Here is a 57671-nt window from a genome sequence, read left to right on the forward strand (position 1 = left end):
TGCCAGACAGCGGTATTCGTACAAATTTTAGTGATACGTTAACTCCCTTGCCTGAGGCCGTTCAACAAGAGTCCGGCATGGATATCACTAAAGATACGAAAGCCCTTAGTGGTGATGTCGCTCTGGTTATCCATTACCCACCGAAGAAAGCCTGCAAAAACCAGCCCACTCACGAAACCCGCATGTGGATTATGCCCCGGAGCAGCGACACCCTGCCACAGAGAGAGCCTGATGTTTTTCAACTTGAATTTCAGCCTGAGGATCCGCTCTGCGCGGACAAAGGGAAGGCAGATAAGACCAAGCACAGGAATCAGAAGCCCGGAACTATCGATGCAGAGAGGCTTAAGATATTGATTCGAAATTTACTACAAGCGGACTCTTTGATTACCAGGGAATCAACGTTTGATGAAGTAAATCGTGTAATGAACATGATGTTCGAATTACTCTCTCTACAATACAGCCTGCACACTCCACATCTTCAAAATAAATCGCTGAGAAACAATAGAGCTTCAAGACTTCAACAGATTGAGTTAGCCCTGACTAACGGGTTACTCACTGTACTCAGATATTCCATAAAAGATACTCAATTAGGAATACCGATCACAACTTTGCCTGAGCTATTAGAAGAGGGGGTTAAATATATACCATTATCATTGATGGCCGAAATTCTCCCACAGTTCCAGAAATTGCAATACCATGCAAAAAAAGAACACAAACAAATGATTGCGGATATTTATAGCCTTGTCGAAATCTCTCTGATGGATTTTATCAATACTATTAAACTGAACGGAAGTCGCACCAAAGCTAACTCACTGCCTGATATCTGGGACGATTTACGTATCGTAGTGAAGAGCTTTGCAGACTGGGATGAGGGCCTGATCAATAATGACACAACGGGAATTGGGGTCATCTACTACTTAACGCTCTTTGCCATTGAAATACCCGATGTGGATATGATCTTTTTTCTTTGCGGCAAGGCCCACAGACTGTTCAAAAAAACAAAAAACCCGCGGTATTTCAATGTGGATACTGAGGGCCCCCTGCAGCACCTCAAAAGGACTTACATGGCCGCCTGGACAGTACTTCAGAACTTATTGCCCAGACAGGATATCTCTGTACCTCAGCTCAGGCAATTAATTAAAGATGCCAGCCAAATCGGGATTAATACAACATCCTGGTCATCCGAGGTGGATCGGTATGAGCAGGCAAAGAACGATGCCATTGCAGCGAACCGGGAAGCTAATGCCGCAGAATGGGAAAAGAAAGTGAGCATTGCCGAAGAACACGGCAGGCAATTGCTGACTTTGATTGACAGGGAGCAAGCGGAGCTGGCGTTGTTGCGGGAACAACGGGATAAAAAACAAACATCCTTCAGAAAAAAAGGGAGTCGCCTGATTCCCCGGAAAAAGGAGAGCCCGGCTGCCGCTGAATCAGAAGAGCAAACAGACGCTGATACTGATAAGCCTCATGAGGTCGAACCTGAGTGGCAAAGGTTGTATCGGGAAGGGGTTGAGGTGTACAAGAAGGACGGTACTGAAGCGGCTCTGGAATGGTTTGAAAAAGCACTGAACGCCCAGCCTGATGAACTTTCACGGGCAAGAATTTTTTCTGCCATGGCCGATTGTCACTTTGTACCCGGGGAAAAAGTGCTTAAGAGTTTATACGAAAGCTACAATAAGGCACTGACATTTCACCAGCAGATGTTACAAGATGCCCGGCAACAGCAAAGGCCAGGGTTAGACAAAAATGCGCTGAATGAGTTGTCTTACCAGTTCCTTGAGGACACTAAAACACTGCTCGAACCCATAAAGCAATCGATCAGATTTCATGCAGATGCTTTGGAATCGCTATCACGGATTGACATACATTCTCACGAAGTCGACAAAACAGAAGCCGAGCGTCTGTTGCTGATTCTTATTAAGGAGTGTGAACAGCTCAGTTCAATGTCAATCCGTTTGAGAAAGGGGAACGATGCCCTGACCGAAACCTATCGTCTCAGAAAAGAAGTCATTGAGACGTTGATAAATAGCGGAGCAACTAAAGTATCAGAGGAAACAATAGTCCGCCAGAGACTTGAAGCAGACAGAGAAAAAATGTCTTCATCTGACAGAACAAAAGGTAGAAATAAAGGCAAAAGCAAAGGCAAAGGCAAAAGCAAAGGCAGGAGTAAAGGGACTAATGGCGGGCAAAAAGAAGATGCTCATAATCAGGATCAAGAGGGTCTTAGTCGCCATTGTGAGAGCATCGCTAAGGAAGTCAATAATTTTGAGGAAGTGGCCACCAAAGCCCGGAAACTGCTGGATAGTTGGAAACGCAGAGAGTCGTCAAACACTAAATGCTCTAAAAAAGACTGGAAGAAAATTCGTAAATTAATGACATCGGACAACCCGCTGGGCAAGGGGCTTCAGGAGAAACTGCTTATATCAGACAAGTTGCGCAATTATTTGTCGAGCTTTACCTTAACGCCGACCCAGCCTGAACGCTCAGAGAAGCTTGATGATTTCTTGCGTACGCAGGAATTGGAAGAAGTTGATATCCTGGGGGATCACTTTTGCCTGTTCAATGCCATTATGCGCTGGCTGCAGGTGCACCCGGAAATAGCACCTCACGTAGATCGCGCAATGACGGGGCGGGAGCTATTTACCATGCTGGCGCCAAAGGGGGTACAGTTAGGTCAGATATTTCCCCAGCATCTCGAGATGCAGGCCATCGCCAGTGCCTTTACGGAAACAGGTGCTAATTATCGAGCCTGGGGAACCGCCAGTATGGTTCATCATTTGATCGCTCCCTGGCTGGATATTCCTGTACTGGTGCTTTCCGAAAGCGATGTTTATCAGGCAGGAGCGGTTAATGGAGTCCTGTACGAATCAGGTAATGCCCTTCCTTTATTTCAAGGCGAGATAGAGAATATTATGACAAGTAATACAATGGTACTCATCCATAGACGGAATCACTGGCAGGTCGCCATACCTTCGGCAGCTTCTCGTTACAACACGGAAAGGCAAACGGGTGATTCGCAATGTCCGGCATCTTCTTGCCAGAGCTTTCAGCAGCAGTAGAAAAGCAGGCACCACGAAATTCAAAAAATCGAGACGCAAGGTGTAAGCTTCTGGTCTAGAATCGTCTTGGCTTGTTCGCAGCGGGTTTCGAAAGATTGATGGGTATTGCATAGCATTAACTTTCAGTTACATTCCTTCCGGAACTCGTCTTTCCTTTTATCAGGTTATGTTGACATGAGGCTTAAATCCTAAATGGTCATTTTACGACAATAAAAAACGGACATTTATGACAAACCGGGAAAACCTGTTCTGTTTTGTTCGCCAACCTTTTTTATGTGGTTTGCTATGGCTGATAACCGCGACAATACACGCTGCCGATGATCCCCCTTATTGGAGTATTTTGGTAGAAACGTCCAGCACTTCACCGGATAAAACGAATATCAACCATTGTCTGACCCATAACATGTCATTTGGATCCCGGGGCATAGATGAAGGTGGCGTATTTTCTGTGCTGAACCAGTTTGTGCCTGGCTCTCTGTCAGCGGTTACTTTTAAAGGGGATGATTACGTTCATGATTTGTTTTTTTCCTCCTCCCGGAACGATTGGCTTTTGTCCGGTTCCACGATGGAGATTGCCGGGAAACATCTATTAAATGTCCTTCCTGATGAGATCGCCCCGGAGGCACACACCCTGTACATTGTTCCGTCTCTTTCAGCCGAGTTTTCGTTAGTTCCGTACAACCTGTCACAAGACACTTTGGTTATTGAGTTTTTGCTACCTGAAGAAGACATGCCGCCAGTACTTCCTCCTGACAACGACCTGGCGACCTCTGTAACCGCACTAACGGATCGCTGGCGTTTTGAAATTAATCTCGCATTACTCTTTGATTCGAGGAATATTTATCTGCCAGGTTTTTTTACCCTGTCTTTGCCAGACAGCGGTATTCGTACAAATTTTAGTGATACGTTAACTCCCTTGCCTGAGGCCGTTCAACAAGAGTCCGGCATGGATATCACTAAAGATACGAAAGCCCTTAGTGGTGATGTCGCTCTGGTTATCCATTACCCACCGAAGAAAGCCTGTAAAAACCAGCCCACTCACGAAACCCGCATGTGGATTATGGCCCGGAGCAGCGACACCCAGCCACAGAGGGAGCCTGATGTTTTTCAACTTGAATTTCAGCCTGAGGATCCGCTCCATCCGGTCAAAGGAAAGGCAGATAAGACAAAGCAAAAGAGTCAGAAGTCCGAAACTTTTGAAGCAGCGCAGTTTGATTCATTAAGTCAGTTTTTACAAAAAGAGCGCATACTTATTATCCGGCAATCAACGTTTGATGAGGCGAATGATGTAATGGAAATGATTCTCGCATTATTTGCTCAACAATCCAGCCTGGAAGCTTCACGCCCCAGAACTCAATCGGAGAGGACAAAAAAACGTAAACGGCTTAAAGATTCTGAGGCAGCCTTGAGTCAAGGCTTACTCAATGTGCTCCAATATTTTTTAACAGATACTAAATTAGGAGTGCCGGTCACTACGTTACCTGAGCTTTTAAAAGAAGGCGTTAAATATATTCCACTGTCATTGATTGCAGAAATTCTCCCACAGATCCAGAGCTTGCAATACCATTCACAAAAAGAGCGCGAACAAAACATACAAATGATTGCGGATATCCATAAGCTTGTCGAAATGTTGCTGCTGGGAATTATGCGAGCTAAAGAGTTGAACGGCAATCCGGAAATAGTCCGCTCACTGTCTGACATCTGGGACGATTTCAGTACAGCAGTGAAAAGCCTTGCAAACTGGAATGAGAGTATGATCAATAATCAGGAAGGCGGCTTTTTGGTCATCTACCACTTAATGCTCTTTTCCATGGAAATACCCGATGTGAATATGATCTTTTTTCTTTGCAGCCAGGCTCACAGTTTGTCCCAGAAAAAAAAGATCCCACGGAATTCCAATAACGATGCTGAGCCCCCCCTGCAGAACCTCAAAAATATTTATATGACCGCCTGGACAGTACTTTATAACTTATTGCCCAGACAGGATATCTCTGTACCTCAGCTCAGGCAATTAATTAAAGATGCCAGCCAAATCGGGATTAATACAACATTCTGGTCATCCGAGGTGGATCGGTATGAGCAGGCAAAGAACGATGCCATTGCAGCGAACCGGGAAGCTAATGCCGCAGAATGGGAAAAGAAAGTGAGCATTGCCGAAGAACACGGCAGGCAATTGCTGACTTTGATTGACAGGGAGCAAGCGGAGCTGGCGTTGTTGCGGGAACAACGGGATAAAAAACAAACATCCGTCAGAAAAAAAGGGAGTCGCCTGATTCCCCGGAAAAAGGAGAGCCCGGCTGCCGCTGAATCAGAAGAGCAAACAGACGCTGATACTGATAAGCCTCATGAGGTCGAACCTGAGTGGCAAAGGTTGTATCGGGAAGGGGTTGAGGTGTACAAGAAGGACGGTACTGAAGCGGCTCTGGAGTGGTTTGAAAAAGCACTGAACGCCCAGCCGGATGAACTTTCACGGGCAAGAATTTTTTCTGCCATGGCCGATTGTCACTTTGTACCCGGGGAAAAAGTGCTTAAGCGTTTATACGAAAGCTACAATAAGGCACTGACATTTCACCAGCAGATGGCACAAGATGCCCGACAACAGCAAAGGCCAGGGTTAGACAAAAATGCGCTGAATGAGTTGTCTTACCAGTTCCTTGAGGACACTAAAACACTGCTCGAACCCATAAGACAATCGATCAGATTTCATGCAGATGCTTTGGAATCGCTATCACGGATTGACATACATTCTCACGAAGTCGACAAAACAGAAGCCGAGCGTCTGTTGCTGATTCTTATTAAGGAGTGTGAACAGCTCAGTTCAATGTCAATCCGTTTGAGAAAGGGGAACGATGCCCTGACCGAAACCTATCGTCTCAGAAAAGAAGTCATTGAGACGTTGATGATGACCGGAGCAAATAAAATATCAGAGGAAACAATAGTCCGCCAGAGACTTGAAGCAGACAGAGAAAAAATGTCTTCATCTGACAGAACAAAAGGTAGAAGCAAAGGTAAAGGCAAAGGCAAAGGCAAAGGCAAAGGCAAAGGCAAAGGCAGGAGTAAAGGGACTAATGGCGGACAAAAAGAAGATGCTCATAATCAGGATCAAGAGAGTCTTAGTCGCCATTGTGAGAGCATCGCTGAGGAAGTCAATAAATTTGAAGAAGTGGCCACCAGTGCCCGGAAACTGCTGGATAGTTGGAAACGCGGAGAGTCGTCAAACACTAAATGCTCTAAAAAAGACTGGAAGAAAATTCGTAAATTAATGACATCGGACAACCCGCTGGGCAAGGGGCTTCAGGAGAAACTGCTTATATCAGACAAGTTGCGCAATTATTTGTCGAGCTTTACCTTAACGCCGACCCAGCCTGAACGCTCAGAGAAGCTTGATGATTTCTTGCGTACGCAGGAATTGGAAGAAGTTGATATCCTGGGGGATCACTTTTGCCTGTTCAATGCCATTATGCGCTGGCTGCAGGTGCACCCGGAAATAGCACCTCACGTAGATCGCGCAATGACGGGGCGGGAGCTATTTACCATGCTGGCGCCAAAGGGGGTACAGTTAGGTCAGATATTTCCCCAGCATCTCGAGATGCAGGCCATCGCCAGTGCCTTTACGGAAACAGGTGCCAACTATCGAGCCTGGGGAACCGCCAGTATGGTTCATCATTTGATCGCTCCCTGGCTGGATATTCCTGTACTGGTGCTTTCCGAAAGCGATGTTTATCAGGCGGGAGCGGTTAATGGAGTCCTGTACGAATCAGGTAATGCCCTTCCTTTATTTCAAGGCGAGATAGAGAATATTATGACAAGTAATACAATGGTACTCATCCATAGACGGAATCACTGGCAGGTCGCCATACCTTCGGCAGCCTCTCGCTACAACACGGAAAGGCAAACGGGTGATTTGCAATGTCCGGCATCTTCTTGCCAGAGCTTTCAGCAGCAGTAGAAAAGCAGGCACCACGAAATTGAAACAGATTTGATTCATTACCCGATATGAGCCAGATCAAGTTTAATATTAAAAGCCACCTCGCTTTAAAGTAAGCAGCCAAAAATTCCTGAACAGATGCCGATACACTGAACAAAGCCATTTATAGGAAAAGGTGGAACATGCCTGTAAACAGTGCAACCAACGGTGTAGGGGGAGTCCAGCAAAATACCAGCACACCGGATATTCAAGAGCAGCAACCAACAAAAAGTAAATGGGGCAGAAAACTGCGAGCTTTCAGCCCTAAACGTTCATGGCCGGTAACTGGCCACCCCGAAGCATGAAAATATTGAAGCCTTCATCCAGACTTGGAGTGGGCGGCAAGGCCTGATCATGGTCGACAAATTTTTCAGAGGCTTTTGACCCTGAACCTAAACTGACCTGGACGGATCGCTCGTACCCCTAATCGTTTCCCGCCTTACGACGTTGAACGGATAGTAAAAAGACCTCTGCTGATCCTCGGCTTATGGCCCACGATCAATCCATCAGACCTTGCCATCTTCCATGATCCATAGGGAGATTAGTCTGATGCAGTCAATTTTGAAATGTTGTGCTGGCCTCGATGTTCACAAGATGATGGTCATGGCGACTGTTCAGACCGAAGATGAAAACGGCGAAATCAAAGAGATCACTCAGTCGTTCAAGACGTATCGACGTGAACGCAGGAAGCTTCGCGACTTCCTGGTGAAACATCAGGTTGAGCTCGTAGTCATGGAAAGTACTGGCGTTTACTGGAAATGCGTTCACGAAACTCTGATTAAAGCAGGCCTCAAGGTCTGGGTTGTCAATGCCCGTCACGTCAAGAATGTGCCCGGTCGCAAGACTGATGTCCAGGACAGTCAGTGGCTGGCAACACTGGGTCGGTGTGGTTTGCTTCGCCCCAGCTTTGTACCGCCCCCTGATATCGAGCAGCTGAGGTTGCTGTTTCGCCGTCGTCAGAAACTGGTGGGGCAGCTTGCCGGTGAAAAGACCCGTCTGCATAAAGTTCTGGACGATGCCGGCATCCGTCTCGGTGGTGTAGTGAGTGACATACATGGCAAGTCCGCACAGGAAATGATTCAGGGACTGATTGACGGCCTGCCTCCGCAAGAGCTGGTGAAGTTTGCCCGTGGCAAGCTGAAGAGCAAAACCAAAGAGTTATTCGACAGCATGGAAGGCTCGCTGTCTTCAGCACATCTGACAGTGCTTAAGAGCATCCGGAAACATATTCAGTATCTGGATGATGAGGTTGCCGAATTGGATGCGGGAATACGCAATATTGTACAAACTCAGTACCGGGAACCCTGGCAGCTATTGCAAACCCTTCCGGGAGTCGATGAGATCGCAGCAGCAGGGTTGATTGCTGAGATCGGTGATGACATGAGTGCCTTTGGCAGCCGGGAGTCTCTGGCATCCTGGGCAGGCCTATGTCCGGGCAACAATGAAAGTGCCGGTAAGCGTAAGAGTGGTAAAACTCGTAAGGGCAACCAGTCCTTACGACGGCTGATGTGTGAGATCAGTCAGGCAGCTGTAAAGACCAAAAGCCAGTTCAAAGGCAAACATCAAAGCCTGACCATTCGCCGTGGATATAAGCGCAGCATCATTGCCATCGGACATAAAATGTTGCGGGTGATCTACTGCATCCTCACCAGGCTTACGCCCTACAAGGATCCAGAGATTGATTACGAAGCACTGACGGTTCACAGGAATGCACCGCGCTGGTTACAGATGCTCCAGAAATATAATTATCTGCCAGCTTTAACTAAAGAATAAAAGCTCATCAGAGGCTGCGAGTAAGAACCTTGCCTGTCGGTGAGGATGGAGTGCTTTGCGAGTTCGGAGCACTATTTTCATAGTAAAAACCTGTTTATTGGAAAATCCAAAAAGAATACCCCCTCCTCACCTCTTGACGCATCAAAAAAGCTTGATGACTTCAAGATCAAACCAAACGATCCCAAGGTTTACGTTCAGAAAATGCCGGATGGCACCTATAGTTACACCTTTAATAAATCCGGCAAGAAAGCCAGCAAGGGGTTTTTAAATCAACAGAAAAATATTCTGCATGAGAAAGGGTACACGCCCGAACAGGCAACAGACTTTGTCGAGAAACTTAGCCAATCAACCGGGAAGCATCGGGCTGTGATTAAAGACGCTGTCGGTAAAGCGCCTTTCGTGGACAGCCAACGTCAGGCATGGGCTGAATGGGCCGAAAATAGCCTGATACAAAAAGGGTATTCACCAGAGGAAGCCAAGACACGATCCTTTAACTTACTCAAAGAAGCAGGAACCCGATTTAACAGAGTAGAAACGGTTATTAACTATACACCCTTAACACAAGCCAGGAATGACGCTATAGAAGCGGAGATGCAATACATTGAAAACAACGTAAAACCATGGGCAACTGAAACCCTTGAGAAAAAAGGATTCACTCCGGCGGAAGCCAGAGAGCTGTTCGACAATCTGATGCATCAGGCCGGAGGGAGTATTGAACAGGTTACCGCATACGTAGAAAATCAAAAGCCCAGGGACAATGTGCAGGAAACAGCAGAGGATATGTCGCAATCCGCCATTGAAAACTCCATAAAAGAAGATCAGAAAAATCTGGAAACTCTGGGGCTCAGCAGCGATGCTACAAGAGCCGAGGCAAAAGCCGCCTACCACAAACTGGCGTTGAAATATCATCCTGATAAAAGCAGTGGTCAGGAAGCTGAAAATACATTTAAAACGATTAGTACGGCATACTCAGCTCTTAAGCAATCAGCTACTTTTGATAAAAACCCCCCTGAAACTTAACAATTTTTTGAACCTTTATCTCATTCCAAAGCATTTCTCTGCCCAAGGGAAACCATTCAATAAACACTGCTCAAGCTCCTCCTGTTGGGTATCGCTTTGCTCTACCCAACCTACAACCCAGAGCCCGGCAAGTGCAACTTCCGCCCTCTCAAATCCATAATAGTCACCCTGAAAATCCATAATAGTCCAAGATAAAATCCATAATAGTCTGTCTGAAAATAATGGTCGGGCGACGGGTATTGAAGTCAAAGCGGGTATGACCATCAAACGCGAAATGTTTGCAACTCAGGAAATGTTGATTGAAGCGGGCAGCATTCAACGGGGAGTTATCATTTATAACGGAGACAGAGTTTTACCTTTTTCAGACAACCTGACAGCAGTTCCAGCCGGTTACCTGCTGGGTTGACTGTAAAGAGACCGTTAACCTTTTAACAATGAAGTAAATACTTGTTAATACAGATGTTTATTATCCTGACTTCATGCATACTCGGCAGTGTATTCAATTTTTTTCGCTTTTTGTTGTCTGAACGAAAGGCCTTATCACTGCTTTATTACCTATCATGAAAAAGTTTTTTGAAGCCAGCTACATCGCCCTGCTTGCCGCTACCAGCACTGTTACCTTTGCTACCGAAACCTCTGAAGCCCAGAACATGTCCATTGACATGTTTCCGGAAGCCATGAAAGGCTACACTCGCCATGTTATCCGCTTACCTAAACTGGAGGGTGAAGCTCGCCTGGATCTGCTTCCGAGCCAGGTGGTTCAGGGGGATTGCAATATACAATCAGCAAATGTTGCAGTGGAAAAAGGCAATGTTGAAGGATGGGGCTACTCCTACTACAAAATCAGTGAGTTTAACATCAATCCTGTGATGACGATGATGGCCTGCCCGACCGGAGTTCAAGAGATGAAAGTCATTGCCGGCAATGATCAACTGCAGGACATGCGCTACAACGATCGTATGCCTCTGGTGGTTTTTGTAGAAAACGGTATGACTCTGGATTACAAAATCTGGCGGGTAAACCCTGAAGAGGCCAGTATTGAAGCGCCTGCAGGGTAATTTTTCAGATTAAAGGAACACGGGGAGTTTTCAGAAACTCCCCCCGACAATCAACCACCCAAAGCCATGGCCCTGCCCTTCACCTTCTGAAGCGAAAACAAATAGCCCGTTAATTTTTCCTTCGCACAAAAATCCTGCCAGTTTTTATAAGGTGGCCTGCCCCGGAAACGGGCGTATTCATTCAACTCCAGCACCACATCATCATCACAGACAATCACCTTGTCACCTTCAAACCGGAGGCTGACATAATGACCGGAAGTCGATGAACTGCCGCGATGACACACAATACCTGTCATGTCATATTCCTGATTTTCCGGTTCACTGTCAGGACCAGGTGCAATGGGTATGCGAACCCGTCTGCCAGAGTAAGCCATTAAAGTCGCGGCTTCGTCGTTGAGCTTGTTGGCCGCGCCATTTTCAAACCCAAAAATTTTCATTTGCAGCATAAGCCGGTCCGGTGGCTGTTGACCAGAACTGACAAACGCCTGCTGCTTAAGCGTATCCACCTGATCCCCGCCTGCCAGACCAACCTTCGCTTTATCAGCCCTGTCCCATTTGAACTGATTAAATTCATCCAGTTTTTCCGGCGATAGATGAGCCGAAACGCAACGGCTAATGGTTTTGGAACCCTGCCGGTTCACGCTAATGGGCAGAAAGGCATTCCCGCCTTCATCCGCCGTTTTTCTCAGTCTTTCTTTGCCCTGATAGATCATTTTTTTATGGTCATAAAGATGCACACTGCATCTGGGGTGCTGATTCAAGCCAAAAATTTCTGTAAGGTCATTTAAAAACTCGTGTGGGTCCTGCTGGGGAATCAGAGCGGGGCGAAGATTATCAGGCTGCTGGTCAGCAAGAATGAAAGGCGCTGATTGTCTGCCCGTTGTCTGACTGTATCTCAGGTAGTCCTGCATAAACTGACGTTGCAAATTGACCAGTGCAACAGGGTGACTTTCACGGTCGTTAATCGCATCACACACATTCAGAAAGCTTTGCTGAAGCTGAAGGTAGAGCATTGTCTGGTCTTCAGTCAGGCCAGCGGGTTGATAATCAAGAACCACATCCGACAACTCAGGAGCAGCCATCTGAATGGCAATCATCTGCAGGGAAGCATTCATAAAGCAGTTATTTCCCCAGTTATAAAGCCCTGACGCCCGGGGCTCCATGCCTGCCTCGCGAATTTGATCGATGCCGGTTCTCTCCGGTACAACATCTTTGTATTTACCCACCGTTTTAAAGGCGTTTAACAGCGCCTCTTTGCGCATCTGGGTTCTATTTTCAGGCGTGTTTAACTGAGCATAGATATCTGCGTCTAATCCGGCGGAATTCAACTCCATTGCATCGTCTTCAAGCGCGTTTGAATGAAGCAGAACCGGGTACATGTCTGGCGTAAACCGCACATTGATCAGGTCCTGGTACTGTTGCAGCTTGCGAAAGTGCCTGAGTGAGCTGACCGCCTGATCATCATTGACCGAGCCATCAGGTAACCCGGCAAATAACTGCCTGAATTCACCTTCCGACTGAACCAGTGGCGTCCCGGTAGCATCCTGTTCACCCATCAGCCTGATCATCAGGCGCTGATTCCCTGCTGATGCGGGAGTATGATTTTCCTGCACTGTCTGGGGTTGCCGAAGATCATTCAGTAATCCGTTACCGACTGCCAGCTCAGGCCTTAATGCCAGAGCCAGTTCCGTAAATGTCTGGACAGCGTAACTGACATCACCTTCTTTCAGCAGGGCTTCAACCATGTTGCTGTTTAACAGGTCATACTCTGTTGCCAGCTTATAGTCTTCAGCTTTTATCTCTTCGGAGTGATACCGAATGACCTCAAAGGCCAGCTGCCGTTTTATCTCAGGCGACTCTTCAGCAGCGGGCGTTCTGACTTCTGGTGCGTTCGGTCGAGGTATCTGGCTGGTATTGCTGCCTGCAACAGGTGCAGCTCCCCGGTTACGCAAAGGCTTTGTCGTCTGCCGGTTATGAGATTGAGCCTGCAATCGTCGTGTGGTGCGTGTTTTTTCCTGGGCCCTCTGGATAATGCGATCTGTTTCCAGCCTCTTCAGCTCGTCCTGCTGTTGGTCTATTTTCTTATTCAGAACTTCCATGGCGCTTTTGAATTTGGGCTTACCCAGAAAAATTCTGGCCAGAAAAGACCGGTCTGAATGTTTCTGGCTTAACTGCAGTATTTCTTTTGCCTCATTTTTCAGAAAAACCGGATACTTTTCCTGCCAGTCATTCGGGAAGTGCTGCTGAAAAACGCTTTTCAGCTTATCCATTGCCTTGTTGACACCCGCATGGTTATTACTAAGAACCATTTCCAGCAGGACAATTTCCGCCTGATGAATCGAACTGATCGGGTCACCCTTATAGCGATTAACCAGATTTTTGCACTCTTCACGGCTAATGACTTTTATTGAGCGCTGCTTCAGGCCAGTATCAGCCAACGCCTGCTGCCCATGATTTGTTGGAAGTTTTAACTTGGCATTTAATGTCTGCCGGCGATCAATAAACAGTTTGACAGCCCGGCCAAACTTTTTTGCCCCCCTGCTCTGCCAGAATACTCCCTTGCCTTCCGTACCAATCTGATTATTTTCTGAAAAGTGCAGAATATTGCCCGCTAATTGACTATCCACAATACCAGAGCGGTTGAAAGCATCGGGACTAAAGGGCTGTGTCATCTGTTTTGAGCCTGCCTGACGGTTATTCATTAATCAGGTTATCGGTTGACAGGCTCTTAACTTAGGGAAGCGGCACTGAACAACATACCAGCTCCTCCGTCATTCCCGCGCAGGCGGCTCTTGTAAAGGAGAGAGTACCACGGCAGTGGATCCCCGCCTGCGCGGGGATGAGGATGGGATATTTTTTGCTGTATCGATGCGGCCCCGCATTCAACCCCTGCTGTTTTTTATTCGCCGTAGCCACTGGTCAATTTCGGCCAGTGCAGTGTTGTTCTGCCTGTTGCTGCGCAGGGCGATGACCTCTGCAATGGCAGCATCGGTCAGCTCACGATTTTCCTTCAGGAACTGCAAATGTTCAGGGGTTCTGAAGCGTTCGGGGTTTGCCACCAGTTCCGACAACTTTCCCCGCCTTTCAGACAGCGGCAAGGGCTGTAAATCGATTAGCCGGGTCAGCCAGTCAAGGCGAAATTCACGATTGAGCTTATCAACGTTGTGCAATGAACTGGCCCAGCGGTTCAGCCTTTTCTTTTGATCCTGGCTCAGGGAGCCAATCCAGGGCTTTAAGCCCTTTTCCATGCGAGCCACCTTGTCTTTTTCCCACTCGGTTCTGCTGGCTGTCAGACGGGTTTCATAACGCTTCAACATCTGCCGTCTGATGTTTTCTATAAGGTTCTGTCTCTGTTTTTCAGACAACTGCTCCAGCAGTTGCAGTAAATGCGGTTCCGCCTGTGTGACCAAACGATCCCAGAACACCAGTGTTTTCTGCCGGTGTGAGCGTACGTAAACCGAAATCTCTTCCGGGGATAACTGCCTCCGCAATAACTGTTCCCGAATACTCTCCAGCCACTGCTGATATTCCTGTAGCTCGTTCTCTTTATGCCACCGTTGTAACTGGCTGAAACGCTGGTCAAATTCCTTTTTCTGTCGGGGTGTCAGCTCTACATAATCGTCCACATACCAGTGCACCAGCCAGTCAAGGTTGTCATAAACATAGGAGGTCGAGCAGCTGTGCAGGAAAGGCAGCAGGAACAGTAGAAAAAAACCGCAGACTCTTTTTAAGGTGTTCATAGAAGCATGTTTTTTATTATTGAGCCTGTCCCTACCTTAAATCAGCTGTGAATTGATTTCCATCAGTCCGGTATTCCCCAATTAGCTTTTTGTTAATCATTACTATTTACAAAGAAAACTTTGTGAATAGTGAACTCTCTTCCAATTAAAAAAGAATCATTTGTATTTAGCTGTTTAATCTTTAACATTCCTTCTAGTTGCTTGTTTATAAAAACCAACAAATAGAAACAAAAACTGACCCATATCAAATCATTGATTAACAAACTCAATAACAATTCTCATCATCTTAATAAAAAAGAACACAGCCGGTTTCTTAAAGCATTCCGGCACAGCGTATTTCTCTGACAATTATTGCCCTGTTTCGTAGCCTGATCGCTGTCTTTGACAAGAGTTTCACAAAGAGCCTTTGCAGCCAGTCTGAAACATAAAACACCGGGAATACCTGACCTGCAACCAATGGGGGAGTATGTATTGGATACCAGTCTGATCATCACCAGTGCCACCGGCTTTATGGCCGTTCTCGGTGGACTGCTGGCTGTATTGCTTATCGTTGCCAATAAACGCTTTTATGTCTTTGAAGACCCCCGCATTGATGAAGTGGAAGACCTCCTCCCCCGTGCCAACTGCGGAGCCTGTGGCTCTCCCGGCTGCCGTGCGTTTGCCGAAGGTCTGGTAGCCGGTACGTTCCAACCCGGTCAGTGCACCGCTAATACCAGTGAAAAGAACAAAGACATTGCCAGCATGCTCGGTGTTGCCATGAGCGTTGCGGAAAAGCAGCTGCCCCGTGTCGCCTGTGCCGGTGGTTCACACGTTGCCTGGCAGCGAGCGAATTACGAAGGCATGGAAGGTTGTCGCGCAGCGGACCTGGTTGCCGGTGGCGGCAAAGGTTGTAACTGGAGCTGCCTCGGTCAGGGCGACTGTGTCGTCAGCTGTCAGTTCGATGCCATTTATCTGGACCGCAACGGTTTGCCCCATGTCGATGCCGAAAAGTGTACCGCCTGCGGCGATTGTATTGACGCCTGCCCCAGAGCCCTGCTGTCCATGCAGCCTGTCAGCCATAAACTCTGGGTAGCCTGCAACAACAAAGAATTTGGTGATAAGGCTGAATCCGACTGTGGCGTTGCCTGTACCGCCTGTGGCCGCTGCGAAATGGATGCCACTGAAGGCCTCATCGCCATGAGCAACAATCTGGCTACGGTCAATTACACCCTGAATGATAAGGCAGAAAAAACTGCTATAGAACGTTGCCCAACGGGTGCCATCGTCTGGCTCGAAAAAGACGACATTATCCGTAAAGGCAAGAAAGCAAAGAAAGTCATCCGCAAAGATGCCTTACCTGTTGCGTAATACACGGAAGGAGATCCCTCTTGGTCAAGTCAGTCGAAAAGCAGTTTAAATATCCCGGCAAGCGTATGGCCGTCGACGGTAACACTGCGGTGATCATGTGTGAACGTGAAGCCTCTGATGCTGCCGGAGCCTACCCTATCACGCCGTCCACCCAGATGGGGGAGTATTGGGCAGAGCAGGCATCCGCCGGTCATGTCAACGTATCCGGCAAGCCATTGATCTTCGTTGAGCCTGAGTCAGAGCATGCAGCAGCGGCAGTAACAGCCGGTATGTCCATGAGTGGCCTGCGTGCCACCAACTTCAGTTCTGCCCAGGGTATCGCCTTTATGCACGAATCCCTGTACGCAGCCGTAGGTAAACGCCTGCCCTATGTTCTGAACGTCGGCGCTCGTGCAATGACCAAGGCGTCCCTGAACGTACACTGTGGTCACGATGACTATCACTGTATCGACGACACCGGTTTCTTTCAGATGTTCGCCGCTAACGCCCAGCAGGCTGCTGACCTGAACCTGATTGGTCGCAAGATTGCAGAACTGTCACTGACACCTGCCGCCGTGGCACAGGACGGTTTCCTGACCACCCACCTGATTGAGCCGGTTATGGTGCCAGAGCGCGATCTGGTCGAAGAGTTCTGTGGTCGTCCTGATGACATCATCGAATGCCCAACCCCTGCCCAGAAGCTGATCTACGGTGAAAAGCGCCGTCGTGTACCGGAACTGTGGGACGTTGATAACCCCGTTGTTGCCGGTACAGTTCAAAACCAGGACGCTTACATGCAATCCGTTGCCGCCCAGCGCCCTTACTTCTTTGAACACATTTCAAAGATTACTGACGAGTGCATGGAAGAGTACTATCAGCTCACCGGCCGTCGCTATGAACGTGTCATGAACTACAAGATGGACGACGCCGAATACGTTGTTGTCGGACAGGGTTCCATGGCAGAACAGGCGTGTGCTGTTGCCGACTACATGCGTGAAAAGCGCAACATAAAAATAGGTGTGGTCAACCTGACCATGTACCGTCCGTTCCCGGGTGACCTGATTGGTAAAGCCCTGAAAGGTCGTAAAGGTGTTGTGGTTCTGGAGCGTACCGACCAGCCTCTGGCGGAAGACCTGCCGATAATTCGTGAGATTCGTGCAGCGATCACAAAGTGTCAGGAAAATGACATGACTCAAGGCGAAAAGCCTTACGAACACTACGCTACTTTTGGCAAGTTTGACACACCTCGTCTGTACTCCGGTTGCTTCGGCCTGGGTTCCCGTGACCTGCAGCCAGAAGGCATTATCGCCGCCATTGAAAACATGCTGCCGGAAGGCAGGCACCAGAAGTTCTTCTATCTGGGCATCGATTTCACCCGTGAAGAAGGACTGAACCCTAAAGAAGACATTCGTCGTCAGGAACTGCTGGACGCTTACCCTGAAATTCACAAAATGAGCCTGAAAGGTTCCGAAAACCCGGATCTGCTGCCGGAAGGTGCAATCACTGCTCGCCTGCACTCCATCGGTGGCTGGGGCATGATCACCACCGGTAAGAACCTGGCGGTGACCCTGTTCGACCTGCTGGGTTACGACATTCGTGCTAATCCTAAATACGGCTCCGAGAAAAAAGGTCAGCCAACGACTTACTACCTGTCTGCGGCACCTGAGCCTATCCGCATCAACTGCGAATACCATTATGTTGACGTGGTGATGTCCCCGGATGCCAATGTGTTCGGCCATTCCAACCCGCTGTTTGGTTTGAAGCCCGGCGGTGTCTTCATTATCCAGAGTTCTCTCGAATCCGCAGAGGAAGTCTGGGCAACCATCCCCCGTAAGTATCAGCAGTATATCGTTGATAACGATATCAGCATTTATTATCTGGATGGTTTCAAGATCGCTCGTGAAGAGGCCTCCAACCCTGAGCTCCAGTATCGTATGCAGGGTAACGCCTTCCAGGGAGCCTTCTTCCGGGCGTCTCCATTGCTCAAACGCGGCACTCTGACAGAAGAGAGCCTGTTTGAAGCGATCCGCAGCCAGCTGCAAAGCAAGTTTGGTCACAAGGGCGCTCACGTTGTAGAAGACAACGTTCGAGAGGTACGCCGTGGCTTTGATGAAATGGTTGAGATCACCGACAAGGTGGTCGGTGCTTCTCTGCCAGAAGTGCGCAAGGAAGAAAAACTGCCGGTCATGCTGAAGCAGGTGCCAGTCAGCAAAGACGGTGTTTCCGACCTGCACAAGTTCTGGGACGACACCGCTTCTTTCTACGCCAAAGGCGACGGTGAAGGTAACCCTGCCGACCCAAGTCTGGCTATGAGCCTGATGCCAGCCGGTACCGGTGCTTATCGTGATATGACCGGCATTCGTTTCGAATACCCGGAATGGGTTCCTGAAAACTGTACGGCGTGTGGCGACTGCTTCACCATCTGTCCAGACAGTGCATTACCCGCACTGGTTAACACCTTTAGCGAAGTGTTCGAAACCGCCATCAACCGTATCGAAACCAGGGGTATGCCAACCCGCTTCCTGCGTCGCGATACCCGTGCCATTGAAAAGCGTGTACGGGAGCTGATCGAAGCCGGTGGTGAAGGTTCTAACCCGAACCAGATGATTGATCAGGCGGTTCTGGAACATCTGAGCAATTCCACGCTGGAAGGTTCTCAGAAAGAAGCCCAGGAACAGGAATTCAGCCTGCTGCTGGACCAGATCAGCAAGTTCGATTTCTCCATCACCAAACCGTACTACACCAGTCGTGAGAAGAAGGCAAAAGGCTCTGGTGGCCTGCTGTCGATTACCCTGAACCCGAACACCTGTAAAGGCTGTATGGAGTGTGTAGAAGTCTGTACCGACAACGCACTGGTGGTGAAGCCACAAACTGACGAGTCTGTGGACAACATGCGCAAGAACTGGGATTTCTGGATGGATCTGCCCACCACCAGCGAACAGTTCAGCCGTATTGACGATCTCGACGAAAAAGTCGGCGCTCTCGAAACCCTGCTGATGGACAAGGCTAACTACATGTCCACCGTCTGTGGTGACGGTGCCTGTCTGGGTTGTGGTGAGAAGAGCATCATTCATCTGATGACGTCTACTGTCACGGCTATGATGCAGACAAGGGTTAAAGCTCATCTGAAAGAGATTGACGAGCTGATTGCCAGGCTGGAAACCCACATTCGCATGAAGCTGGCGGGCGGTGTTGATATCAGCAATGTCGATGCCATCGAACATGCCATTGAAGCCCACAGCGATCATGACCTGACTCTGGCGAACCTGACCGACAGCCTGAATGCAGAAGGTGCCAGCACACCGATTGATCCGAAGTGGCTGCGCTGGGTAACACAGCTGGTTGAAAAGCTGAAGCACCTGAAATATCGCTACACCGAAGGCACTACCGGCCGTGGTCGTGCTGCGATGGGTATCACCAACTCCACTGGCTGTACCTCTGTATGGGGTGCAACCTATCCCTACAACCCATACCCGTTCCCATGGGCTAACCACCTGTTTCAGGACAGCACCTCACTGGCAATGGGTCTCTTCGAAGGTCACATGGTGAAAATGGCGGAAGGCTTCAAGGCCATTCGTCAGGCGAAGCTGGAACTGGAAGGCAAGTACGACCCTGAAACACACGACAGTTTCTTCACCCACTTCAAGTGGAACCAGTTCAGCGATGAAGAATACCGTCTGTGTCCGCCTGTTGTTGCCATCGGCGGTGACGGTGCCATGTACGACATCGGCTTCCAGAACCTGTCCCGCACTATGGCATCCGGTGTACCGATCAAGGTCATGGTGCTGGATACCCAGGTCTACTCCAACACCGGTGGTCAGGCATGTACCTCCAGCTTTGTCAGTCAGGTGGCAGATATGAGTCCTTATGGCAAGGCGAAGCACGGTAAGACCGAGATGCGTAAGGAGATCAGCCTGATTGGTATGGCGCATCGTACCAGCTTTATCCTCCAAAGCTCTGCCGCACACACCACACACCTGCTGGAAGGCTTTATTGATGGCTTCAACAGCCGTCACCCGGCGTTGTTCAATATCTACGCCGCTTGTCCGGTAGAGCATGGCATTGCCGACGACATGGCGCGCCATCAGTCCAAACTGGCGGTAGATTCCCGTGCGTACCCTCTGTTCCGCTACGATCCGGACGCCGGCACCAGCTATGAGGACTGTGCTTCTCTGGAAGGCAATGCCAGGCTGACCGAAGACTGGCTGACTTATCCGATCAAGTATCAGGATGAGGAAGGCGAGCAGAAGACTATGGAACTGCCATTCACCTTCGCAGACTTCGCCATGACCGAAGGTCGCTTCAGCAAGCACTTCCGTAAAGTGCCTCAAGACGCCTGGAACGATGAACTCTCTGCCAATGCAGTCCCGCTGCACGAGTTCCTGGAAATGGACAACAGTGATCGTGAAGGTCTGTTCCCTTACGTGATGGCTACCGACAGGAAGAACCACCTGGTTCGGGTTCTGGTGGCTGAGGAAATGGTCAACGCCTGCGACGAGCGTCGCCACTTCTGGCGTCAGCTGCGCAGCCTGACCGGCGTTGAGAATCAGGCGAAAGTCAAAGCCGCAGCCACGGAAGCGAAAGCTGAACTGGCCAGCCAGCTGACCGGCAAGATTGAGGAACTGGTGGGAACCGTCACCGTGTCTCCAGCCATTGCCGCACCGGCTGCACAGGGTGATAACCTGATTCCTGCGGTACAGGTTGGCGAAGGGGTCTGGGTTGAAAGTGCTGAATGTACGGCCTGTGACGAGTGCATCAACATTGCGCCCGGTGTCTTTGCCTACGACAGCGACGGCAAGGTACAGATCACTAACCCACAAGGGGCTGCTTTTAAGGATATTGTGAAGGCGGCGGAGAAGTGTACTGCGGGCAGCATCCACCCCGGTATCCCATGGGATCAGAATGAAAAGGATCTGGATAAGCTGATCAAGCGGGCTGAGAAGTTCCAGTGATCGCAAAGGAGTGGGTAACCCCCACTCCATCGTAGGTTGGGACGAGCGTATGCGATTCCCAATACGGGAGGCATGGATTGGGTCACCGTGTTGGGAGTCGCTTCGCTCGTCCCAACCTACATTCCCCGGATAAAAAAGGATTTCCTTCAATGTCTCTTTTTAACCAACAGGGCTTTTTGAGGTTGCCCTGGCAGGGCAAAAGCTTTGCCAACGGCATACACCCGGAAGACCATAAAGAACTGACCGAACACAAGCCCATACGGCGAATGCCGTTTTCTAACAAAATTATTGTTCCACTGTCGCAAAGCATTGGCGCGCCTGCCAAACCGATTGTGAGCAAAGGACAGGACGTTGTTCGGGGCGAACCCATTGCTGAAGCAGGCGGTTTTGTTTCAGCCCCGATTCACGCACCAGTGACCGGCACTATTGCTGGCGTCGACGAGCTGGTCTCCATGCCCAATGGCAGTAAAACCCCCGCTATTTTAATTGATACCTGGCCTTCATCCGACCAGACCGTTCGTTATCTGCAACCACGCGATACTAAAGTCATGTCGGCAGACGATCTGGTCAAAGCGGTACAGGATGCCGGCGTTGTCGGGCTGGGCGGGGCAGCCTTTCCAACCCACGTAAAAATGAAAGCCCCGAAAGGTAAAACCATTACGACCCTGGTGGCTAATGGTTGTGAATGCGAGCCGTATCTCACCTGCGACCACCGAACCATGCTGGAGTACACCGACAACCTGCTGAAAGGTTTGCAGCTGGCAATGGTCATTTCGGGCGCTGAAAAAGCCATTATCGGTATTGAAGACAACAAGATGGATGCGGTTGAAAAAATCCGTGAAACCATCAACGCTCAGGGCTTAACCCATATCATCTGTGAGGCGGTTCCTACCTGCTATCCACAGGGTGCGGAAAAGATGCTGCTGAAAAGCCTGCTGGGGCTGGAAGTGCCTGCTGGCGGCATTCCTGCCGATATTGGCTGTGCCGTGTTTAATGTCGGCACTCTGGCACAGATCGGTGAACTGGTGCCGGAAGGCCGTGGACTGATCGAGCGCATCGTGACCGTCAGTGGTCCCGGCGTCAGTAAACCCGGTAACTACATTATTCCTCTTGGAACACCACTGTCGTTTGTACTGGAACAGGTCGGTGCTATCGACAATCCCGGCATGATCATTCTGGGTGGCCCGATGATGGGAACCAGTATCGCTACCCGTGATATTGCTACCACCAAAGGCATTACCGGCATTCTGGTGTTTCCTCCCGAACAACTGCCCAGCAGCCATGAAGCGGAAATGCCCTGCATTGGCTGCCGTACCTGTGTGGAGGCCTGTCCGATGTACCTCAACCCATCCATGCTGGGTAAGCTGGCTGATGTCAGCCGTCACCAGGAAATGATGGACGACTTTCACTTAATGAACTGCTTTGAATGCGGTTGCTGCAGTAACTCCTGCCCTGCCAACATTCCACTGACCCAGAAGATTCGGGTTGCCAAGCAGTCCATCCGTCAAAAAGCACGTAGTGCAGGATAAGGGTGGCACAGGATGATCAAACAAACTCCCTTAACCATTCGTACCTCACCGCACCTGAAGAAGGTGTTGACGGTACCGCAGATCATGCGAAACGTGGTCTACGCCCTGCTGCCCATCTGCGCATGGGCAATCTGGCAGTTCGGCATCAGTGCGCTGGCGCTGATTATTGTGACCACTCTGTCGTGCATGGCGACAGAACAGCTGTTTACAGCCATTTCCGGGAAAAAAAGCACGCTGTCGGATTACAGCGTGGTGATTACCGGTATTCTGCTGGCACTGACCCTGCCGCCGGGCTTTCCACTGTGGATGGCGGCTGTCGCTGGTTTTGTAGCAGTCGCTCTTGGCAAAATGCTGTTTGGCGGCCTGGGACAGAACCCGTTTAACCCGGCTCTGGTCGGACGTGCCTTTGTACAGGCTGCCTTCCCGGTTTCTATTACCACATGGACACCCGGATTTCTGCCTGAACGATTTTCGTCGTTTATTCCATCCAGTCTGGCGTTGCCGTTTATGTCTCCGGCAGACAGCAGTGCCTGGATTGCCGGACAGGTGGATGCTTACTCCAGTGCCACACCGCTGTCACTGTTTAAGTTTGAACAAGTCAGTACGAGTACTTCGGATTTGTTACTGGGCATGGTCAGCGGTTCATCCGGTGAAACATCAGCGCTACTGGTTCTCCTTTGTGGTGGCTTCCTGATTGCCCGTGGCATTATGAGCTGGAAGATTCCCTGTGCGGTCATTCTGGGTGCCTTGTTGACAGCCACACCATTCTGGCTGATGAACGCCGATATCTATCCAACACCTCTGTTCGTTATTTTCTCCGGCGGCCTGATGCTGGCGGCAATGTTTATGGCAACGGATATGGTGGGTACGCCACTGACTCCAGCAGGTATCTGGATTTACGGGCTGTTCATTGGTTTCCTGACCGTGATCATCCGTCTGTTCGGTGGTCTGCCGGAAGGTGCAATGTACGCCGTTCTGGTCGCTAACGCTCTGGCACCACTGATTGACAGTGTCACCCAGCCAAGAGCTTTCGGTACAGGTCTGAAAAAACAAGCGGGGGAGGAAGCATGAGCAGTAATGAAATTCCTCTGACAGAGGTCGCTGCCAATACGACAGCGGATGAGCAAGCCGCACCACAAACCCCTGTGATGGCGATGTTCCGAACCCTGACCTTAACAGCACTGCTGTCAGGCTTTCTGGTGGTCATGGTCGTTCAATGGGCAATGCCTTACATCGAAGCGAACCAGAAAGCAGCTACTGAAGCGGCTGTCTTTAACGTTGTAAAAGGTGCTACCAGCAGCCGTTCATTTGTCATCACCCAGTCCGGTATTGTTCCGGCGGAACAGACTGATGAAGAAGGCTTTATAATTTATGGCGGCTACGATGCCAGTGGTGGTCTGAAAGGACTTGCCATACCCGGCGTTGCTTCTGGTTATGCCGGTCCGGTGCATATCATGTTTGGTTATCAACCTGAACTGGAAGCGATTACCGCTTATCAGGTGCTGACTATGACGGAAACGCCGGGACTGGGCGACAAGGTTCTGACTGACGAAGACTTCCTTGCCAACTTTGACCGGCTGGATGCTCGACTGTCGTCTGATGGTTCTGCGCTGGCTAACGACGTTGTTACGGTAAAAAGTGGTACCAAACAAAACGCATGGGAAATTGATGCCATCAGTGGTGCCACCATTACCTCAAATGCGATTGGTCAGGCGGTTAACCTGAGTGCACAGCAGTGGTTGCCGGTTATCCACCAGCATCTGGATTCATTAACTCTCGATTCATTAACTCTCGATTCATTAACTCTCGATTCATTAACTCTCGATTCATTAACAACGAATGAGGCAGGCGAATGAGTAGCATGCCGGAAGACAGCAAAAAGCGCAGAAAACAAGACTATGAAGCGGTCACGCCGGATACGTTCCTGCGTGGGCTATGGCGCGAAAATCCAGTGTTTGTGATGTTGCTAGGCATGTGTCCGGTGCTGGCGGTCACCAACTCGGCGATCAATGCCATCAGTATGGGGCTGGCGACCAGCTTTGTACTGCTGATGTCTACAGGGTTGATTTCGCTGGTTCGTAATCTGATTCCCAAGCAGGTGCGCATTGTCACCTATATCGTGATTATTGCGTCGTTTGTGACCATCGTTGATTACATCATTCAGGCCATCAGTCTGGATCTGTATAACGCACTGGGCGCATTCATCCAGTTAATTGTGGCGAACTGTGTGATTCTGGGCCGTGCCGAATCTTACGCATCCAAACAGAAGCCGGTGGCTTCCATGGTAAACAGCCTGGGTACCGGCGCAGGCTTTACTCTGGCACTGTTCAGTCTGGGTTCTGTACGGGAAATTCTGGGAGCTGGCGCGCTGTTTGGTATCAACATTATGCCTGCCGGCTTTGAACCCTGGATCGTCATGCTGCTGCCAGCGGGAGGATTCTTTGTGCTGGGCGCCTGGTTGCTGCTGTTCGCCTTTGTGCGACTGCGCAAAGAGCAGCAGGAATCGCTTCATAAAGAACAATTTGATACGGAGGCTTTAGCCCATGGAAAGTGAAAGCCTGTTCAGCATTTTTCTGAATGCAGCCATTGTCAGTAACTTTGTACTGGCTATGTTCCTTGGTATCTGTCCATTTCTGGGCGTGTCTAATAAGCGTGATACAGCCCTGAACATGGGTCTGGCGACTACGTTTGTTATGCTGGTAAGTTCTGCCAGTGCCTATGTCATCAATCTGCTGCTGATCGAGCTGAACATCGAGTTTCTGCGTCTGATCTGCTACATCGCTGTTATTGCGTCATCGGTGCAGCTGGTAGAAATGTTTGTGAAGAAGTTCAGTCCGGCACTGTTCCGGGCGCTGGGTATCTTCCTGCCATTGATTACCACCAACTGCGCGATTCTGGGTCTGGCACTGTTCCAGACCAACCGGGGTTATAACTTCCCGCAGAGTGTCGCCTTTGCACTGGGTGCAGGCGCAGGCTTCAGTATTGCACTATTGCTGATGGCGGGTATTCGCGAAAAGCTGGAGCTGGCAAAAACGCCGTCTGTCGCTCAGGGTGCCGCCATGACGCTCATGATTGGCGGCATTCTGTCACTGGCGTTTATGGGCTTTGCCGGACTGGGGGCATGATGCTGTTGCAGATGTTAACGGCAGTGGTTGTACTGATGCTGACCATGGCAGGCTGGTTGAGTGTACAACAGCTGTATCGTAATTTTGAAAAAAACAACCCGGAATGTGGTCCATTCCGGGAAGATGGCGGGAACTCTGCGTGTAAATGCTGTGCCTCTCGCCATATATGCCAGACGCAATAATACCCATTGAGCAATTAGTGGCTGTGAAAAGCCCTTCCATCATGGCGGGGCTTGTGAACTACTCGCCCCTGAAGGAGCGAGCTTCCAATACTAAGCAGCTACCGCAGTAGTTACCGTTCTTTTCTTTTTTGACGTTTCGTTGCCAGATGCGAAAGAAGCCTTGGCTTTTCTCGTCTTACGAATGGCTCCACGTCCTTTAGTCAGCACAGGAATACCCTTGCCGACCAACTCCGTTCCAGAGTCTAAAAGTAAATTAATTGCTCGTTTCTTAATTACGATGCTGGCGTTTCGGTCAGCGTTGTCAACGTGTCCACAGTTAACGCAAGAAAACAATTCCTGTGTCTTACGGTTGTCGGGGTGAGTGTGGCTGCAATTTGCACACTCTTGACTCGTATGATGTGCAGGCACTTTGAATACAGCCTTACCTGCTTTTGCCGCTTTGTAGCGGATGTAGGTTTCCAGATAGTGCCAGCCTACGTTGAGAATGGCTTTGTTCAGACCGGCTTTCTGTTTTGCTTTGTTGGATATGAATTTGCCGCTTCTGTCTTTCTTAGCCTTTGGCTTGCGGGTCATATTCGAGGTTTTTAAATCCTCAAAAATAATTACTTTAGCCTTGCTATCGACCATTTTACGGCTGGTCTTGTGACAGAAGTCATTTCGGATATTGGCTATTTTCCTGTGGTGCCTAACTATCCTGTTTTTCGTTTCCCGGCGACGGTTCGAGCCTTTCTTTTGCTTGGCTAATCGTCTTTGAAGCCGCTTAACATGACGTTCACGCTTCTCCTTGCTGGCTTTCTGGTTGTCAGTGAAGTCGTATCTGTTTCCTCCTGTATGAACCGGAATAGCTACGCCACGATCTACACCAATAACATTTCTTTTCAGCCATTCTTTCGATGCACCCTTTAGGTACTCAAAATGGTCTTTGTCCGTTGCGGGTTCATCCGATCCATCGTCATAGCAGAAAGAAACGAAATAGTGTCCAGCTTCCTTTCTGATATAGATGGATTTTGGCTCATCGAATTGTCGGTGTGACTTGAAAGACAAATAGCCGATATTGTTGGTCTTTGTGCCAATGAATAAGCGGGTCACGCCGTCTTCACATACATCGAACCGGAACAGTTCTTTGGTAAGATAGACACTGCCCTTGTCTGTCTTGGGTTTACGCTTTGGCTTGCCACAAATTCCCTTCATGTGTTTCTGATAGGTTTGATACCAGTTGACCGCAGAGTTCCTGATTATTTGACTGGGACAATGATAGAGCCAAGGCGACAATTCTTTGCTTTTGAATTGTGCGGCTTTTTGATCGACGGGCGCAAAAGTACCTATCGGGCAATTTTTTTTTGCGTAGGTGCTGTAGTAACGGTGTTCGTCGCACTTGGCATTCCAGATAAACCGAGCGCAGCCCATCCATTGAGACAGAATCAGTCTTTGCTGATCTGTTGGATTGGCTTTGAGTCGGATACCCTGAAGCATTGCGACACCTATTGGGTTTGAGAAATCGATTATACCATGAAAAGAAGCAAGACTCGCGTCTTGCAAGAGCTTGACCCGCCTCTGAAGAAGCGGGATTGCGCTCTTAGTTTCGTTCAAAAACACATCACAAAATAGTGCAATTCGGGCATTGTTCAATATCCGGCATTCCCGGATCATCATCGTCGTCTGAATCTGCGTCCATATAGCCACTGCCGACCCGATACAAGGTCTGTCCCCGTAGATAAATTGGCTCCCGGTTCAGTATGTCAACCGGATGCTGTCCTCTTTCCCATCGCTTGCGATTGCGCACGGCTGCTTTAGCACTGGCCAGGTAACGCTGATATTCTTCACTGGATATTCGGTATCCCATAAACTCTTCAAGCTGGAGCCTGCTGAAAATCTCACTTTCATCAAGATTATCGAGCGTCTGGTCAATGGGTCCCAGCAGTGCTGCGGAAAGGTAAAGCCCAAGAGTGTAAGGAATCAGTCCGCCATGGTGGTTGTAGACCTCTTTTCGTTCTGAAAAATAATCGTCCACCACCTGTATCCGCCCCAGGCTGTTATCGCTATCCAGTTTGTTCATCCATTTTATACAGCTTTTCTTGTTAGTACATGGCATCAGGCCAATAGGAAAAAAGTCAGCTCTGGCTTCTCTCCGGATGCGCTTGACCAGCTGGATAAACCCCTCGATGCCATAAACCTCATCTGCATAATCCGATGGTTCTCCATCGGTAAAAATATAAGCGACAGTTTGTCTTTGTTGTAGCCTTGCCTGATCGAAACTGTCTCTTAAAGCGCCATTAAGTGGTGTGCCATATGAAGGTCGAATGGAATCAACGAAATCGCGCAATGCTGCTTCCTTGTCTCTCACTTTCATGTCACCAGGAATACTTTGAGTTTCAGCCGCATTCAGGCAGCGTATTGTTATGCCCTGAGCAGAAACTGCAGCCAGCAGCGGAATGATGGCACGAAGCCGAAACTTCAGCTCGTCCATTCTTGTTAGCTGGATGGTACCGCTTTCCTCATATGACAAACCGGTATCAGGCTCCCCCATAGAACCGCTGTCGTCGATGATCAGATCCAGATGATACTCCCGCAGTTTGGAAAACTTACTGGTGATGCCAACCGGAATTTCCAGCAGCGATGCTGCTCCTAACACTGCGGCCTGAGACTCTCCCAGTAAGTCCAGTTGTTGAGTGGAATCAGGAAGATGATTAATGCCTGTGCCTGCAACCCGGGGGTTGACCTTCAACACCTGGATGACATCAGAAGCAATCGGCAGTGTAGGTTCCCAAGCCAGCCCACCAGAGCGGATAACCAGTGTTTGCTGTGTTCTCTCTGCCAGCGGGATATAACCGCCATTTTCAATCGCTTCTTCATAGCTTGGTGGTGCATCGGAGGGCGGTGCGGAAGGAGCCTTTGACGTTGAACCACTATTCTGGTTCTGACTGGGTAACGAAAGCACACCTTTTATGGAACCTTGATAGACATAGCCGGTGTCCAGCTCAAACTGGCTGTCATTTTTATCCCGCTCCATTTTAAGCCTGTCGTCATTATTAAAGTTGTCCTGAGTACGCGCAAATGGCAGCTTCAGGGTGTCATCCGTTTTATCCCGAAACGCTGCTGCCTGCTTTTGCCGATAAACCTGCTGGCCTTTAAAATCATCCGGATCAGCCGGGGGCCCTGGTACAGTGGCAGTTTTCTGGTTTTCTCTTTGCAGGATTTCAGCAATCTGACTTCTATTGTCATCCGGTTCAGACCATTCAAATTCAGAAACATCCTGTTCTTCGAATGCCTTTAGAGCTTCGTTTACCCTTTCCCTGTCTTCTTCCCAGAGTTCAGGCCGTGGTTTTTGTATCAACGAATTTGGTATCTGCCCCTTACTGTCAGTTTTTTTTTCAGAGTCATCGGGCGGCAGAAGTATGCCATTATGCTCAGGCATACTGTGGACCAAGTCGGGAAACATGGGTAACTTCAGCAATTGTGCCGGGTCCGCCCCACGAATAAAGGGCATACTGCCAGAATGGCCTGAGCCGAAAGCTCCAAAAGCCAGCTTTGCTGGCCGGTCAGAATGAGTCTGGCACCAGCCCTGAGCGGGCAACCATAGAAGGCAGAGCAGCAACACTTCTCGAATCCGATATAGATTCCAGGCCATTATTTCATTCCTCTTTACCGTAAAGCGGTTGTGTTAATGGGAAACTTTCTGTGCTGCAGCCAGATGACTATAGAAACTAATAACTGACTCACAAGGTCAGGTACTCAGTCATTCACTTTTGATTCAGCTTGGGGGGCCGGATATAAACTTCTGAAACAGCTTATATCCGGCTAAATAGGATGGGTAAGACCTGCCAGCCTGACGGTTTAAGTCGACTCAGGCATTGGTTGCCACAAAGTACCTTGGATCTTCTATCACATTCACTTCCACCAGATTACCTGCACGCCTGAGTAACTGCCGGCAGTCAGGACTAAGGTGCAACAGGTGCAGGGTTTTACCCGAGTTAAGGTAACGCTCTGCCAGTGTATCAATGGCTTCCAGGCCGGAATGGTCACATACTCTGGAGTCAGCAAAATCAATGATAACGTCTTTGTTTGCCTGCTGTGGCTTAAACTGCTCAAGGAATGTGGTCGTCGAACCAAAGAACAATGGACCATGAATTTTGTAGACGGTCGACCCTTTATGGTCTTCCTTCTTTTCAACCCGAATATGTTTTGCATGCTCCCAGGCAAAGACCAGTGCCGATACGATAACGCCGGTAATAACCGCTACTGCCAGATCCGTCAGTACCGTCACAACCGACACCAGCACCAGAACAAAAGCATCGCCTTTCGGAATTTTGTTCATGATACGCAGGCTACTCCATTCAAAAGTGCCAATCACAACAATAAACATCACACCGATCAGGGCAGCGACAGGAATTTGCTCAATCAATGAGGAAGCAAAAAGAATAAACACCAGCAAAAACAGCGCTGCTGAAATGCCAGATAAACGACCGCGACCGCCAGAGTTCACATTGATCATGCTTTGTCCGATCATGGCACAGCCACCCATACCACCAAAGAAGCCCGTGGCAATATTTGCCACACCCTGACCAATACACTCACGATTGGAACTACCGTGGGTTTCGGTAATTTCGTCCACCATTCTCAAAGTGAGCAATGATTCAATCAGGCCGATTGCTGCCAGTACCAGGGAATACGGCAGAATAATCCACAATGTTTCAAGGTTGAAAGGCACCGCCGGGATACTGAATGTTGGCAGCCCGCCCGCAATACCAGCGACATCGCCGACTGTTCTGGTATCGAGCCCGAAAGCAAACACCAGAAGGCTCACAACAACAATGGCCACCAGAGAGGAAGGAACCGCAGTGGTCAGTTTGGGCAGGAAATGAATGATGGCCATGGTCAGGGCAACGAGACCAACCAGCATATAAAGCTCAACTCCCTCAACCCATGCGACATCCAGAACACTGCCTTCCAGGAAGGTGCCATTGAGCCATCCGGCTTCACCAGCTACTCCGAACTGTCCCAGCTGGGCAAGAAAGATAACAATGGCAAGACCATTCACAAAGCCCAGCATCACCGGGTGTGGAACCATTCGTATAAATTTACCCAGCTTTAAAGTCCCTGCCAGCACCTGAATAATGCCCATCAATACGACAGTGGCAAACAGGTACTGCACCCCATGATCCGCGACCAGCGATACCATGACAACGGCCAGTGCCCCTGTGGCTCCGGAAATCATGCCGGGTCGCCCGCCGATAACAGCGGTAATCAACCCCACCATGAAAGCAGCATACAAGCCTACCAGGGGTTCAACACCTGCAACAAAAGCAAAAGCAACGGCTTCGGGAACCAGGGCAAGAGCAACGGTTAAGCCGGAAAGCAGGTCACTTTTCAGACTCGCTGCTTTATTGGCAGTTAATTCAATCACTGTATATTCACCAGAAAAATCAAGTCATTCTCTGCTATCGGCGGGAAATCGTGTCGTACAAGAAAGGTGCAGAGAACAGTAGGGTTATTTTTTGAACAGGCATTTTAGACGAAAGGATAATCAATAACAATTGCAGCCAATCCCCTGTAAGCACCTCCGGATCAACCTGAGGTCAAACAGGTTTCAATCAGAACCCGCCGTGAATATATGTTCTTTTCTGGCAAAACTTGACACACATCCATAAAACAACCGTTCACTGGCGTTATAGTCGAACCATCATCCACCGGAAGTTACAGGGATTGTAACCAGAAGAAGGAACTGCGCAGTAACCCTGATCAACCGTTACTCATTACAAAAATACAGGAGGGGGCTATATGACCAGCCTTACTGATCCAAAAGATACACACCTCGATATGGACATCCACGCCGGTTATCTGCCGGAAGCGAGGGAGCGACTGTACCAGCTTACTGCTCTTATCCATAAGATCGAAACCGATCCCTGCCTGATTGAGTACGAAACCGAAATTTTTGAAAAAGACACGGTTATCCACGCCCATTTCGATTTCTGCTGTGCCGCAGAAAAACTGATTTTTCAGTTAAACACCGAATTTAACAGTAAATATAAACAGCTGGCTGAGGATGCCTGAGCGAACGTCCCAATCTACGACAGAGGTGGAAGCAGGGCAATTCTTGTCTTTTGCTTCCCTAAAAGTGCATGACAGAGCTTCCCTGCCTGCAAGTTACTGCCGGTTCAGCAGTTGCTGAACCATGCCTTTGAGATCAGATATATCGGTCTTTATGATGGAGATCTCAGTCTTTACAGTGGATACATCATTTTCGAGAATCAGCATTCGGGTTTCCAGTGCGACCAGGTGTGACTGCTGTTTCTCCAGCCTGGCTTTGATCTCGGCATTGCCGACGGACAGCTCTTCGACCAGAAAATAGGTTTTGTCGAGCTTTTCCCTGATTTTATCCTGCATGTCGTTCCAGACTTTATGCTGGTTTTCATCCTGGTATAACCGACAGTCTCCGCCTTTACGGCGAAGCGGTTTGGTTTTTCTAACTCGAATAATAGCCCTTCCCGATGCTTGTCTTTCCTCCGCTGTGAGTGGTCATTTTATAGAAATTGATTTTGCCAGAGGACAATGTTAAAACCCAATCTTTGGCGGCCATGTTAGTGTACCCAGACATTCCTATTCTTTTACCTTCCTGCTCCCACTTTCCAGCTTTAATATGAGCCATAGCCTCGTATTCACACATTTTACAATGTATGTTGAACCAGGGATCGCAAATCCAATAGCTGTCATTTTTATGCCTGGAAAAGTCACTCAATGGTATGGAGCGATCGTGAAAAAAGGTTGTATTGGCCAACAGGACAAACAAATGCTCTTCATGCTCCACCAGCCATATATCAGGCATCGATATCTTAACACCGTAATCTATGGCAACAAGAGCATATTCGTAGCAATTGCCCGCCCTGTCCGAAGGGGCGAAACTGTACAGCATTTCCAGTATTTTCTTATTAGTTTGTTGTCTAAAAGAATATACCTTCCCATCGGCTTGTATCGCATTTATCCCGCGCTTGTCTTTTCTTTCTTGACTGGCGTTTCCATAAGAATCAGAAAAAAATTTGTTAGATGCTTTTAAAGACTCTTTAAAAAAATGTCTTGAATATATTAACAGATGCTTTGAATTGATCATTTCCTGCATACACTACCCTCATACGTCGTACTGTCTACGTTGGATATAAGTGCCTGAATGGTACGATAGTGGTCTGTTACCGCTGTCAGGAGTTAATTGATGCTCAATCTTGATAATACGTTCTGGTGGTTGGCATTGAAACCCATATCTGTGTTTATCAGACGGCATTACGGCGAAGCGGTTTGGCTTTTCTAACTCGAATAAATTATCTTCCCGGCGGTTGTCCTTGTTCCGTCGTGAGAGGTCATTTTATAGAATTTCATTTCGCCAGAGTACAATTTTAAAAGCCAGTCTTTTGCGTCTGTGTTATTGTGCCCGGGCATTCCTATTCTTTTTCCTTCCTGCTCCCACTTTCCAGCTTTAAAATGAGCCATAGCCTCGTATTCACACATCTTACAATGTATGTTGAACCAGGGATCGCAAATCCAATAGCTGTTATTTTTATGCCTGGAAAAGTTACTCAATGGTATGGAGCGCAGGTGAAAAAAGGTTGTATTTGCCAACAGAACAAACACATGTTCACTATGGTTCACCAGCCATATATCAGGTATCGATATCTTAACACCGTAATCTATGGCAACAAGAGCATATTCGTTGCAATTGCCCGCTCTGTCCGAAGGGGCGAAACTGTGCAGTATTTCCAGTATTTTCTGATTAGTAGCTTGTGTTCTAAAAGAAAGTATCCTTGCTCTGGCTTGTGCCGCATTTCTCCCGCGCTTGTCTTTTCTTTCTTGACTGGCGTTTCCATAAGAATCAGAAAAGGTTTTGTTACCCGCTTTTAAAGACTCTTTAAAAAAATTTCTTGAATATATTAACAGATGCTTTGAATTGATCATTTCCTGCATACACTACCCTCATGCGTCGTATTGTCTGCGTTGGATATAAGTGCCTGAATGGTATGATAGTGGTCTGTTACCGCTGTCAGGAGTTAATTGATGCTCAGTCTTGATAATACGTTCTGGTGGTTGGCATTGAAGCCCATATCTGTGTTTATCAGACGGCATTACGGCGAAGCGGTTTGGTTTTTCTAACTCGAATAAAACATCTTCCCGACGGTTGTCCTTATTCCGTTGTGAGTGGTCATTTTATAGAATATCATGCTGCCAGTGGACAATGTTAAAGGCCAGTCTTTTGCGGCGGTGCCAGTACACCCGGGCACTCCTATTCTTTTTCCTTCCTGCTCCCACTTTCCAGCTTTAAAATGAGCCATAGCCTCGTATTCACACATTTTACAATGTATGTTGAACCAGGGATCGCAAATCCAATAGTTGTCATTTTTATGCCTGGAAAAGTCACTCAACGGTATGGGGTGCAGGCTAAAAAGGGTTGTATTTGCCAACAGGACAAACGCATGATCACTATGGTGTACCAGCCATATATCAGGCATCGATATATTAATACCGTAATCTATGGCAACAAGAGCATATTCCTCGCAATTGCCCGCTCTGTCCGAAGGGGTGAGACTGTGCAGTATTTCCAGTTTTTTCTGATTAGTTTGCTTTCTAAGAGAAAGTATCCTTGCATCGGCTTGTACCGCATTGCTCCCGCGCTTGTTTTTTCTTTCTTGACTGGCGTCTCCATAAGAATCAGAAAAAAATTTGTTAGATGCTTTTAAAGACTCTTTAAAAAAATTTCTTGAATATATTAACAGATGCTTTGAATTGATCATTTCCTGCATACACTACCCTCATGCGTCGTACTGTCTGCGTTGGATATAAGTGCCTGAATGGTATGATAGTGGTCTGTTACCGCTGTCAGGAGTTAATTGATGCTCAATCTTGATAATACGTTCTGGTGGTTGGCATTGAAGCCCATATCTGTGTTTATCAGACGGCATTACGGCGAAGCGGTTTGGTTTTTCTAACTCGAATAAAACATCTTCCCGAAAGTTGTCCTTATTCCTTTGTGAGTGGTCATTTTATAGAATTTCATTTCGCCAGAGGACAATTTTAAAAGCCAGTCTGTTGCGGCTATGCTAGTGCGCCCAAGCATTACTACTCTTTTTCCTTCCTGCTCCCACTTTCCAGCTTTAAAATGAGCCATAGCCTCGTATTCACACATCTTACAATGTATGTTGAACCAGGGATCGCAAATCCAATAGCTGTCATTTTTATACTTGGAAAAGTCACTCAATGGTATGGAGCGCTGGTAAAAAGAGGTTGTATTTGCCAACAGAACAAAAAAATGTTCTCTATGGCTCACCAGCCATATATCAGGCATCGATATCTTAACACCGTAATCTATGGCAACAAGAGCATATTCGTTGCAATTGCCCGCTCTGTCCGAAGGGGTGAGACTGTGAAGTATTTTCAGTATTTTCTGATTAGTTTGCTTTCTAAGAGAAAGTATCCTTGCATTGGCTTGTACCGCATTGCTCCGGCGCTTATTTTTTCTTTCTTGACTGGCGTCTCCATAAGAATTAAAAAAAAATTTGTTAGATGTTTTTAAAGACTCTTTAAAAAAATGTCTTGAATATATTAACAGATGCTTTGAATTGATCATTTCCTGCATACACTACCCTCATGCGTCGTACTGTCTGCGTTGGATATAAGTGCCTGAATGGTATTGAAGCCCATATCTGTGTTTACCAGACGGCATTACGGCAAAACGGTTTGGTTTCTAATCCAAAAACATCTGCCCGACGTGTGTCTTTGCTCCATTGTGAGCGGTCATTTTATAGAATTTTATTTCGCCAGAGGACAATTTTAAAGCCCACTCTTTTGCGGCTATGCTAGTGGACTCAAGCATTCCTATTCTTTTTCCTTTCTGCTCCCACTTTCCAGCTTTAAACTGAACCATAGCCTCGTATTCACACATCTTACAATGTATGTTGAACCAGGGATCGCAAATCCAATAGCTGTCATTTTTATACTTGGAAAAGTCCCTCAATGGTATGGGGTGCTGGCTAAAAAGGGTGGTATTTGCCAACAGGACAAACTCATGTACACCATGGTCCACCAGCCATATATCAGGCATCGATATCTTAATTCCGTAATCTATGGCAACAAGAGCATATTCGTGGCAATTGCTCACTCTGTCCTCAGGGATAAGACGATGCAGCATTTCCAGTATTTTCTGATTAGTTTGTTTTCTAAGAAACAATATTCTTGCATTGGCTATTATCGCATTTTCGTTACGTTTTATTTTTCTTTCCTGACCGGCCTCTCCATAGGAAGTAGAAAAGGTTTTGTTACCCGCTTTTAAAGAATCTTTAAAAAAATTTCTTGAATATATTAACAGATGCTTTGAATTGATCATTTCCTGCATACACTACCCTCATGCGTCGTACAGTCTGCGTTGGATATAAGTAGTGCCTGTCCGAAAACCCTCAAGCCCTTGAAAAACACAGCCTGAGGCCAAATATAATACTCGAAGATTTTCCCAGACAGGCTGTTTTCGAGTTTATGCGTCAAACCATTAATCCACAAATGCAGTTGGGCGAGGTTGATATCTCCGCCATCACATTCAACCCCAAGTCCAGAGATGATATTCCCCGGCTTTTGCGGGGCTTGCAGCACATATGGGTTACACCTGATCTGAGAGAGCAGGTCTTTCAAGTTCTTGAAAGTATGATTCCTGCCAGCAGTAATAATGGTCGTCCCGGTATGGATCTCTGGAACATACTGGTGTTTGGCACCCTGCGGCTGGTCACTAACTGTGATTATGACCGTCTTCAGGAGCTGGCCAATGAACACGGCACGCTACGGAAAATGCTTGGGCACGGTCCTTACTGCACGCACTCTTATCATATCCAGACATTGCAGGATAATATCAGCCTGTTCACGCCCGAAATACTGGACCAGGTAAACCAGATTGTCGTGGCAGCAGGCCATCAACTGGTTAAAAAAAAGATGAGCCGCTATATGGCCGTGCCGATTCGTTTGTAGTCAAGACCGATGTTCATTTTCCCACAGACATCAGCCTGTTAAACGATGCCTGTCGTAAGGCTATTGAGTTTGCGTCCACCCTGGCTGGCCAGTACCAGTTACCAGCGTGGCGTCAGCGGGAATACCTGAAAAAACAGCATCGAAAGCGCTATCACAAGGTGCGGAATCTGAAACATTCCGTTGCTGCCTGCGAGTTTAAACAGCGGTCACGTCAGCACGATATTGAAACGGCACACCTTGAATACATTAAGTACAGTCTCGACATTATCCGCAAGGCAGAAAGCACAGCTGCCCTGGTAGAAAAAAGCGCCCCCGATGAGTCTGCGCTGGAGAATCTCAAATACTACATTGCCCACAGTCGTCACCAGATTAATCTGATTTATCGTCGGGTGATCGAGCATCAGCAGATTCCTCACAGCGACAAGGTGTTCTCGATTTTTGAACCCCACACAGAATGGATCAGCAAGGGTAAAGCCGGAGTTCCTGTAGAGTTGGGGTTGCGGGTATGCGTACTGCAAGACCAGTTTGGCTTCACGCTGAATCACCATGTGATGCAAAAGCAGACAGACGATCAGGTTGCAGTGCCTATCGCAAAAGGAGCAAAACAACGCTTTCCCATGCTGAGCCAGGTCAGTTATGACAAAGGGTTCTGGAGCCCCGCCAACCTTGAGGAACTTGATGGCTTTCTGGAACGAACCATTCTGCCGAAGAAAGGCAGGCTTTCCGCAGAAGACAAAAAACGAGAGCACCACCTTGAGTTTACCCGGGCAAAAAGAAAGCATTCCGCCGTAGAGTCTGACATTAATGCTCTGGAAGCCAATGGCCTCGATAAATGTCCGGACAAGGGCATTGATGCCTTCAAGCGCTATGTTGCCCTTGCGGTTGTGGGTGGCAACCTGAAGCGCTTGGGCAGGATTTTACAAGAACGGGATTTTTAGCCCTACTGACAGCAGTCTTTTGCCGTCCGAAATTTGATCATGGGTGCATGAGGGTTCTGCACGTTCGTAAAATGGCAGTTTTGGCTATTTTGCAAGCACTTTGATCAAGAAGTGCCCTATAAGCGAGACTCTGATAATGCTTGCGGAGCAGTTCTACTGTTTGATGAATGTCAGTGACTCAATTTTCATAGGTTTTCTGACAGGCACTAAGTACCTGAATGGTATGATAGTGGTCTGATACTGCTGACCTGGAGATTTATTGATGCTCAATCTTGATAATACGGTTCTGGTGATTGTAGATGTGCAGGGCAAACTGGCGACGCTGATGCACAAAAAAGACGCTCTGTATAAAAACCTTGCTGCCATCACAGCAGGCGCAAAAGAGCTGGACCTCCCTGTACTCTGGCTGGAACAGATTCCTCACAAACTGGGTCCAACCATTACCGAAGTGTCTGAACAGTTGTCCGGGCAGACTCCCATCAGTAAAAGTGCTTTCAGCGGTTGCGGTGAACCGGAGTTTATAAAGGCTCTGAAAGATACGGGGCGCAAACAGGTTCTGGTGGTTGGCATTGAAGCCCATATCTGTGTTTATCAGACGGCAGTGGACTTACATCAGGACGGTTTTGAGGTGGAAGTCGTGGCAGACGCCGTATCATCCCGCACCAAGCAGAACAAAATGATCGCTCTGGATAAACTGGGCAAAGCGGGCATCGGTATCACCAGTACTGAAATGGCGCTGTTTGAGCTGATGAAGACGGCAGATGCCCCTCAGTTTCGAACGATTGCCAAATTGATTAAGTAGCCAGCTCTTTATTTAGAGCTTACCTGTTTAAGTATACGCCGCGCCTGCTTCAGATGAGGCAGGTCCAGCATTCGCCCATCCAGCCCCACCGTACCAGCGCCTTTAGCATTGGCAAAAGCATCAACAACCCGCTGGGCATAAGCCACTTCATCGGTCGATGGAGTGAAGCACTGGTTGATGATTTCAACCTGATCGGGGTGTATCGCCAGCTTGCCGGTGAACCCTTCCAAACGCGCTCGCTCGCATTCAGCCCGCAGTTTTTTCTGGCTCTTGTAGTCGGAACAAATGCCGTCGATAGCCTGCATATTGCCCGCCGAAGCCACCAGCAGACAGTTAGCCCGGTTCATTCGGTGAATCAGAAAGTGAACGTCACCCTCATCACGGTTGGTGATCGCGCCGATATCGGCAGGCAGGTCCTCTGCTCCCCAGGTAAACCCTGACAGCCTGGGACTGGCAGTTATGAATGTGTTCTGGTTAATGGCACCAACCGATGACTCAGCCACACTCATAATATGAGTCGAGCCAACCACAAGATTATTTTGTACTTCCAGTGCCTTCAGATAATGATCAACCGTTTTAAAATCATCCGCATCGGAAGGTTTCGGCAGAAAAACACCAAACGGCCTGCCGGGCATTACAGCAACCAGATCGTTCAGTGTATGGGGTGAAGACAGACTGTTAACCCTGACCCAGAGTTGCACCCCTGACCTCTGCTGGTGAGCCTGTAGAAACTGCCGTACTTTTTCCCTTGCTGCTTTCTTATTGTTTTCTGCGACGGCGTCCTCAAGACAGAGAATAACGGCATCAGCACCGGAATTTTTTGCCTTCAACATTTTCTTGTCGTTATCACCAGGCACAAACAGGTAGGATCTGGCCAGCATGTTATTCTCCTGAATTCTTACCATCCAGACCGGAAGGTAGCCGCTGCAACAGCGCAGTACGAAGCATCGTACACACGATGTCACTGTGCTGGTTATAGACCCGGTGTTCGAACGTCACAATGCCGGCATTGGGTCGGGACTTGCTGGGACGTTTTTCCATGATTTCAGTTTCAACACTCAGGGTATCGTTGATAAACACCGGTTTGGGAAACTTCATTTCACCAAAGCCAAGGTTAACGACCAGCGTCCCCTGCGTCGTATCTTCTACCGAGACACCGCAGGCAAAAGACACGGTATACATACTGTTAAACACCCGCTGTCCAAACTCTGTTTTACTGGCGTATTCGGCATCCAGATGCAAAGGTTGCGGGTTGTGGGTAATGGCACAGAACAGCACATTGTCCGACTCGGTCACCGTACGGGACAAACGATGTTTAATAACCCGACCTATGTCACATTGCTCGTAATAAAGCCCAGGCATAACCGTTTCCTTCTTATCATTTCAACGTAACCCTTACATAAGATTACCCGCAAGGTATCACTGAAGGGAACACAAGCAGGGAGTACTTTAGCGTATAAGTGCGCAGAGTGTTCTGGATACATCTGCTACTATATCCCTGTGTTTACACCCAGCCAATGCAGGTTCCGGGCATTCCAATATGCAGCCAGAGCCTTTAAATTAAATAACTGACAAGAAAAAAAACAAGCAACGGGTTTAGCGATGAACAACGTCCCGCCTGTTCAGTCAGGTCAACAGCCTTTTAAAAAAGTGCTGATCGCCAACCGTGGGGAGATCGCCCTGAGAGTACTCAGGGCTCTGCAGCAGCTCAATATTGCTTCGGTCGCCATTTATCACCACAGTGACCAGCACTCCCCTGTCGTACAACAAGCTGACGAAACCATAGAAATCGTTGGCGACTCACCCTCTGCTGCACACCTCGACGGACAACAGATTATTGAAATCTGCCAGCAACTGAATGTAGAGGCCGTACACCCCTGTTACGGTTTCTTATCTGAAAACGCAGAATTTGCCCGAACACTGGAGCAGGCAGGCATTACTTTTATTGGCCCCAAAGCCGACATTATTGAGCTGATGGGCGACAAAATTACCTCAAGGGATTTTGTCGCCAGACACGGCTTTCCCGTCCCTCCTTCCGTGAACCTTGAACCGGACCACCCCGACTTCATCAGGCGCATTGTTGCCATGGGTTTTCCTGTGGTGGTCAAGGCTTCAGCCGGTGGTGGCGGCAAGGGCATGAGCATTGTTCACAGCCAGAATGAGCTGGAAGACGCACTTCGCATCGCGGCTTCAGAAGCAGAAAAATACTTTGGTGATAAACGGGTTTATATTGAGAAGTATTTTACCAGCGCCCGACATATCGAAGTGCAGGTTCTGGGCGACGGTCAGAGTGTTGTTCATCTGGGCGAAAGAGAATGTTCTGTTCAGCGACGTTTCCAGAAAGTGATTGAAGAAGCCCCCTCCCCGGCGCTGACCCCTGATAAACGTCAGGAAATCTGTAACACCGCAAAAGGCATTGCCCGGAGCGCAGGCTACAACAGCGCGGGTACGGTTGAATTTCTGTATACGTCAGAAGGCGATTATTTCTTTCTGGAGATGAATACCCGTATTCAGGTTGAACACCCGGTTACTGAAATGACGTTTAATGTGGACCTGGTGGCGGAGCAGATTCATATCGCAGCAGGCAAGCCTCTGTCCCTGAAGCAGGAAGCACTTGTCTCATCCGGTCATGCCATCGAATGCCGGATCTGTGCCGAAGATGCCTTTAACGATTTTATGCCCGCCACCGGCAAGGTGCTGTTTCTGAAAGAACCCGGTGGACAGGGCGTTCGGTTCGACAGTGGTCTGTATCTTAACCAGGCGATTACCAGCGCCTTTGACCCCATGCTGGCAAAGCTGATTGTTCATGCCCCTACTCGTCAGGAAGCCATTGAAAAAATGCGGCACGCGCTGGAAGAGCTGGTGATCCTCGGAGTGAAACATAATATTGATTATCTGGACGCTATATTGGGTCATCAGCAGTTTTCAGATGGCCATTTTGATACTGGCTTTATCAAACAATATGCCAGTGACCTTTCCGCTACTCAGCCAGAAAACTTACAGGAACTTCATGCCATTCTTGCCACAGCCCTGCTAGGCGAACGTAGCAACCGGCTGTTAGCGGAAGCAACGCCTGACCTGCACGCAGCCATTGGACGCTGGAGGAACTGATGCAACCCAAATTTCTATTTAATGGTTCGGTCTACTCAGTGACTCCAGTCCGTAAACACCATTCAGCCCTGTTGGAAATAGACAACCACCGGGTCACCGCCGGATTGCAATGGTTCAGTCCAAATGATGCACAGTTAACTCTGAATGAAAACAGTCAGCAGGTTTACATCGCTCAGGATGAACAACAGCTCTTCATTCATATGGGTGGTAAAACCTGGTATCTCGAATGCATTGATGAGTTCAGTGAGGCTGCTTCAGAGGGTGGCTCTGCCAGCGGCAGGGTAATCGCCCCTATGCCCGGAGTCGTTATTGAGCTGAATACTGCGGTGGGGCAGTGCGTAAAAGAAGGCGACTGTCTTTTACTGATTGAAAGCATGAAGCTGCAAATGGCTATTCGTGCCACAACGTCCGGTACGGTTGAAAGCATTCATGTTAGTGGTGCGGGCGACAGCTTTGAAAAAGGCTCGGTTCTGGTGGATATCGTCGGGGAGGCATCACCATGAGAAGACTGCAAACCCGTATAAACACTCAGTCATCCGAGTTCAAACAGTACCGGGCTTACAATAAAAAAATACTGACAGAGTTTCACCAGAAACAGGAAGCCGCTCGCTTTGCCCGTCCGGAAAAAGATATCCAGCGACTGAAAAACCAGAACAAAATGCTGCCCAGAGAACGGTTAGAACTTCTACTCGATCCGGGTACTCCGTTTCTGGAGCTTTCTTCACTGGCTGCCAACATGGCTTATGACGGCATTGCTCCGTCAGCCGGGTGCATTACCGGCATCGGGGTTGTAGGTGGACGGGAGGTCTTAATCAATGCCAGTGACAGCTCTGTCAAAGGCGGTGCCTGGTTTCCATTAACCGTTAAAAAAACGGTTCGGGCGCTGGATATTGCCATTGAAAATCAGTTGCCCGTCATTCATCTGTGCGACAGCGCCGGTGGTTACCTGCCCATGCAGTCGGAATTTTTTGCTGATAAATATATGGCGGGAAGGATTTTCCGTAATCAGACGCAGCTGTCCAGACTCGGTTGTAAACAGCTGGCACTGGTCTTTGGTCATTGCACGGCAGGCGGCGCTTATATTCCCAGCCTGTCCGACTACTCTGTGATTGTTGACGGTACCGGCGCTGTTTTTCTGGGTGGTCCGCCCCTGGTGAAAGCGGCTACCGGTGAAGACGTTACAGTGGATGAACTGGGCGGTGCCCGCATGCACACCTCGGTGTCCGGTACCTGTGATTATTTCGCCAGTAACGAGAAAGAAGCCATTGCCATCGGACGGGAAATCGTTGCCCAGTGGGAGCAGAAACCTAAATTCAATCTGCAACAGGAACCTCCTGAAGAGCCTTATTACGATCCATCTGAACTGTATGGCATCCTGCCTGATGACATTAAGAAACAGTTTGATATGCGCGAAGTCATTGCCCGAATAGTAGACGGAAGCCGTTTTTCTGAATATCAGCCGGATTATGGCAATACGCTGGTGTGTGGCTACGCCAATATCTGGGGTTACAAGGTCGGGATTCTGGGGAATAACGGCGTACTGTTTAACGACAGTTCACTGAAAGCGGCACACTTTATACAGCTGTGTAACCAGAACCATGTGCCACTGGTGTTCCTGCAAAATATTACCGGCTATATGGTGGGTAAAGAGTATGAACGCCGGGGCATTGCCAAAGACGGTGCCAAAATGATTATGGCACAGGCGTGTTCCGATGTTCCCAAGTTCACCATAATGACCAATGGTTCCTTTGGAGCAGGCAATTATGGCATGTGTGGCAGGGCATTTGATGCCCGCACCCTGTTCAGCTGGCCAAATAGCGAAACCTCAGTGATGGGGGCCGATCAGGCGGCAAATACCCTGGCCACCATAAAACTGAAACAGTTGCAGCGGGAAGGTATAGAGCCTGACCCGGAAGAGCTGGAAGCCATTCGTGCCTCGGTGCTAGCCAGTTACGAAAACCAGACCAGTGCCTACTACACGTCGTCCGAGCTTTGGGACGACGGCATTATCGATCCGGTGGATACCCGAAACGCACTGGCGCTGTCGATCAGTGCTTCACTGAACGTACCTTTTGGTGATCCCCGCTATGGTGTGATGCGGTTTTAACAGTTCGAGGATGAATAATTATGAACAGCTCAGCTAACAGCCATGCTTTTGCTCTTACCCCTGACCAGCAAAACCTGATGGATCATGCCGATCGTTTTTCCCGGGAACAACTCTATCCCCTGTGTGAAAAGATGGATAATGAAGAGTGGTGGCCTCAGGATACCTTTAAGGAAATGGGCAAACTGGGTCTGCTGGGTGTCACGGTACCGGAACAGTATGGCGGTGCAGGCTTGTCGATACTCGAAGCCGGTTTGATTCTGCAGGCAATATCGCGCTGGAACCATGCCTTTGCACTGAGCTGGGTAGCCCACGACAACCTTTGTGTGAACAGCCTGTATAACAATGGCAGTGAAATGATCCGGCAGAAGTATCTGCCAAAGCTTTGTTCCGGTGAGTGGACAGGCTGTCTGGGCTTAACCGAACCGGGTGCCGGTTCCGACGCGCTGGGCTCCATGAGGACAAAAGCCGTTCGGGATGGGGGTGAATACATTCTTAACGGCTCCAAGATTTATATTACCAATGGCCCTGTTGCCGATATCTGCCTGGTGTACGCCAGAACTCAGCCTGACCGGGGTTCCAAAGGTATTACGGCATTTGTCGTTGAAACCGGTTCACCCGGATTTAAAGTGGCTCAAAAGCTGCAAAAGATGGGATTCCGGGGCAGCCAGACCGGTGAGCTGGTCTTTGAAGACCTGCGTGTTCCGGTGGAAAATATTGTCGGAGAAGAACATGAGGGCCACAAGGTCGTGATGAGCGGCCTGGATGTTGAGCGTGCCATGATTGCCCCGATTAATGTGGGTATTGCTGAGCGCACGCTGGAACTGTCGGTGGATTATGCCCAGACCCGTGAGCAGTTTGGCAAAACCATTGCCAGCTTTCAGATGGTTCAGTCACGGCTGGCCGATATGTACGTCTGGGTCGAAACCATGAAAACCTTCTGCTGGCAGGTACTGGCGGAAGTCTCCAATATTGATGAAACCACCGCAGGCCGGGGTGAAATTCATGCCCGCACTGCGGCCTCCATCATGTATTGTGCCGATATGTGCAACCGGGTTTTAGACAACGGTGTACAGATACACGGTGGAACGGGCTATATCTGGGAATCGGAAATAAACCGGCTGTTCCGTTCCACCAAATTACTGGAAATCGGTGCAGGCACCACCGAGGTTCGCAAAATGATTATTGCTGGCGAGCTGTTAAGCGATCAGTAGGTTCACACCAGAGGTAACAGATAGAAAATCCCCTGCCAGGTTATTGCCAGAAATCTGGCGGGAGCATCAATAGCCAGAAAAATCGATACAATCAGCGGTAGGCTGACCACTGCTGTCTGTCATCCTGAAAGTGACCATAGTGCCGATAGACAACCTTTGGCACCATTGGGTTGCAGGTTCATTATAATTAGCATCGATCTGTATTTCCTTACCCTCATACTCCCATTGGGTAGATTTCAAGTTAACCATCACACCATACAGGTGCATTTTGCAATGGATGTTAAACCATGGGTCGCACACCCAATAGTTATAATTTTCATACTGGCAGAATTCACTTAAAGTCAGCATAGCGTTCAAACCCGGATCAGCTGCCAATACTAAAAATTCGTGTTTATCATGAAGGACTAACCATATATTTTGAATCTTGTTTTCAAGCCCATGTTTCAGGGCAACTCCAACATACTCACCGCAATTACCAGCTCTTGCCTCTCTGGGGAGAGAGCCTAAAAAATCATGAACAGAAAATCTGTTGTATGTTTTCCTGAAGTCCCTTATCAAATCAGAGGATATTTCAGAATGATTCTTGCGTCTCAGTTTTCTTGACGGTTCAGCTGCCCCATAAGACATTGAGTAGATTTTGTTACCTGTCTTAAAGGAATCTTTGAAAAATAAGCGTGAGTAGTCCAGCAGGAGTCTTGCATTTTCCATTTCGTTCATAGGCTGCCAACTTGCTGTGCATTAAATGAAGCAAATGCTGTTAGCGTAGACACATATACTTATCCCGGCTTTAGCAATCTCCCCGCCCGGGCCCTTGAGGCTAGATTCTTTAGTGAGTACAGTCTCTTGGCATTTTGTCTGGCTGGGTCCTTTGTTTACCCCTGAGACCTTTCGGAGTGTCCTTCTGGGGATGGAGTAGAGTTATACAAGCAGCGACTAACGGGAAAGCCCCCGCAGGTTATTGCCAGAAACCTGACGAGAGCATCATCTGGAAAAAAAATCGTACAAATCATCGGTAGGCTGTCCGTTGTTGTCTGTCATCCTGTAAATTGTCATATCGTTGACAAACAACCTTTGACACCACAGGGTTGCCCGCTCACTATTATAGACATCCTTATATATTTCTTTACCCTCAGACTCCCATTGGCAAGATTTGAAGTTAGCCATCAGTCCATACAGGTGCATTCTGCAATGGATATTAAACCACGGGTCGCATACCCAATAGTCACAATTTTCATATTGGCAAAATTCATTTAATGTTAGTGTGGCACTTATTCCAGGGTCAGCTGCCAATATTAAAAATTCATGTATTTCATGATCAGCCACCCATATATTTTCAATCCTGTTTTCAAACCCATATTTCAGGGCTATGCCACAATATTCCTCGCAGTTACCAGCTCTTGCCAGCTGGGGGGAAGAGGTTAGAAGCTGGAGTGTATCGAAGTTGTCGTACGTGTCTCTGTAGTAACCTACCAAATCGTTGGCCACTTCAGAATAATTTATACGCGCCATTTTTCTTAACAGCGTGGCTGTGCCATAAGACATTGAGTAGGTTTTGTTCGATGTTTTAAAGGAGTTCTTAAAAAATAAACGGGAGTAGTCCCGCAGGAATCTGGCATGTTCCATTTCGTTCATAAACTGTCAGCCTGCTTTGTATTGAATGAAACGACTTCTGTTAGCGTAGACACATATAATTAATCCGACTTTAGCAACCTCCCCGCCCGGGCTCTTGAGGCTGAAATCATTAGTGAGTACAGTCTGATGCATGAATATTCTCTCAATCCAGTCCCATGTTGCTGTAGGTCATGCGGGCAATTCATCGGCTGTCTTCCCGTTGCAGCGGCTGGGCTTTAATGTCTGGCCTGTCAATACGGTCATGTTTTCCAACCACACCGGGCATTCTGGCTGGCGAGGCCCCGTATTCTCCCCCGACACCGTGCGGGATGTCCTTCTGGGAATGGAGGAGCATGGTGCTTTTGCCGAATGCGATGCGATTCTGTCCGGATACATGGGTGACCCCGGCATGGCGGAAGTTATACTGGATGCGGTTGGGCGTATTCGTTCTGCCAACCCTGACGTGCTGTACTGCTGCGACCCGGTGATTGGAGATACCGACACCGGCATTTATGTGCAGAAAGACATTCCAGACTTCTTTCGGAACAAGGTGATTCAGCAGGCCAATATTATTACGCCTAACCATTTTGAGCTGGAGATGCTTACCGGCCAAAGAATAACCTCAACAGATCAGGCATTGAAAGGTGCCAGAAGCCTGCTGGCAGAAGGTCCCGATATTGTACTGGTGACAAGCCTTATAACTGACGATGGCAAGAAAGATCATATTGCGATGCTGGCCGTCAATCATTCAGAAGCCTGGCTGATTAAAACGCCGGTGTACCCGATCAACGGGGTTGTCAGTGGTTCTGGCGACGCTACTGCGGCGTTGTTTATGGCGAAACTTTTGCAGGGCTGTGAACTTAAGCAGTCACTTGAGCATATCGCCGGGGCCATGGACGGACTGTTCAAAAAAACAAGCCTGGCTGGTAGTCAGGAGCTACAGCTGATTGGGTCTCAGGATGAGCTGATAAAACCGTCAGTTACTTTTTCTGCTACTCCCCTCGAACCAACTTACACCCAACGGCTTGATGATGGTAATCTTCAGACGGATTAATTCAATCGGGAGATAGCCATGCTGAAAACAACCACACCTTCCGTGGAAGGCAGACCAGTCAAGGAGTATCTGGGCGTTGTCGTAGGGGAAGCTATTGTCGGTGCCAATGTGTTTCGGGATCTTTTCGCGAGCATCAGGGATATTGTGGGTGGCCGTTCTGGTGCTTACGAGAAAGAACTCGAAAAGGCACGGGAAACCGCCTTTGAAGATATTGAAACCAGAGCCCGGGAAGTGGGAGCCAATGCCATTGTGGGTATTGATCTGGATTACGAAGTTGTCGGTGAAAAAGGCAGTATGCTGATGGTCAGTATCAGCGGAACAGCGGTAATGCTGTAGCTTCTCCCTGGTTACCAGCCCTTTCAGACTTAAGGATGAAGAGACCGAATGAACCAGAGCCATCAACTTTCCCTGCTTGGTAAACGACGGTTTTTACCTTTTTTCGCAACCCAGTTTCTGGGAGCATTTAACGACAATATCTATAAAAACACTCTGCTCCTGATGGCTGCATTTGCGGCTGCAGAACAGTTGCCGTTCGATTCTGACCTGTTCATCAACCTGGGTGCCGGCTTATTTATCCTGCCTTTTTTCATTTTTTCCGGAATTGCCGGCCAAATGGCAGACAAGTACGAAAAGTCGCTGATCATCCGCAGGGTTAAACTGCTGGAAATTGCGATTATGGCAGTGGCTGCCGGGTTTATTATCAGCCAGAACTTTCTGGTACTGCTGATTCTCCTGTTCCTTATGGGGACTCAGAGTGCCTTCTTCGGTCCGGTAAAATACGCCATCATTCCCCAGCATCTGCATGACGATGAACTGGTCGGTGGTAATGCCCTGGTTGAAATGGGTACCTTTGTGGCTATCCTCCTCGGAACCCTTGGAGCAGGGCTATTGGTTGAGTTACCTCAGGCCCATGAGTGGGTAGCCGTGTCGGTTGTTGTGCTCGCGATTCTTGGCTGGCTGTGCGCCCGACAGGTACCGGAAGCCAAAGCTTCTGCGCCGGAACTGGAAGTCAGCTACAACCTGTTCAGCCAGACCCGGAAAATTATGAGAGATGCCCATGGCGATAAAACGGTTTACATTAGCCTTGTGGCCATCTCCTGGTTCTGGGCTATCGGTGCGGCCTACCTGACACAGCTGCCAAACCTTGCCAGTCAGATTTTGTCGGGCAGTCCTCAGGTTGTCAGTATAATGCTCGCCATGTTTACCATTGGCGTTGCAGCAGGATCGCTATTCTGCGGAAGGATTTCCCACGGCAGGGTTGAACCGGGCATTGTGCCTCTGGGAGCTTTTGGCCTGAGCCTGTTTGCACTGGATCTGTTCTTTGCGATTTCACCCAATAGTCAGGAGGCGTTGCTCAGTGTCAGTGAGTTTATAAGGATTCCAGCCAATGTCCGGGTATTGTTTGACCTTGCCATGATTGGCTTTTTTGGCGGACTGTTTATTGTGCCACTGTACGCGATGGTTCAGAAAAGAACCGATGAAAGCCGCCGCGCACGAATGATTGCTGCACTGAACGTTATGAACTCTTCCTACATGGTTGGCAGCGCCGTGTTCGGAATGCTGTTTCTGGGTGTCGCCAATCGAACCATTGAAGAGTTTTTCCTGACCCTGGCGGTTCTGCATGTGACTGTCTGCCTGCTCATCTTCAGAACATCGCCAGAATTCTGGCAACGTTTCAGGATCCGCTTTTCACGCTAGCCAATCATCTTCGCAAAAGCCACCACTGACATCGGCGGCTTTTGCCGCCATAATTCTCCACCATGACTGAATCTGCCCAAACTTCTGAACGCCTTGTACAGCAACCTGTACATCGTCCTGTGCATCGTCCTGTGCATCGTCCTGTGCATATAGTACCGCCCTGCCATGAGGAACTCCGGGAACTATACCGGGACGACCACCTGGTAGTGGTCGACAAACCCGCTGGCCTGCTTAGCGTCCCCGGACGGCATCCTGCCAATTTTGACAGCGCTCTGTCTCGCCTGCAGGCAATAAATCCTGAAAGCCGGGTTGTACACCGACTGGACATGTCTACCTCCGGAGTGATGGTGTTTGCCCTTCAGGCAGACAGTCACAGGGCGTTAAGTCGCCAGTTTCAGGATCGTCTGGTCAGTAAGGGATATACCGCAGAAGTATGGGGAATCCCTGCTGAACAGTCCGGTTCCGTGAACCTGCCCCTGCGTTGCGACTGGCCGAACCGTCCAAAACAGATGGTTGATCATGAACAGGGCAAACCAGCCCTGACGCACTACACCTGTATCAATACCTGCACCAATCATCAGGACTCTTCATCGCAAAATAGCCGTGTATGGCTTGAGCCTGTTACCGGACGATCACACCAGTTAAGGGTACACATGGCAGAACTGGGTCATCCGATCCTTGGCTGTGAGTTCTATGCCCACCCAGAGGCTTATGAAGCCAGTGCAAGATTGCATCTCCACGCCACCCGGCTGACATTTACACACCCGATCTTGAAGGAATCGATGACGTTTGAGGTACCTGCCCCATTTTAAAGGGGAAAAGTATCGTATCGCCCACGTCTAATCCCCGGATCTGAACTAAAATCACTGACAACCAATAAGCAAGACAAGCTCAGGTTGTCAGTTTGATTCTGCATAACACCTGCACCAACAAAACCTGGTTAATAAAGCGACTTAAACGACCGGGATTAATCTCATTATTGTTCAGCCTTCAGTTCAGTAGCCCACCAGCTGTTGCTGAAACCGAACTTGAACAGTTCACAAGGTTGTACAAAAGTACCCTTGAGTACTTCATCGCAGAAAACACCGGCTGGTTCAGAAAATCGCTCTCGTCCTTTGGTCATTTTTTAAAAAAAAATCCTGTTAGCCCTTACCAGGAATACTTTGACCTGTTCTTTATTCCTTCTGAGGGTAGTGGTACTAACAAATCCGCTGAATCCATATTTATTCCATTTCCAGAGCCTTTTCCGGGCAAGAGTTCGCCTAACACACACGACACCCCTTACCCGGAAACTCTTTCGGGGTTCACCTTCAGCAAACATTTTCCACTGAAGCTACAATGCAACCGCGATGAGCCAGACAGCAGCAAAGCCTCACTGTTTGCCAACAGCCAGTATGTGACAGTCTTACAAGCCCTGGACAGGAGCTACGAACACGCCTATTTCAAACCATATGCCAACTGCGATAACCATCCCTCTTTCAGAAGAGGAGGGAAGCATGACCAGTTTCTGCTTATTTCAGTTTGCGTCAGCGACGCCTCAAACAATCATTACGAGCTGTGTTTCCCTATGGGTCCTGTCAGGCAGTTTGCTGTCAGCGACCTTATCGACACAAACGATGAATTCAGACCCGCCCCTGAATACACAGAAAAAAATGTCAGGCTGTTTCTCAGACACATGGAAAAGCTATACAACCCACAGAATCCTCTGGCAAATCGTCATATTGAAAGCCTGCTCGGCAGCGGTATTTCAGCGCAGGTTATGAAACCACTCAGCTTCTTACGCTCAGCAGCTGTTAAACGGATTATTCATGAATTGCCAGACGAGCAATCGGCTGATGATTTCATTTTGACCGCCCAAATCAATATGCGCCTGTTGACCATGGCGGAAATTGAGTATCTGCCATTAATGTATTTTTCTGTACCAGCCCGAAAGAAAGGCATGCAGGCTATCTATGGCGTGCAAAAAAAACGCAATCCCAGTCAGTTTCTTGATCACCTTTTTGAAGATCCGCACCAGCCTCTGTCTTCCCTGAAAAAGTATCTGGACGATATCATTGGCCTTCTGATTAAGTGCGATATTGCCAATGCCCGCCAGTTCCAGACACTGAGTACCACGGCAACCGGCTTTTCCATTGCGGTTGATCCCAATTACACCAACTATTTTGTTGACGGCGATCATGCAAAAATTGTCGACCTGACACCCTTTTTCATGGCCTTTGAAGGCATGCTTCCGAAGATTAACAGTCAGTTCGTTGATATGGATCTGGATGGCATAGACAGGCACTTCAGCAGCCTGTCCCTGAACCCTCTGCATCGGTATCTTTTCTTTCTGGGCATGTTATTCAGAACCAGCCAGGCAAGAACCAAAGCCTATCAGAGATGCCTTATCAACGGCATGATTTGTCAGATAGAGAAGCAAAAAGATGAAGCATGGAAACACCTGTTTAACCATGCTCTGGAAAAGGTCGCCTCTGTGCCCCCTATATACAATGAAATGCTGCGCCGGGTCGAAAAGCAACGTCTGTCAACGGGTCTTCAGGTGTCAACCACGGTTTCAGAAGGTCAACACAATAAACCACTCTCCAGCAACCTGTTCGCTGAGGGCGAGGGCGTTTCAGCAGCTTATCATTCCGATGTAACAGCCTTTAACCAGTCACGTCATACTGCAAACAGAGCCAACATGAACTCCACTTCGCGGTTTATGGCGTTGTTGAGGCAGGAGGCTTCGATTATAGCGTCTAAAGTCGACCACTGGCGTCAGGAGCGACAACAAAAATGGCATAAGGCCACACAGCCGTTTTACGACCAGCAGCGCGAAAAGCATAGCATTCATGCCACACCCTACTTTATGGACGACATTGAAGCTGAAAGTTATACGAATTATATTCTGGGACTGAAATACTATAGAACCAACCTTACATCCAGCAGCTTATGGTTATGCTTCAGCAACTGGCTGGATCGTAACCGGCATGTCAACCATTTTTATGAAGGCAGCCTGTCTGCATCTGAGTTGCGCAGGATGGCGCAGATTGTCTTGTCAAAACACCTTGATGGCGAAACAATCGACCTGGAGGCCATTGACAACATCCCTGTTCTTCTGAAAGCCCTGGATGACCTTGGCTATTATTTTGAGGTTCAGGTCATACAACCTGACGAGCAGTTTAAACCCCGCTCAACCAGTTACTGGTTTGATCACAACCAGGGCAAAGTCATCACCAAAGACATTCACGATATTCGACGAATAAGGCAACTGGCCGGGCAGAGCCATGTTATGTCGTTACTGCTACACCAGACGAGTGATGCACCTGCGGGCTCAGCAAACAGTCGCTGGTCACTGGTTTCAGAAATGCCAGCTAAAAAAGCTGATATTATCCAGCGCTACGCTGCTCAGCTTGTTGCATCATGGCGTTTCAAATCAATGGACAAATTTGTAACACCTGAAGCCTTAAAGGATGAAAGTGATTTACGAAAAAATTCATCGTACTATCTATCGTACTATCTAAAGCTGACTGCGTTTCTCAGTGCTTATCAGAAAACATTACTCCCATCCCTTCCGTCACTTCTGACTAAACAATTAGAATACCACTTACCTCCCGCAAACCATCAGGCACAGATAGAACCGGGTGTTCGGGTTGGGCATTTATTTATGGCGCTGTTGCATTGGGTAGATGCTTTGGAGGGTTTTGCTGATAATGAATTACCCAATACGGTTCTTCTCATTCAGCCAGGGTTAGGCTACAGGGTAGAAAACCCTCTTTTTTCAATGTGGACGATCACGTTTACTAAACACAAACCCAGGGTCATTACTCGAAAACTGACGCATAATGTGAAGCTGGAATCCATAAAGACCAGTAAACCTGGACGACTGATCTTCTTTACCAACGTAATGACCTCAGCAACAGGTCATTTTCTATTAGCATTCGGCTCTTCACCTGACTGGTGGATCATTAACAGGCCCGATGTATCAGATTTCCAAAAGCAGAATAATGAGCTGTCTGAATAGATCAAGAACCCCCACGAAGGCGAAGTGATCAGCCATGATCCGGAAGAACTGCTGGCACAATATGCCGAGCAGCAACACCAGATCGCCGGACTACAGGAGCAATTAAAGGCTATTCTGGGACAGGCCTTAATTCGCAAGCAGGAATAACAAACGATGACAGAACAGCCAAGCCAGAGAGACATTCGAATCTACACCGGGGAAAGTGGTGACATTAATGTTTTGCTGGAACAAGAGAGCATCTGGCTCACCCAGCGTCAGCTCTCTGATCTGCTGGAAACCAGTACTGACAATATCAGTTTGCACCTCAAAAACATCTATCAGGAGAGGGAGTTAGAGGCTGATGCAACTACCGAGGATTTCTCGGTAGTTCGACAGGAGGGCAAGCGGCAAGTGCGCCGACGGGTTAAACACTACAATCTGGACGCCATTATATCCGTAGCTTATCGGGTGAACTCCCGCAAAGGCACTCAATTCCGACAGTGGGCTACTGCTGTGCTGAAAGAGCATCTGAGCCGGGGCTACACCATTAACCGTCAGCGTTTTGAAGATAATGCCCGGGAGCTGGAAGCCGCCTTAAAGCTGGTACGCAAAGCAGCCGCTTCACCGGAGTTGCTGGTAAATACTGGCCGTGGATTGGTAGAAATCGTCAGTCGTTACACCCAGACGTTTCTCTGGTTACAGCGTTACGATGAAGGTTTGCTCAACGAACCCACTGGGCAACCTGGCGGTATGTTAGCGACAGAACAACAGGTCATGGCTTCACTGCTAGGACTCAAGCAGAACCTTGTTCAGCGCGGCGAAGCCACAGAGCTGTTCGCAAAACCACGGGGCGATGGCCTTGGGGCGCTTTTGGGTAACCTTGACCAGAGCGCCTTTGGAGAACCGGCCTACCCAACCATTGAAAGCAAGGCTGCCCACTTGCTCTATTTCGTTGTGAAAAACCACCCCTTTACCGACGGCAACAAACGCAGCGGTGCCTTTCTGTTTGTAGACTTTCTGCATCGCAATGGCCGACTGCTGAACGACTCAGGCGAACCCGTTATTAACGACACCGGTCTGGCAGCCCTGACACTGCTGGTGGCGGAGTCCGACCCAAAGCAAAAAGAGACATTGATCCGCCTGATTATGAATATGCTGGCGGATGAAGAGACTGAAGACCGATGAACGCAGTGACATACCCCCTCCACTAAATCGGCAAGCTGATTCTAGTGGGGGCTTCTAATCGGGAATTACATGCGACCCACTATGTCAAATAGCATAGCCTCTCGCTGTCGTACAGGTTGCCGAACCACGACAGGGGAACTCTTTACACATACGCTGTGTCCCAGCCACCAAACCCATTATGCAGGGTTTCGCAGTGCATTGAAGTTAGTACATAGGCTTGCTCTACGCAAGCCTCGCTATCCATCTCCATCCAAACGGCAAAGCTACGCAATGCCGTTATGGATGGAGAATTCCGCAAGGTTTGTTAAACCCTGACCTAACTTTTTTTGCTTTTGCGACTGTTTTTCTGCAGGGACTTTGGCTGACGGGTAGCCATGCTTTCCATACCACTCACCCCGGAAGCAATTTGTTCAATTTTGCCTCCGGACTTCAGAAATTCAGCAACTTGCTCTTCAATGGATGCAGAATCTTCAGTGTTTTTATTCTGGTTACGGTCGTCAATGAGAGAGATTGATCTTTTAGACATTATTTAACTTCCCAATTGGCTCAAGGAACACACCATTTCAGAAAACGCTGAATAGGGTGTGATTCTTTGGCGTTAGACTACTCCTTACCCGCTAAGTTCAATCCTTAAGACAATACTAAGCTAAAAAAACATTCTGGCAATCAGAATTAGCTTTAAAGAGCATTCCTGTTCATACCAAGGGGAATTAACTCAAGACGTCATAAACAGCCATAAACGCAAGAAACATTTTTTCACAGTAAAAAACACCCCGATCCGAAGACCGGGGTGCATTAATGGAAGGTTAATTAAAGAATTTCTGCTTTTTCACTGACGAAGATGACAACCAAAGCCTAATTCACGACCCTGGACAGCGGTTTTAACCACTCTTTTGTAAGAGCTGGCCAAGCTGACTTGTTCATCCAGTTTAACAAACGCTTTACGCTGTTTTACTGCTTGAGTTTTCATCACGTGTACTCCTGTTTGCCAACATGTCATGCAGCATTCTGACAATGCTACACCCTAAATCTTAATCACGATGAATTGATGCCCGAACGATTTCCTGCACATAAGGATGCCTGTCGTTCATAGCCTGAGAGTAAAAACCTGCACCTCCTGCCTCCATAGCCAGCACAGCCTCCCAGGCCAACCCCCGTGTTCGGAAGCACGGGTGATCACGGGCAATATGCAACAATAATTCAATACTGTTCTCATCACCCAGAGCCTGTACGGCCCTGAAAATAGTGTTACGCAGACTCAACTCATTGACCTGACCGATAACTGTCTGCTTCTTAACATCAAAAAAGTACTGAAGTTTTGGTTCTCCTGAGCGAGGCAGAATCAGGTTCACTGAAATGGACAAATCATCAGGCGGATACTGGGTATGGACATCTTTGCTGGCAAAGTAATACATTAATTTGCCCACTGGAAAATCAGTGTCTTCCTGAAACCTCAAGACCACTTTCTCACCGGGATACCCCACCACCTTGTCGTGGTCGTAGTCATAAATAGCCGTTCGGTACCCTGATCCAAAATAACTGCAGGTCAGGAAATCGAAGTTATGGTCATGTCCGTCGTAATACGATAACAGTTCATCAGCAGCCAACTCTTCCATCGGCAACCAAACAACAGCCCGGACGGCGAAATAAGAACCATAGTGCAGTACAAAAGTGGGCGGTTTATAGTCATTACCCTTCTGAAAATCAGCCAGATTCTGCAACTGCCCGGCAAAATATTGCGCCAGAAAAGTGCGATTATTACAAAGCTTTAACAATTCACCGGCATGAGTGATCGCGGCTTCCGGACGCTTCATTTCCGGATGGGTCTCACAAAAATCAATGTACTCCTCAAGGGAAGATACAGCATCGGTTCGCGAATAAACTGTATAGGCCATGACGACTACCCTTCCCCACTGGTCAGGTTAGCCAGAGTTTGCCTGGCTGATTTGGCCAGTGACGTATTTGCATCTCTGACAAGGTGCTGCTGAAGTAAATCTATGCCTCGCTGCTCATTTAACTTATAAACGCTTTCTGCAGCTTCCCAACGAACAAAGTGATCAAAATCCGATATAGCCAACGCCTCCAGCGTATCGGCATACTCTTCAGACCCCGCATCACCCATTACCCGCACTGCCAGCTGGATGCGGGATTTCTGCAGGTTGTTATCGGTGAGATTGAGAGGCTCCAGAGTCTCCCGGTCAAACACCCAGGTAACAGAACCTCTTGGCAGGGAGTGAATGATCAGACAGGGTACTCTGCTGCCTGCTTTTTCAAGGTCGGCAATGTCACAATAAGCATGAAACAGCTTGGGAATAAACGGCTCCAGACTGATTCCGACCGGCATTTTTAACGACACTGGCCGGTCAAACAGGTGATTAATATCAAGCTGAGCCTGATAGACTGGTACACTGAATGGCTTCGAAGACAGGTTCACAACAATCATGTCAAATTCACTGGCGCAGAGAGCCTGCTCATTCCCACAGCCTTCACCTGCAACCACCAGCGACAAATTAAAGTCTCCGGATTCAGCCAGATGTACCTGATCTGAATAAGCAGGCTTCCCCTCACGGGCTGACTGCCTGAGAATCTCTTCAAGCACACTGTTAAATAACTGACAGGCCAGCGTCTGATTAAAGCCGGAAAACAACTGACAGAAATCAGCAAACACAAAACCTTCCTGGCTCATTAACTGCTCAGCCATTGCAGTCATCCGGGCAATTGTCACTGGAGAGAACATACGCACCTCTTGCCCTGTAAATACTCAGCCATATAAAAGCTCAACACCTTGATGCCTGATCATTAAAAGGTGTAATTAGTAGCATTCGAGTAGGCTTAATTCAGTATCACCTGATTTTGAATCAGGTCTGTTAGCGATGTGACTATAGAGCAGCTATTAAAGGTTGTGAAATACAAAAATTCTATATCAGTAATCTGTAGTTCTGATTTAATTATAAAATTCATACTCCATTCAGGCCACCAGTCTGCCCTGCACACTTACAAAAACGTAGCAATACTGGCACTATCCGAATAAAAATCACTTCTCATTCAATAATAAACAAGCAAGGTAAACGACGTGAGAAACATAACAAAATTTGCCCCCATGCCAGACGCTGCTCCTCGGTCAAGAAAAGTTACTTGCAAAGAGTTTTCTAACGAAAGAACTACTATCCATACCTGCCTGTCTTAATAAATCGGCTTTTGATTCGGGAAGAATCGACAGTAAAGAGAAATAAGCCATGGAGCGCACTC

The 57671-nt window shown here is 48.4% G+C and carries 47 protein-coding genes and 1 pseudogene (2 of these 48 running past the window's edge); 28 read left to right on the forward strand and 20 right to left on the reverse strand.

Going from position 1 to position 57671, the window contains the following annotated elements:
• From NX722_RS19425 to NX722_RS19450, 6 genes are all read left to right on the forward strand, one after another.
• Positions 1 to 3059: the 3' portion of a tetratricopeptide repeat protein gene (locus NX722_RS19425; protein ID WP_262564514.1), read on the forward strand. The gene continues 643 nt to the left of window position 1, outside the view; the window shows 3059 of its 3702 coding nt (coding positions 644–3702); its start codon lies off the left edge, out of view; its stop codon occupies positions 3057 to 3059.
• 226 nt (positions 3060 to 3285) lie between these two features.
• A complete protein-coding gene (locus tag NX722_RS19430; protein ID WP_262564515.1) occupies positions 3286 to 7008 on the forward strand; it encodes a hypothetical protein in 3723 nt (1240 codons plus the stop codon).
• Between the two features lie 567 nt (positions 7009 to 7575).
• The gene (locus NX722_RS19435; RefSeq protein ID WP_262564054.1) at positions 7576 to 8799 is read left to right on the forward strand and encodes an IS110 family RNA-guided transposase; all 1224 of its coding nucleotides are present in this window, start codon (positions 7576 to 7578) and stop codon (positions 8797 to 8799) included.
• 45 nt (positions 8800 to 8844) lie between these two features.
• Positions 8845 to 9819: a J domain-containing protein gene (locus NX722_RS19440; RefSeq protein WP_262564516.1), complete on the forward strand. Its 975-nt coding sequence runs from the start codon at positions 8845 to 8847 to the stop codon at positions 9817 to 9819.
• A 256-nt stretch (positions 9820 to 10075) separates the two neighbouring features.
• Positions 10076 to 10225 (forward strand): hypothetical protein, encoded by a 150-nt coding sequence (locus NX722_RS19445; RefSeq protein ID WP_262564517.1) that lies wholly within the window; start codon positions 10076 to 10078, stop codon positions 10223 to 10225.
• A 154-nt stretch (positions 10226 to 10379) separates the two neighbouring features.
• A complete protein-coding gene (locus NX722_RS19450) occupies positions 10380 to 10877 on the forward strand; it encodes an ecotin family protein (protein WP_262564518.1) in 498 nt (165 codons plus the stop codon).
• 50 nt (positions 10878 to 10927) lie between these two features.
• Here the strand turns inward: NX722_RS19450 and NX722_RS19455 are convergent, their stop codons facing one another.
• A complete protein-coding gene (locus NX722_RS19455; protein ID WP_265442372.1) occupies positions 10928 to 13549 on the reverse strand; it encodes a ubiquitin carboxyl-terminal hydrolase family protein in 2622 nt (873 codons plus the stop codon).
• Positions 13550 to 13759: 210 nt separating this feature from the next.
• The gene (locus NX722_RS19460; RefSeq protein WP_262564520.1) at positions 13760 to 14617 is read right to left on the reverse strand and encodes a DUF6279 family lipoprotein; all 858 of its coding nucleotides are present in this window, start codon (positions 14615 to 14617) and stop codon (positions 13760 to 13762) included.
• Positions 14618 to 14998: 381 nt separating this feature from the next.
• On the opposite strand from NX722_RS19460, the gene NX722_RS19465 reads away from it, so the two are divergent.
• The 8 genes from NX722_RS19465 to NX722_RS19500 all read left to right on the forward strand — a co-directional run bounded on the left by NX722_RS19465 (position 14999) and on the right by NX722_RS19500 (position 25731).
• Positions 14999 to 15964: an RnfABCDGE type electron transport complex subunit B gene (locus NX722_RS19465; protein WP_262564521.1), complete on the forward strand. Its 966-nt coding sequence runs from the start codon at positions 14999 to 15001 to the stop codon at positions 15962 to 15964.
• 20 nt (positions 15965 to 15984) lie between these two features.
• A complete protein-coding gene (locus NX722_RS19470; protein WP_262564522.1) occupies positions 15985 to 20895 on the forward strand; it encodes a 2-oxoacid:acceptor oxidoreductase family protein in 4911 nt (1636 codons plus the stop codon).
• Between the two features lie 149 nt (positions 20896 to 21044).
• Positions 21045 to 22424 (forward strand): electron transport complex subunit RsxC, encoded by a 1380-nt coding sequence (rsxC, locus tag NX722_RS19475; RefSeq protein WP_262564524.1) that lies wholly within the window; start codon positions 21045 to 21047, stop codon positions 22422 to 22424.
• 12 nt (positions 22425 to 22436) lie between these two features.
• Positions 22437 to 23495, forward strand: a complete 1059-nt coding sequence (locus NX722_RS19480) for an RnfABCDGE type electron transport complex subunit D (RefSeq protein ID WP_262564525.1) — start codon at positions 22437 to 22439, stop codon at positions 23493 to 23495.
• Entirely contained in the window at positions 23492 to 24280 is a 789-nt protein-coding gene (locus tag NX722_RS19485; RefSeq protein WP_262564526.1) for an FMN-binding protein, read from the forward strand. Before NX722_RS19480 ends, NX722_RS19485 begins: the two co-directional genes overlap by 4 nt.
• Positions 24277 to 24978, forward strand: a complete 702-nt coding sequence (gene rsxE, locus NX722_RS19490; protein WP_262564527.1) for an electron transport complex subunit RsxE — start codon at positions 24277 to 24279, stop codon at positions 24976 to 24978. Before NX722_RS19485 ends, rsxE begins: the two co-directional genes overlap by 4 nt.
• Complete coding sequence (locus NX722_RS19495; RefSeq protein ID WP_262564528.1) at positions 24968 to 25549, forward strand: electron transport complex protein RnfA; 582 nt, start codon at positions 24968 to 24970, stop codon at positions 25547 to 25549. The genes rsxE and NX722_RS19495 overlap by 11 nt, the downstream gene beginning before the upstream one ends.
• Complete coding sequence (locus NX722_RS19500) at positions 25546 to 25731, forward strand: hypothetical protein (protein WP_262564529.1); 186 nt, start codon at positions 25546 to 25548, stop codon at positions 25729 to 25731. The genes NX722_RS19495 and NX722_RS19500 overlap by 4 nt, the downstream gene beginning before the upstream one ends.
• Before the next feature lie 90 nt (positions 25732 to 25821).
• Here NX722_RS19500 and NX722_RS19505 read toward each other — a convergent pair whose 3' ends face one another.
• The 3 genes from NX722_RS19505 to NX722_RS19515 all read right to left on the reverse strand — a co-directional run bounded on the left by NX722_RS19505 (position 25822) and on the right by NX722_RS19515 (position 31135).
• Positions 25822 to 27204, reverse strand: coding sequence for an RNA-guided endonuclease InsQ/TnpB family protein (locus NX722_RS19505; RefSeq protein ID WP_262564530.1), 1383 nt, complete (start codon positions 27202 to 27204; stop codon positions 25822 to 25824).
• A 124-nt stretch (positions 27205 to 27328) separates the two neighbouring features.
• Positions 27329 to 29359, reverse strand: a complete 2031-nt coding sequence (locus NX722_RS19510) for a vWA domain-containing protein (protein WP_262564531.1) — start codon at positions 29357 to 29359, stop codon at positions 27329 to 27331.
• 216 nt (positions 29360 to 29575) lie between these two features.
• On the reverse strand, positions 29576 to 31135 hold the full coding sequence (locus NX722_RS19515) for a SulP family inorganic anion transporter (protein WP_262564532.1): 1560 nt from the start codon (positions 31133 to 31135) through the stop codon (positions 29576 to 29578).
• Positions 31136 to 31509: 374 nt separating this feature from the next.
• On the opposite strand from NX722_RS19515, the gene NX722_RS19520 reads away from it, so the two are divergent.
• Entirely contained in the window at positions 31510 to 31782 is a 273-nt protein-coding gene (locus NX722_RS19520) for a YfcZ/YiiS family protein (protein ID WP_262564534.1), read from the forward strand.
• Positions 31783 to 31875: 93 nt separating this feature from the next.
• Here NX722_RS19520 and NX722_RS19525 read toward each other — a convergent pair whose 3' ends face one another.
• The 6 genes from NX722_RS19525 to NX722_RS19550 form a co-directional block, all read right to left on the reverse strand.
• Positions 31876 to 32115 (reverse strand): hypothetical protein, encoded by a 240-nt coding sequence (locus NX722_RS19525; RefSeq protein WP_262564535.1) that lies wholly within the window; start codon positions 32113 to 32115, stop codon positions 31876 to 31878.
• Between the two features lie 79 nt (positions 32116 to 32194).
• Positions 32195 to 32845: a hypothetical protein gene (locus NX722_RS19530; RefSeq protein ID WP_262564536.1), complete on the reverse strand. Its 651-nt coding sequence runs from the start codon at positions 32843 to 32845 to the stop codon at positions 32195 to 32197.
• A 182-nt stretch (positions 32846 to 33027) separates the two neighbouring features.
• Positions 33028 to 33681 (reverse strand): hypothetical protein, encoded by a 654-nt coding sequence (locus NX722_RS19535; protein WP_262564537.1) that lies wholly within the window; start codon positions 33679 to 33681, stop codon positions 33028 to 33030.
• 182 nt (positions 33682 to 33863) lie between these two features.
• Positions 33864 to 34514, reverse strand: coding sequence for a hypothetical protein (locus tag NX722_RS19540; RefSeq protein ID WP_262564538.1), 651 nt, complete (start codon positions 34512 to 34514; stop codon positions 33864 to 33866).
• 182 nt (positions 34515 to 34696) lie between these two features.
• Positions 34697 to 35347 carry a hypothetical protein gene (locus NX722_RS19545; protein ID WP_262564539.1) on the reverse strand — a complete coding sequence of 217 codons (651 nt, stop codon included), beginning with the start codon at positions 35345 to 35347 and terminating at the stop codon, positions 34697 to 34699.
• 108 nt (positions 35348 to 35455) lie between these two features.
• Positions 35456 to 36103 (reverse strand): hypothetical protein, encoded by a 648-nt coding sequence (locus NX722_RS19550; RefSeq protein WP_262564540.1) that lies wholly within the window; start codon positions 36101 to 36103, stop codon positions 35456 to 35458.
• A 137-nt stretch (positions 36104 to 36240) separates the two neighbouring features.
• Between NX722_RS19550 and NX722_RS19555 the strand changes: the two genes are divergently transcribed.
• Positions 36241 to 37661 (forward strand): ISNCY family transposase gene (locus NX722_RS19555; protein WP_262563791.1). Its coding sequence is split into 2 segments (ribosomal slippage): positions 36241 to 36685 and positions 36685 to 37661, totalling 1422 coding nucleotides; the frame shifts between segments, so codons are not numbered across the junction.
• A 262-nt stretch (positions 37662 to 37923) separates the two neighbouring features.
• On the forward strand, positions 37924 to 38463 hold the full coding sequence (locus tag NX722_RS19560; RefSeq protein ID WP_262564541.1) for a hydrolase: 540 nt from the start codon (positions 37924 to 37926) through the stop codon (positions 38461 to 38463).
• A gap of 8 nt (positions 38464 to 38471) precedes the next feature.
• Here the strand turns inward: NX722_RS19560 and NX722_RS19565 are convergent, their stop codons facing one another.
• Together NX722_RS19565 and NX722_RS19570 are read right to left on the reverse strand one after the other, a co-directional pair.
• On the reverse strand, positions 38472 to 39344 hold the full coding sequence (locus NX722_RS19565; protein ID WP_262564542.1) for an HpcH/HpaI aldolase/citrate lyase family protein: 873 nt from the start codon (positions 39342 to 39344) through the stop codon (positions 38472 to 38474).
• 1 nt (position 39345) lies between these two features.
• A pseudogene (locus NX722_RS19570) lies at positions 39346 to 39831 on the reverse strand (MaoC family dehydratase); the annotation flags it as partial.
• A gap of 234 nt (positions 39832 to 40065) precedes the next feature.
• Here NX722_RS19570 and NX722_RS19575 point away from each other — a divergent pair.
• The 4 genes from NX722_RS19575 to NX722_RS19590 are packed head-to-tail and all read left to right on the forward strand — an operon-like array spanning position 40066 to position 44892.
• Positions 40066 to 41574: an acetyl-CoA carboxylase biotin carboxylase subunit gene (locus NX722_RS19575; protein WP_262564544.1), complete on the forward strand. Its 1509-nt coding sequence runs from the start codon at positions 40066 to 40068 to the stop codon at positions 41572 to 41574.
• Positions 41574 to 42077, forward strand: coding sequence for an acetyl-CoA carboxylase biotin carboxyl carrier protein subunit (locus NX722_RS19580; protein ID WP_262564545.1), 504 nt, complete (start codon positions 41574 to 41576; stop codon positions 42075 to 42077). The genes NX722_RS19575 and NX722_RS19580 overlap by 1 nt, the downstream gene beginning before the upstream one ends.
• On the forward strand, positions 42074 to 43681 hold the full coding sequence (locus tag NX722_RS19585; protein WP_262564546.1) for an acyl-CoA carboxylase subunit beta: 1608 nt from the start codon (positions 42074 to 42076) through the stop codon (positions 43679 to 43681). Before NX722_RS19580 ends, NX722_RS19585 begins: the two co-directional genes overlap by 4 nt.
• Positions 43682 to 43701: 20 nt before the next feature.
• Positions 43702 to 44892, forward strand: a complete 1191-nt coding sequence (locus tag NX722_RS19590; RefSeq protein ID WP_262564547.1) for an acyl-CoA dehydrogenase family protein — start codon at positions 43702 to 43704, stop codon at positions 44890 to 44892.
• 66 nt (positions 44893 to 44958) lie between these two features.
• On the opposite strand, the gene NX722_RS19595 is transcribed toward NX722_RS19590, so the two are convergent.
• Both NX722_RS19595 and NX722_RS19600 read right to left on the reverse strand, forming a co-directional pair.
• On the reverse strand, positions 44959 to 45609 hold the full coding sequence (locus NX722_RS19595) for a hypothetical protein (protein ID WP_262564548.1): 651 nt from the start codon (positions 45607 to 45609) through the stop codon (positions 44959 to 44961).
• 264 nt (positions 45610 to 45873) lie between these two features.
• Complete coding sequence (locus NX722_RS19600) at positions 45874 to 46524, reverse strand: hypothetical protein (RefSeq protein WP_262564549.1); 651 nt, start codon at positions 46522 to 46524, stop codon at positions 45874 to 45876.
• 130 nt (positions 46525 to 46654) lie between these two features.
• On the opposite strand from NX722_RS19600, the gene pdxY reads away from it, so the two are divergent.
• The 7 genes from pdxY to rhuM all read left to right on the forward strand — a co-directional run bounded on the left by pdxY (position 46655) and on the right by rhuM (position 54422).
• Complete coding sequence (gene pdxY, locus NX722_RS19605) at positions 46655 to 47557, forward strand: pyridoxal kinase PdxY (RefSeq protein ID WP_262564550.1); 903 nt, start codon at positions 46655 to 46657, stop codon at positions 47555 to 47557.
• A gap of 18 nt (positions 47558 to 47575) precedes the next feature.
• Positions 47576 to 47893 (forward strand): heavy metal-binding domain-containing protein, encoded by a 318-nt coding sequence (locus NX722_RS19610; RefSeq protein ID WP_262564551.1) that lies wholly within the window; start codon positions 47576 to 47578, stop codon positions 47891 to 47893.
• Positions 47894 to 47941: 48 nt separating this feature from the next.
• Entirely contained in the window at positions 47942 to 49255 is a 1314-nt protein-coding gene (locus NX722_RS19615) for an MFS transporter (protein ID WP_262564552.1), read from the forward strand.
• A gap of 62 nt (positions 49256 to 49317) precedes the next feature.
• Positions 49318 to 50067 carry a pseudouridine synthase gene (locus tag NX722_RS19620; RefSeq protein ID WP_262564553.1) on the forward strand — a complete coding sequence of 250 codons (750 nt, stop codon included), beginning with the start codon at positions 49318 to 49320 and terminating at the stop codon, positions 50065 to 50067.
• A 92-nt stretch (positions 50068 to 50159) separates the two neighbouring features.
• Positions 50160 to 53258, forward strand: a complete 3099-nt coding sequence (locus NX722_RS19625) for a hypothetical protein (RefSeq protein WP_262564554.1) — start codon at positions 50160 to 50162, stop codon at positions 53256 to 53258.
• Positions 53259 to 53282: 24 nt separating this feature from the next.
• On the forward strand, positions 53283 to 53405 hold the full coding sequence (locus NX722_RS19630) for a hypothetical protein (protein WP_262564555.1): 123 nt from the start codon (positions 53283 to 53285) through the stop codon (positions 53403 to 53405).
• A 6-nt stretch (positions 53406 to 53411) separates the two neighbouring features.
• A complete protein-coding gene (rhuM, locus tag NX722_RS19635; RefSeq protein ID WP_262564556.1) occupies positions 53412 to 54422 on the forward strand; it encodes a virulence protein RhuM/Fic/DOC family protein in 1011 nt (336 codons plus the stop codon).
• Between the two features lie 316 nt (positions 54423 to 54738).
• On the opposite strand, the gene NX722_RS19640 is transcribed toward rhuM, so the two are convergent.
• From NX722_RS19640 to NX722_RS19660, 5 genes are all read right to left on the reverse strand, one after another.
• Positions 54739 to 54948, reverse strand: coding sequence for a hypothetical protein (locus NX722_RS19640; protein WP_262564557.1), 210 nt, complete (start codon positions 54946 to 54948; stop codon positions 54739 to 54741).
• A gap of 303 nt (positions 54949 to 55251) precedes the next feature.
• On the reverse strand, positions 55252 to 55392 hold the full coding sequence (locus NX722_RS19645) for a hypothetical protein (protein ID WP_262564558.1): 141 nt from the start codon (positions 55390 to 55392) through the stop codon (positions 55252 to 55254).
• 61 nt (positions 55393 to 55453) lie between these two features.
• Positions 55454 to 56317, reverse strand: coding sequence for a hypothetical protein (locus tag NX722_RS19650; RefSeq protein WP_262564559.1), 864 nt, complete (start codon positions 56315 to 56317; stop codon positions 55454 to 55456).
• Positions 56318 to 56322: 5 nt separating this feature from the next.
• Entirely contained in the window at positions 56323 to 57159 is an 837-nt protein-coding gene (locus tag NX722_RS19655) for a HEAT repeat domain-containing protein (protein ID WP_262564560.1), read from the reverse strand.
• 384 nt (positions 57160 to 57543) lie between these two features.
• Positions 57544 to 57671: the end of a hypothetical protein gene (locus NX722_RS19660; protein WP_262564561.1), read on the reverse strand. The gene runs 739 nt beyond the window's last position; 128 of the gene's 867 nt are visible here — the last part of the coding sequence; the start codon falls outside the window, past its right edge; its stop codon occupies positions 57544 to 57546.

This window comes from Endozoicomonas gorgoniicola (genome assembly GCF_025562715.2).
GTDB lineage: Bacteria > Pseudomonadota > Gammaproteobacteria > Pseudomonadales > Endozoicomonadaceae > Endozoicomonas_A > Endozoicomonas_A gorgoniicola.

Bases quoted from the DNA above. Each gene is read 5' to 3' on its own strand.
- NX722_RS19530 (WP_262564536.1), bottom strand. From the start codon at position 32,845: ATGCAGGAAATGATCAATTCAAAGCATCTGTTAATATATTCAAGACAT.
- NX722_RS19440 (WP_262564516.1), top strand. From the start codon at position 8,845: ATGGAGTGCTTTGCGAGTTCGGAGCACTATTTTCATAGTAAAAACCTG.
- NX722_RS19435 (WP_262564054.1), top strand. From the start codon at position 7,576: ATGCAGTCAATTTTGAAATGTTGTGCTGGCCTCGATGTTCACAAGATG.
- NX722_RS19525 (WP_262564535.1), bottom strand. From the start codon at position 32,115: ATGCAGGATAAAATCAGGGAAAAGCTCGACAAAACCTATTTTCTGGTC.
- NX722_RS19480 (WP_262564525.1), top strand. From the start codon at position 22,437: ATGATCAAACAAACTCCCTTAACCATTCGTACCTCACCGCACCTGAAG.
- NX722_RS19645 (WP_262564558.1), bottom strand. From the start codon at position 55,392: ATGAAAACTCAAGCAGTAAAACAGCGTAAAGCGTTTGTTAAACTGGAT.
- NX722_RS19500 (WP_262564529.1), top strand. From the start codon at position 25,546: ATGATGCTGTTGCAGATGTTAACGGCAGTGGTTGTACTGATGCTGACC.
- rsxC (WP_262564524.1), top strand. From the start codon at position 21,045: ATGTCTCTTTTTAACCAACAGGGCTTTTTGAGGTTGCCCTGGCAGGGC.
- NX722_RS19600 (WP_262564549.1), bottom strand. From the start codon at position 46,524: ATGAACGAAATGGAACATGCCAGATTCCTGCGGGACTACTCCCGTTTA.
- NX722_RS19450 (WP_262564518.1), top strand. From the start codon at position 10,380: ATGAAAAAGTTTTTTGAAGCCAGCTACATCGCCCTGCTTGCCGCTACC.
- NX722_RS19585 (WP_262564546.1), top strand. From the start codon at position 42,074: ATGAGAAGACTGCAAACCCGTATAAACACTCAGTCATCCGAGTTCAAA.
- NX722_RS19575 (WP_262564544.1), top strand. From the start codon at position 40,066: ATGAACAACGTCCCGCCTGTTCAGTCAGGTCAACAGCCTTTTAAAAAA.
- NX722_RS19620 (WP_262564553.1), top strand. From the start codon at position 49,318: ATGACTGAATCTGCCCAAACTTCTGAACGCCTTGTACAGCAACCTGTA.
- NX722_RS19655 (WP_262564560.1), bottom strand. From the start codon at position 57,159: ATGTTCTCTCCAGTGACAATTGCCCGGATGACTGCAATGGCTGAGCAG.
- NX722_RS19430 (WP_262564515.1), top strand. From the start codon at position 3,286: ATGACAAACCGGGAAAACCTGTTCTGTTTTGTTCGCCAACCTTTTTTA.
- NX722_RS19580 (WP_262564545.1), top strand. From the start codon at position 41,574: ATGCAACCCAAATTTCTATTTAATGGTTCGGTCTACTCAGTGACTCCA.
- NX722_RS19540 (WP_262564538.1), bottom strand. From the start codon at position 34,514: ATGCAGGAAATGATCAATTCAAAGCATCTGTTAATATATTCAAGAAAT.
- rsxE (WP_262564527.1), top strand. From the start codon at position 24,277: ATGAGTAGCATGCCGGAAGACAGCAAAAAGCGCAGAAAACAAGACTAT.
- NX722_RS19520 (WP_262564534.1), top strand. From the start codon at position 31,510: ATGACCAGCCTTACTGATCCAAAAGATACACACCTCGATATGGACATC.
- NX722_RS19510 (WP_262564531.1), bottom strand. From the start codon at position 29,359: ATGGCCTGGAATCTATATCGGATTCGAGAAGTGTTGCTGCTCTGCCTT.
- NX722_RS19505 (WP_262564530.1), bottom strand. From the start codon at position 27,204: ATGCTTCAGGGTATCCGACTCAAAGCCAATCCAACAGATCAGCAAAGA.
- NX722_RS19460 (WP_262564520.1), bottom strand. From the start codon at position 14,617: ATGAACACCTTAAAAAGAGTCTGCGGTTTTTTTCTACTGTTCCTGCTG.
- NX722_RS19615 (WP_262564552.1), top strand. From the start codon at position 47,942: ATGAACCAGAGCCATCAACTTTCCCTGCTTGGTAAACGACGGTTTTTA.
- NX722_RS19550 (WP_262564540.1), bottom strand. From the start codon at position 36,103: ATGCAGGAAATGATCAATTCAAAGCATCTGTTAATATATTCAAGAAAT.
- NX722_RS19610 (WP_262564551.1), top strand. From the start codon at position 47,576: ATGCTGAAAACAACCACACCTTCCGTGGAAGGCAGACCAGTCAAGGAG.
- NX722_RS19545 (WP_262564539.1), bottom strand. From the start codon at position 35,347: ATGCAGGAAATGATCAATTCAAAGCATCTGTTAATATATTCAAGACAT.
- NX722_RS19595 (WP_262564548.1), bottom strand. From the start codon at position 45,609: ATGAACGAAATGGAAAATGCAAGACTCCTGCTGGACTACTCACGCTTA.
- NX722_RS19455 (WP_265442372.1), bottom strand. From the start codon at position 13,549: ATGACACAGCCCTTTAGTCCCGATGCTTTCAACCGCTCTGGTATTGTG.
- NX722_RS19565 (WP_262564542.1), bottom strand. From the start codon at position 39,344: ATGCTGGCCAGATCCTACCTGTTTGTGCCTGGTGATAACGACAAGAAA.
- NX722_RS19495 (WP_262564528.1), top strand. From the start codon at position 24,968: ATGGAAAGTGAAAGCCTGTTCAGCATTTTTCTGAATGCAGCCATTGTC.
- rhuM (WP_262564556.1), top strand. From the start codon at position 53,412: ATGACAGAACAGCCAAGCCAGAGAGACATTCGAATCTACACCGGGGAA.
- NX722_RS19485 (WP_262564526.1), top strand. From the start codon at position 23,492: ATGAGCAGTAATGAAATTCCTCTGACAGAGGTCGCTGCCAATACGACA.
- NX722_RS19650 (WP_262564559.1), bottom strand. From the start codon at position 56,317: ATGGCCTATACAGTTTATTCGCGAACCGATGCTGTATCTTCCCTTGAG.
- pdxY (WP_262564550.1), top strand. From the start codon at position 46,655: ATGAATATTCTCTCAATCCAGTCCCATGTTGCTGTAGGTCATGCGGGC.
- NX722_RS19445 (WP_262564517.1), top strand. From the start codon at position 10,076: ATGACCATCAAACGCGAAATGTTTGCAACTCAGGAAATGTTGATTGAA.
- NX722_RS19535 (WP_262564537.1), bottom strand. From the start codon at position 33,681: ATGCAGGAAATGATCAATTCAAAGCATCTGTTAATATATTCAAGAAAT.
- NX722_RS19590 (WP_262564547.1), top strand. From the start codon at position 43,702: ATGAACAGCTCAGCTAACAGCCATGCTTTTGCTCTTACCCCTGACCAG.
- NX722_RS19640 (WP_262564557.1), bottom strand. From the start codon at position 54,948: ATGTCTAAAAGATCAATCTCTCTCATTGACGACCGTAACCAGAATAAA.
- NX722_RS19560 (WP_262564541.1), top strand. From the start codon at position 37,924: ATGCTCAATCTTGATAATACGGTTCTGGTGATTGTAGATGTGCAGGGC.